The sequence below is a fragment of the Nocardia sp. NPDC005366 genome, from assembly GCF_040606855.1.
GTDB lineage: Bacteria > Actinomycetota > Actinomycetes > Mycobacteriales > Mycobacteriaceae > Nocardia.
Window position 1 is genome coordinate 1 of record NZ_JBEXFQ010000044.1, and the last position, 44,032, is coordinate 44,032.

A 44,032-nucleotide genomic window follows, 5' to 3' on the forward strand; every position below is an offset into this window, starting at 1 on the left:
CATACGGGGGTATGAAAGAGCCGGAACCAAATAAAACATTTGGCACTGACATTCATCGACACACTATTGAGTTCTCAAAGAACACACGCACACACCATCTCACAGGCAAACACCCGATCAATCAGTGAGGCAACTTTACAAGCTTAGCGCAGCCGATCACCCGAAACCAAATCCAGGATCCCAACCGAACCAGTGTGATCGCCAGGCGCTCCTCGTACTACCTCGTTTCCCTGTCCCAACGTTTCCGTTGAGCGTTCTCAGCGTCTCCGCTGAGCCCCGGGTCGGTGTCCGTGTCGCTCTGACTTGGATAAAGTTACGTGTCGACGTGCACGATGTCAAATCGCCTGGTCAGGAACGGTTTTCGTCGATGCAAGCTCGACGTAACCTGCCGGAAAGGTCAATCCGGGGCGCCGACACGCTCGACCAGGCCGCCCAGCGACTGGAGCTGCTCCACGAAATTGGGGTAACCGCGGTCGATATGGAAGACGTCGTGCACCTCGGTCACTCCGTCGGCGACCAAACCCGCGAGCACCAGGCCAGCGCCCGCCCGGATATCGGAGGACCACACCGGCGCGCTCGACAGTCGCGGAATTCCGCGGACGACAGCGTGGTGTCCATCGGTGCGCGCGTCGGCGCCGAGGCGAATCATCTCTTCCACGAAGCGGAAGCGCGCCTCGAAGATGTTCTCGGTGATCATCGATGTGCCGTCGGCGATCGCCGCCAGCCCGATCGCCATGGGCTGCAGGTCGGTCGGGAATCCGGGGAACGGCAGGGTCGAGAAGTTGACCGCGCGCGGGCGCTCCGGCTGAACGACGCGGAAGCCGTCCACATCGAAGGAGATGCGCGCGCCCGCGGAACGCAGCTTGTCCAACACCAGTGACAGGTGCTTCGGGTTGACCCCGGTGACTTTCACGTCACCCATGGTCATCGATGCGGCGATCCCCCATGTCGCCGCGACGATGCGATCGCCGATGACGCGATGGTCGGTCGGCGACAGGCGTTCCACGCCCTGAATGGTCAGCACAGACGTGCCCGCGCCGCTGATCCGGGCGCCCATCTGCACCAGCATGTTGCAGAGGTCGACGATGTCGGGTTCGCGCGCGGCGTTATCGATGACCGTCTCCCCCTCTGCCAGCACCGCCGCCATGAGGATGTTCTCGGTCGCGCCGACCGACGGGAAATCGAGCCGGATGCGCGCGCCCTGCAGTTCGTCGGCACGCGCGACCACGCAGCCGTGCTCGATTTCGCTGGTCGCGCCGAGCAGTCGCAGGCCTGCCTGGTGCATATCGAGGGGACGCGAACCGATCGCGTCGCCACCTGGCAGCGCCACCACCGCGCGCTTACAGCGCGCCATCAGCGGTCCGAGGACGCAGACCGAGGCACGGAACTGGGTCACCGCAGGGAAATCCGCGTGGTACTTCGGTTCAGCGGGGGTGTTGATGGTCACCACGGAGCGATCGCCGGGCGAATCGTCGGTGATGGCGACCTCGCAGCCGAGTCCGCGCAGCACTTCGGCCATCAACGGCACGTCGAGGATGTCGGGGCAGTTGGTAATCCTCGACGTGCCCTCCGCCAGGAGGGCAGCAGCCATCAGCTTGAGGACGCTGTTCTTCGCGCCTCCCACTGCGACTTCGCCGACGAGCCGATTGCCCCCGGTGACCAGAAACCGTTCGCTCACACCGGTTAGCTTATCCATCGCCGGCGGGACATACGCGCGTGTACGCGATCCCGGTACCCGACCGACCGCTTAGTCGCGCGATTCATCTCGTAGTACTCGCCCTGCGATGATTCGGATTCCGCGCACGCCGCCGGCCGGTCGGCAGGCTCGTATTCGGCAGCAGATGTCACAGGGCTTCGCGGTCGCGGCGGTCTCGTGATCGCCGGCCGGACTAATCCTTCTTGCCGCCGCCCGGCTTCCAGAGGATGTCGCCCTCCGGGTTGGTGACGCGACTGAGGATGAACAGCAGATCGGACAGGCGGTTGAGGTATTTCGCGGGCAGGACGGCGGTGTCTTCCGGGTGGGCCGACACCGCGGCCCAGGCCGACCGCTCCGCCCGCCGCGCCACGGTGCGGGCGGTGTGCAGTAACGCGGCCAAGGGGGTGCCGCCGGGGAGAATGAACGAATTCAACGGCGCCAGTTCGGCATTGAACTCGTCGCACCAGCCTTCGAGCCGGTCGATGTAGTCCTGGGTGATTCGCAGCGGCGGGTATTTCGGCTCGGCCACCACGGGGGTCGAGAGGTCGGCGCCCGCGTCGAACAGATCGTTCTGTACCTGTCGCAGCACTTCGAGTAATCCGGGGTCCGGCTGCCCCAGCGCGATCGCGACGCCGATCGCCGCGTTGGTCTCGTCGCAGTCGGCGTAGGCGACCAGTCGCGGATCGGTCTTGTCGACACGGGAGAAGTCGCTCAGACCCGTGGTTCCGTCGTCACCGGTCCTGGTGTAGATCCGAGTCAGGTGCACACTCATGCGGCTTTCCGCCTCTCCGCGATTCTCGCCGGTCGGGCGACGGCCGGGGTGTACCCGACGAGTCCCGTGCGCGGGCGAATTCAGTCGTGACGACGTCGAGCCTAACGCCGGATGGCTACAGGCCCGGCAGACGACGGGTGCGGTCCGACGGGCGGGACTCGACCCAGGAGAGGAAAGCCGCGCGCGCGCCTCGGTCGAGGGCGAGTTCGTAATCGCCGTCGACGTCGGAGACCGCGGTGACGATGATGTCGTCGGTCATGATGTCGAACTCGTCGCCGACCGGACCGCGCCGGTCACCGATCTCGATGCCACGACGCTTGATGGTGGAATCGGGGCCGAGCCGCAAACTCGTGAGTTTGTAGAAGACGACGCGATCCTCGTCATATCTGATCACGCCGTGTCGCCAACCCTGACCGCCCTGCGCGGGCAGTACCCGAAGAATCGCGGCGGTGCCGCCCCGACGCAGCATGACGAGCCGGTAGATGGATATCAAGGCGAGTGCGACCAGCACCGACACCAGAATGATCAGAACAACCATCCCGGTCTGCAATGCTGTTCGTCCTTTCGCTCGACGGCCGATCACCAACTCCGCCGGATACCCTTACGATGCGACATTCAAACACGAGTGTACAAACGCTCGAACAGGTGGGGCTGAATACCCTTGTCGGCGGCGAAGAGAACTTCGCCGCCGACAAGGGGGATATTCACGAACCGGTTGGTCTCAGAGCTGTGCGACCTGCTCGACCGCACGCACCTGAGCCTGGGCCGCCTTCTGCTCTTCCTCGGTGGCCGTCGTGTCGGCGAGCACCTTGCGGGCCGCCTCGACGTCGACCTCACCCGCGAATTCAGCGGATTCGGCCAGGATCCGGACGGAGTTGGCGGTGACCGAGAAGAAGCCACCGTGCACCGCCGCGACGATCCGATCGCCTTCGACAGGAACGATGTTCACGATGCCGCCCTCGACCAACTGGCCGAGCAGCGGCTCGTGGCCCGCCATGATGCCGATCTGGCCCTCGGTGGTCTGGGCGCTGACGAACGACGCCTGTCCCGACCAGAGCCGTCGCTCGACAGCGACGAGATCAACTGACATGCCGTTATTGGACTCAGTCGCCATGGGTGACTACTTTCCGGCGATCTTCTTGGCGGCCGCCTCGACATCGTCGAGACCACCGCAGGAGTTGAACGCCTGCTCCGGGAAGTGGTCGAACTCGCCCTTGCAGACCCGGTCGAAGTCATCGATGGTCTGCTCCAGCGGAACCACCGAGCCCACCTGACCGGTGAACTTCTCGGCCACGATGAAGTTCTGGCCGAGGAACTTCTCCAGACGACGGGCGCGGCCGACGAGAACCTTGTCCTCTTCGGAGAGCTCGTCCATACCGAGGATGGCGATGATGTCCTGCAGTTCCTTGTACTTCTGCAGGATCCGCTTGACCTCGTTCGCCACCGCGAAGTGCCTGTCGCCGACGATCGAAGCCTCGAGGATACGAGAGGTCGAGGTCAGCGGGTCGACGGCGGGGTAGATGCCCTTCTGCGAGATCGGGCGGGAAAGCTCGGTCGTCGCGTCCAGGTGGGCGAAGGTGGTCGCCGGGGCCGGGTCGGTGTAGTCGTCGGCGGGCACGTAGATGGCCTGCAGCGAGGTGATGGACCGACCACGGGTCGAGGTGATGCGCTCCTGCAGCTCACCCATCTCGTCGGCCAGCGTGGGCTGGTAACCGACGGCGGAGGGCATACGGCCGAGCAGGGTCGACACCTCGGAACCGGCCTGGGTGAACCGGAAGATGTTGTCGATGAACAGCAGCACGTCCTGGTGCTGCACGTCGCGGAAGTACTCAGCCATGGTGAGAGCCGACAGCGCCACCCGCATACGCGTGCCCGGCGGCTCGTCCATCTGGCCGAAGACGAGGGCGGTGTCCTGCAGGACGCCCATCTCTTCCATTTCCAGGTGCAGGTCGGTGCCCTCACGGGTGCGCTCACCGACGCCGGCGAACACCGACGTACCGGAGAACTCACGCGCGATACGGGTGATCATCTCCTGGATCAGAACGGTCTTGCCGACACCGGCGCCACCGAACAGACCGATCTTGCCGCCCTTCACGTACGGGGTCAGCAGGTCGATGACCTTGATACCGGTCTCGAGCAACTCGGTCTTACCCTCGAGCTGATCGAATGACGGGGGCTTGCGGTGGATGCCCCACTGCTCGCCGTCGCGGCCGAGACCCGGGGTGTCGAGGCAGTCGCCGAGCGCGTTGAACACGTGGCCCTTGACGACGTCGCCGACCGGCACCGAGATCGGCTTGCCGGTGTCGGAGACGGACGCGCCACGGACCAGGCCGTCGGTCGGCTGCATCGAGATGGTGCGCACGATGCCGTCGCCGAGGTGCTGGGCGACCTCGAGGGTCAGGGTCTTGGCGACCGAGGTCAGCGTGATCTCGGCGTGCAGAGCGTTGAACAGCTCGGGGATCGCGCCATGCGGGAACTCGACGTCCACGACGGGGCCGATGACCCGGACGACGCGGCCTGCGGCGGCGCCGGTCCGGCTCGTGTTGTCTTGAGTGACAGCTGCGGTCATTTGGATTGGTTCTCTCTGTGTCGATTTGCGGCATGCACCGGCCCTGCGTGGTTACGCAAGCCGCCGCGTTCGGGCCAGTTGTTCATGCCGCGGCGCTTAGTCGCGGTCCGAGCTCGACGCCAGCGCGTTCACGCCGCCGACGATTTCGCTGATTTCCTGCGTGATCTGGGCCTGCCGCACCGAGTTCGCCTCGCGCTGAAGCACACTGGCGAGTTCGTTGGCGTTGTCGGTGGCCGCCTTCATTGCGGTGCGCCGAGCCGCGGACTCGGATGCCGCTGCCTCGAGCAACGACGCGTAGATACGCGTGTTGACGTACTTGGGCAGCAGGGCCGCCAGCAGTACATCGGCGTCGGGCTCGAATTCGTACTGCGCCGAGACCTGCGCTGTCGGCGAGTCGGACAGACTGTCCTCGCCGAGATCGAAGCTCTCGTCGACGAATTCCACCTGGATCGGGGCGAGCCTGCGAACCTCGGGGGTCTGGGTCAGCATCGAGACGAAACGGGTGTACACGATGTGCAACTCGTCGACGCCCGCGATGGTGCCGCTGCCGTCCGGATTCTCGACCTCGCCCTCGGAGCCAGCCATGAAGCTCTCGACGAGATGGGCGCAGGCGGCCGAGGCATCGCTGTACTTCGGCTGCTGCGAGAACCCGGCCCACGAGGCGATCAGATTCCTGCCGCGGAAGGTGTAGTAGGTCACACCCTTCTTGCCCATCACGTACAGCACCGGTTCTTTGCCCTCGCCGCGCAGCGTGGTCATCAACTCTTCGGCGCGCCGGAGCACGTTCGAGTTGTAACCGCCGGCCATGCCGCTGTCACTGGTGATGACCAGGACGGCGGCACGACGCGCGTTCGGACGTTCGGTGAGCAGCGGGTGCGCCAGATTCTGCGACGCGCTCGCCAACTCTCCGAGAACCTTGGTGATCTCCTCCGCGTACGGCTTCGCGGCCGCCACCCTGGCCTGAGCCTTGGAGATTCGCGATGTCGCGATCAGCTCTTGGGCCTTGGTGATCTTCTTGATCGAATTCACACCACGAATGCGGGAGCGTAATTCACGCAAATTTGCCACGGTTCACACTCCTGCCTCATCCCCGCACGAGCGGGGAGCTGGGGTGAATCGACGGCGAGCGCGGGACAGCGCGCGAACGCACGCCTGCCCGTCGCTCTCGCCGCGGATCGAATGACTCATCACAGACCGCCGTCTACTTCTCGACGTGCTTGCGAGTGACCGACAGCGACTCGACCTCTTCGTGGTCCAGTTCACCCGCGGCCGCCTCGTTCACCACGCGGCTGCCGTCGGAAGCGAGGAAGCCCTGCTTGAACTTGTCGGTCGCCGCCTTGATGGCATCGGCCGCGTCGCCCGCGAGCACCTTGCCGCCCTCGATGGACTTGAAGGCGTCGGCCGCTTCGCGGTGCAGATCCTCGATCAGCTCCGCGTTGAAGCGGCGGATGTCGGCGACCGGAACCGAGTCGTAGTAGCCGGCGTCGACCAGGTAGATCGAGACGATCTGGTCCTCGACCGCGACGGGCGAGTACTGGTCCTGCTTGAGCAGCTCGACCCAGCGGGCGCCACGCTCGAGCTGCGCCAGCGACGCGGCGTCGAGGTCGGAGGCGAAGGCCGAGAACGCCTCCAGCTCACGGAACTGCGCCATTTCCAGACGCAGCGAACCGGCGACCTTCTTCATGCCCTTGGTCTGGGCGGCGCCACCGACGCGGGAGACCGAGGTACCGACGTTGATCGCCGGGCGGACACCCTTGTTGAACAGGTCGGACTCGAGGAAGACCTGGCCGTCGGTGATGGAGATGACGTTGGTCGGGATGAAGGCCGAGATGTCGTTGGCCTTGGTCTCGATGATCGGCAGACCGGTCATCGAGCCCGCGCCCATCGCGTCGGACAGCTTCGCGCAACGCTCCAGCAGGCGCGAGTGCAGGTAGAAGACGTCACCCGGGTACGCCTCGCGGCCCGGCGGGCGACGCAGCAGCAGCGAGATGGCGCGGTACGCCTCGGCCTGCTTGGTCAGGTCGTCGAACACGATGAGGACGTGCTTGCCCTGGTACATCCAGTGCTGGCCGAGCGCCGAACCGGTGTAGGGGGCCAGCCATTTGAAGCCGGCGGAGTCCGACGCGGGAGCGGCGACGATGGTGGTGTACTCCATCGCACCGTGGGCCTCAAGCGCGGTCTTGACGCCCGCGATGGTGGAACCCTTCTGACCGATGGCGACGTAGATGCAGCGAACCTGCTTGGCCGGGTCGCCCGACTCCCAGTTCGCCTTCTGCGCCAGGATCGCGTCGATGGTGACCGCGGTCTTGCCGGTCTTGCGGTCGCCGATGATCAGCTGACGCTGGCCACGGCCGATCGCGGTCAGGGCGTCGATGGCGGTAATGCCGGTGGCCAGCGGCTCCTCGACCGGCTGACGTTCCAGCACGGTCGCGGCCTGCAGCTCGAGTACGCGCTGCTCTTCGGCCTCGATCTCGCCGAGTCCGTCGATGGGCTGGCCGAGCGGGTTCACCACGCGACCGAGGAACTTGTCGCCGACCGGGACCGAGAGCACGTCACCGGTGCGGCGGACTTCCTGGCCCTCTTCGATCTGGGCGTACTCGCCGAGGATGACCGCACCGATCTCGCGGTCTTCCAGGTTGAGCGCCACACCGAGCACGCCGCCGGGGAACTCGAGCAGCTCGTTGGCCATTGCCGAGGGCAGGCCGGAGACGTGCGCGATGCCGTCGCTGGTGTCGGTGACCACACCGACTTCTTCGATGGAGGTCTCGGGGGTGTAGCTCTGGGTGTAGCTCTCGATCGCGCTACGGATCTCGTCGGAGGAGATCGTCAGCTCCGCCATGTTCTTCCTGCTCTCGCTGTGTGGGTCTCGAATGTCGGGTGGTGGTGCGCTGCGGGACTCAGGCGAGTTCGCGACGCAGCCGCTCCAGTCGGCCGATGGCGCTGCCGTCGATCACGTCGTCGCCGACGCGGACGACCAGGCCGCTGAGCAGACTCGGGTCGACCTGCACGTGCACCGTGACCGGCTTGCCGTAGATACGCCCCAGAGAGGCGGCGAGCCGCTCTCGCTGTCGCGTCGTCAGGGCGATCGCGGCGTGCACGAGCGCGACGATCTGGTCGCGACGGGCCGCTGCCAGGTCGGACAACTCGTCGAAGGACGCGTCGATACTGGTCCGCTGCCGAGTCACCACCTGTTCCGCCAGGGTCAGGGTGATGGGCTCGACCTTGCCGGTCAGCAGCCGGGCGAGCAGTTCACGCTTGGCCGATGCCGACGTCGCGCGATCCGAGAGCGCCCGCTCCAGGTCCGGGTTGTCGCCGACGATTCGGCCGAGCCGGAACAGCTCGTCCTCGACCGCGTCGAGCCGATCGCTGTCGGCGGCAGACGCCAGCAGCGCCTCCTGGCCGAGCAACACGAGGGTGTCGACCAGATCGGCGGTGCGGGACCAGTTCTGTGCGACCGCGGTGGTCAGCACCGCCTGCGTGGCAGGGCTGACCTTGCCGCCGAAGACCCGCTCGCTCAGCTCGGCGCGGGCCGAGCCGGGCACCGACACGTCCGCGAGCGCAACACGCAGCGAACGCTGATCGTCCAGCACGGCGACAACGGCGAACAGTTCCGAGCCCGTGGTGGCGGCGACACCGTTGCTTCCGGTCAGAGCGGCGCGAAGCGCCTCCCGCGACCGGGCGCATGCCTCGCGGCTCGCTGCGTACATGCTTCTCACTTTCGCGTCGTTACCTTCCGACCCCGATACCGGCATCGGTGTCGTCGAGTTCGGCAAGGAACCGCTCGATCGACGCCGACTGCTTGGCTTCGTCCGAAACCGACTGTCCGATAATCTTTTCGGCCAGATCGACGGCCGTACGGCCGACTTCGGAACGCAGCTCGGTCAGGATCTGCTGGCGCTGGGCTTCCAGCTGGCTGTGGCCGGCGGCGACGATGCGGTCGCTCTCGGCCTGGGCCTCGGTCCGCATCTGCGCGAGGATCTGCTGGCCCTGGGTGCGGGCGTCCTCCCGGATGCGGGCGGCCTCGAGGCGGGCGTCGGCCAACTGCTGCTGGTACTGCTGCAGCGTGACCTGAGCCTCTTCCTGCGCGGCCTCGGCACGGGCGATACCGCCCTCGATCTTGTCCGCACGCTCGTCCAGCACCTTGGTCAGGCGCGGGATGACGTACTTGTAGAAAGCGAACGCGATGATCGCGACGCAGACCACCGACCAGACGATGTCGTACGTCTCGGGGATGAGAGGATTGACATCCTCTCCCTCCGACGCGGCGAGCAAACTGAACTCGTACATCGGAATCAGAAAATGAAGCCGGCGACGAGACCGATCAGCGCCAGCGCCTCGGTGAACGCGATACCGAGGAACATGTTGGTGCGGATCGTGCCCTGCAGCTCGGGCTGACGGGCGATGCCTTCGATGGCCTTACCGACGACGATGCCAACACCGATGCCGGGGCCGATGGCCGCCAGACCGTAGCCGATGGCGCCGAAGCCCTTGAACGTCGATTCGGAGGTAGCAGCTTCCTGGGCCAGGTACGCGAGGCTCATGAGTCTTCCATTCCCTTTCTTGTGCTCACCGGCCGGTCGGCACGGTGTAGCAGGTTTGGCAGTAGTTGTGCGGTTCGGGTCAGTGGTCGTCGGCGTGCTGCGCGAGTCCGATGTAAACGGCGGTCAACAGCGCAAACACGTAGGCCTGCAGGAAGATGACCAGGATCTCGAACAGCGTGAAGCCGAGTCCGGCGAGCAGCGAGAACGGCGAGAACACCTTCATCCACGCGACGGCGTCGAACAGGAAGAACCAGGTGGCGCTGAAGAACAGCACCAGCATGATGTGGCCGGCCAGCATATTGGCCATGAGTCGGACGGTCAGCGTGAACGGACGCAGGATGAAGGTCGAGACGAACTCGATCGGGATCAGCAGTACGTGCAGCGCGGGCGGCACATTCGGCACCACGATGCTGCTGCGCATGTACTTGAGGAATCCGTACTTCTTGATACCCACGTAGTTGAACGCGGCATAGGCGACCACGGCCAGCACCAGCGGCATACCGATTCGGGCGTTCGACGAGATGTTCAAACCCGGAACGATGCCGGAGAAGTTCAGAAAGAGAACCGTGAAGAAGATGGTCGCGATCAAGGGGAAGAACCTGCGACCGGTTTCCTTACCGAGGATCTCGTCGCAAATCTGTTCCTTGACGAAGACCAGTCCGGTCTCGGCGACATTCTGGATACCGCGCGGAATGATCTTCGGAGAGCGGAAAGCCAGCAGCATGAAGCCGACCAGAACGGCGGTCATCAGCAGCCGAATCAGCATCAATCGATCGAGTTCGAACGGTGTTCCCTCGAACAGCACAGCTGGAGGGAAGAAGTCGGTAAGCGACGGCGCGTGGAACTCGCCCGCTAAAGTGGTGACGCTCAGCGTTCTCTCCCGTGTTCGGGCCGCGGGTACGGTCATTCCCGCGGTTCGATCGGACATTGACGATCAATTGGGTCGACTCAGGTCGGCTCGAAATTCGTCAGCAGCTGCGCGGCAAAACCCGCCCGGGCGTCTGTACGTGTGTCGGCGACGTTCGTCGACATGCAGAACCGGAACCCCTCGGACCCCGGCACGGCAGTAAGCATAGCGGCACGGGAAGGGATCTGGTTGATCCCCCCTACTTGGTCGCTTGCTTACCAACACTTTACCAAGTTATCTACGACGCTGTGTAGGGGGGTGATGTTATTCGGTTGTGGTGTCCGGTTCGGAGTCGCCCGCGGGCGTCGTCACGTAGGGAACCTTCTGGCGCAGAACACCGTAGGTCTCGGCGCCGAGGACGATGAGCAGCGCGCCGATCACGGTGAGAAACAGCGCGGTGCGGTCGTAGAAGTCGAAGTGGTTGAGCACGCCGACCACGATCAGCACCACGAGCACCTTGCCGACCCAGCTGACCAGCATGACCAGGCCCGCGGTGCTCGGCGGCAGTTTCGCGCCGAACAGGATGACGGCCGCGGTGGTGAGGATGAATCCACCGCCGATGGCCGCGCCGAGCAGTGCCCCCCACAGACCGGCGACACCCGCGGTCGCGCTCGCGATCGCGACGGCGAGCACGATCAGCACCGCGAGGCCGATCAGGCCATAGCGCAGTGCCGCGCGCAGCGGTGCGTCGGGGCCGGGAACCGGGGTGGGGGTGAAGCTCACGATCGGGCCTCGCTGCCACTCGGGACGGTCGCGTCTTTACTTGACGCCGTAATGTCGATCCGCTCGCTCACGTGGAGCGACTTTACCCCGGAGCCTGCCTGTCCCCGGTCGGCTCCCCGCGCCGCATGCCCGGGATCGCGGTGACGACCAGCGCGAAAACCAGTCCGCCCGCCATCAGCAGAACGACCAGTCGACGATCCATCAATGAACTTCCGACCGCGCCGAATGCCAGTACACCGACCCACAAATAGATGAGCAGCACCACGCGCCGATGCGAATGACCGATCTGCAGCAAACGATGATGCAAGTGCATTTTGTCGGGTGTCGAGAAACTCACCCCGGCGCGCACCCGGCGCACGATCGCCAGCACCAGATCCAGCACCGGAATGAACATCACGGCGCCGACGAGCAACAGCGGTGAGAGCAGACCGACAATGTCGCGCGGGCCGAAACCCTGCAGCGGAATCCGGCCCGACGCACTGGTCGAGACCGCGGCGAGCACCAGGCCGATCAACATCGAACCGGAATCGCCCATGAATATTCGGGCGGGCTGGAAATTGTGCGGCAGGAATCCGAGACAGGCCCCCGCCATCGCCGCGGCCAGCAACGCGGGCGGATACGTATCGACCGAACCGCCCTGCTCGTTCATCAGGCCGACGGCGAACACGAATACCGCGGCGGCGCAGATCAACCCGAGTCCGGCCGCGAGTCCGTCCAGGCCGTCGACGAAATTCATCGCGTTGACGAGTGTGACCGTGACAGCGACCGTCACGAGACCGCCCTGCAGCGCGTCCAGCGAGATCGTGGAGTTGGTGAACGGGTTGTAGATGCTGTACCAGCTCAGGCCCATCACCGCCATGACACCCGCCGCGGTGACCTGTCCGGCGAATTTCGTCAGCGCGTCCAAGCCCCACCGGTCGTCGACGATGCCGACGAGCACGATGAGCGTGGCCGCGACAAGCAGCGCCGGGATATCCGGCGCGTAGTCGAAACCCCGGCGCAGGGCGGGCAATTGGTGCGCGAACAGCACCGCGGCCACCAGCCCCACGTACATGCCGACGCCGCCCATGCGCGGCACCGGCTTCACGTGGACATCGCGTTCGCGCGGCACCGCGACCGCGCCGAACGCGATCGCCAGCACCCGTATCCCACCGGTGGCCAGGAATGTCACCGTCGCCGAGATGAGCAGGACGAGCAACAGCTCACGCAAAGGAACAATGGAACTCATGCGACCGACCGCCCGATCACCCGTCGGACCGCTCGGCCGGACATCCCGTCGCGCACCGTCCGCCGCTCACCGCGTAGCGGCACTGGTCAACTCGTCGGGCGACATCCCGAGCACAGTGGCGATCTCCTCGACCGGCACCGCGCCCTCGCGCAGCACGCGCGGCTGATCCGCGGTGAGATCGACGATGGTGGAGGCGACGGCACGTTCGGACGGCCCGCCGTCCAGGTACACCCCGACCAGATCGCCGAGTTGGTCACGGGCCTCCGGCGCGGTCTTGGCCGGCGGCTGCCCGGAGACGTTGGCGCTCGATACCGCGAGCGGGCCGACCTCGCGCAGCAGTTCCAGCGCGACCGGATGCAGCGGCATCCGCAGCATCACCGTGCCGCGGGTGTCACCGAGATCCCACGCGAGCGAAGGGGCCTGCTGCACAACAAGACTCAGCCCGCCGGGCCAGAAGGCACGGATCAGCTCACGGGCCTGCGGGCGCACCGAGAACACCAGTCCGTCGATGGTGTTCCACGACCCGACCAGAACCGGCACCGGCATATCGCGGCCGCGGCGCTTGGCGGCCAGCAACGAACTCACCGCCGAGGAATCGAACGCGTCGGCGGCAAGGCCGTACAACGTGTCGGTCGGCATCACGATCAACCGCCCGGATTTCAGGGCACTTGTCGCTGCGGTCAGTCCGGCGGCGCGCGAGTCGGGATCCGCGCAGTCGTAGACGGTACTCACGGCCCCATCCTGTCACGACGGGCGGCACCCGCCATCATCCCCCGTCGATCCCGGACCCTAACTCGGCATCGGATGTGGGCGGTTTCTCCGATTCGCCCGAATTTCGGCGCCGCCCACCCGTCTCACGCCAGGTGCGACGTCGCCCGCGGACCCGGTCACCCCGGTGCCGGGGCGGGCGTCACCGCGCGCGGACGCCCGCGACGAAACGTGGTCTGCCCGCCAGGTCGGGATGTTCGACGATCTCGACGAATTCGCCGTCCTTGTCGAGCAGGGCGGCCAGTTCGGAGCCGTTCGAATCATCGTGCTCGATGGCGACGGCGCCGCCCGGCCGTAGCAGCCGGGTTATTCCCGGAATCATGCCCCGGATGACGTCGAGCCCGTCCGCCCCGCCGAAGAGCGCGCGATGGGGATCGTGGTCGGCGACTTCCGGGTCCAGCGCGGTGCCGTCGGGGATATACGGCGGATTGGACACGACCACGTCGACGCGACCGTTCAATTCGGTGAGCAGCGCAGGGTCGGTCGCGTCATCGGAGTGCAGGGTTATCGCGGTGTCGCCGTCGGCGATGCGGTTGTCGGCGTTACGGCGGGCCCATTCCAGGGCTTTCGCGTCGAGTTCGACCGCGTGGACCTGCGCGTCCGGACGAGCGTGCGCGATGGCGAGCGCCAAGGCCCCGGAGCCGGTGCACAGATCGACGACGATCGGCTGGTGATCGTGCGGCAGCGTCTCCAGAAAGGCCAGCGCCCAGGCGAAGAGCAATTCGGTTTCCGGGCGCGGTACGAAAACGCCCGGCCCGACCGCGAGATCGATCTCGCCCATCGCCGCGACACCGGTCAGATGTTGCAGCGGGATGCGGCGCGCTCGGCGCGCGACCAGATCGCGGTATCGCTCGAGCAGAGCCGGTTCGACCAGCGGCACGAGCACCAACCGGGTGCGTTCGACCCCGAGCAGATGGGCTGCCAGCTGTTCGGCGTCGGCGCGCGGACTGTGCACACCGGCCTGTCGCAGGACCTCGGCGGCTTCGTTGATAGCCGGACGCAGCGCGATTCGTGTCATCGGCCGTCACCCCCGCCTTTCCTCTCGCATCGAACACAGGAACCGGGTCCGCCCACCCGGGCCCACAGCCCACTGTGCCCGATCACTGGACCGATGTAACGCACTTCCCGGAATTCGAGGAAGCGAGGCCGACGCGAATTATTCGGCGGACATGCGCGCTTCACGGTCGGCCTTGGCCAGGGCGTCGAGCAGCGCGTCGAGTTCGCCGTCGAGGACGGTGTCCAAGTTGTGGGCTTTGAAGCCGATGCGATGATCGGCGATCCGGTTCTCCGGGAAGTTGTAGGTGCGGATTCGCTCGGAGCGGTCCACGGTGCGGATCTGGCTCGCCCGGCCGGCCGCGGCTTCCTGATCGGCTTGTTCCTCCGCGAGCGCTTGCAGCCGAGCCGCCAGCACCTGCATGGCCCGCGCCTTGTTCTGCAGCTGGGAACGCTCGTTCTGGCAGGTGACGACGGTGCCCGAGGGCAGGTGGGTGATGCGCACCGCGGAATCGGTGGTGTTGACGCCCTGACCGCCCTTGCCGGAAGACCGGTACACATCGATGCGCAGGTCGGATTCATCGATCTGCACCTCTTCGACCTCGTCGGGTTCGGGGTAGATGAGGACACCCGCCGCGGAGGTATGGATGCGGCCCTGTGATTCGGTGACGGGGACGCGCTGCACCCGGTGGACACCGCCCTCGAATTTCAGGCGCGACCACACGCCGTCCCGCGAGGCGTCACGGCTCTTGATGGACAGCGTCGCGTCCTTGTATCCGCCGAGATCGGAGACGGTGACACCGAGGATCTCGACCTTCCACCCGTGCCGCTCGGCGTAACGCACGTACATGCGCGCCAGATCCGAGGCGAACAGCGCGGATTCCTCGCCGCCCTCGCCGGATTTCACCTCGAGCACCACATCGTCACCGTCGTGCGGGTCGCGCGGGGCCAGCAGGTCGGCCAGCGTCTGTTCCAGCTCGACGACCTGGGCCTCGAGATCGGGGACCTCGGCGGCGAACGAGGAATCGTCGGCGGCCAGTTCCTTGGCGGCGGCGAGATCGTCGCGAGCGGCCTGCAATTTGGTGTGGGTGGACATGATCGGCGCGAGCTCGGCGAATCGCTTACCCACCCGGCGGGCCGCACCCGGATCGTTGTGCAGGGCCGGATCGGCCAGCTGCGTCTCCAGACCCGCGTGCTCGGCCAGAATGTCATCGATCGCGGACGGCTGCGTCATGGTCGTGCTTCCTCTCAGATGTGCTCGGCGGCCGAGACGACGGCCGCCGGGAATACCGCTACAAATGCACCGACGCCCGGCCTGCAGTGCAGAACCGGGCGTCGGTGGGGAAGCTAGTTGGCGTCGGCCTTCTTGGCCGCGCGCTTGCCGTAGCGAGCCTCGAAGCGGGCGACGCGGCCACCGGTGTCGAGAATCTTCTGCTTACCCGTGTAGAACGGATGGCACTGCGAGCAGACCTCGACGGTGATGTGTCCTGACTCTTTGGTGCTGCGAGTCTGGAAGGTGTTACCGCAACCGCAGACGACGGTGGTGTCGACGTAGGTCGGGTGAATTCCTGCCTTCATGGGTGTCCTCTCGATATTGGTCGCCGGGTCGCCCACAAGCGTGAGCGTGAACCGGAACCGACTAGGCGGGATTGTCTGCGCGACAGCACAGACGCACGGCGATCCAGTATGCCAGAACCGCCTCTACGCTCTCAAAACGCCCCCGACCCGTGGTTTGTTCCCCCTCCGAATCGAGTAGTCGGCTACCCGCGAAAACCGCGCCGCGCGCTCCTAGCGTGAACAGTGCCCGGTCTCCCGCTCGACCGGATATCCACCGCTCGCCCGATGAGAGTAGAACCGTGACCAGCAGAATCGCGTTGGCGGTCTTCGTGGCGCTAGTACTCGCCATCGCGGTGGGCTGGATGCTGACACCGAATATCCCCAGCGCGCCGGCCGGCGCGGAACTCACCGTGTACCGCACGCCCGCGGGCGCCGATCCCGACCCGATCGCGCCGACGGCGGCGATCATCGCGGTCATGATCGTCGGCGCCGCGACCATCGGAATTATCTTCTTCCGCCCGGAAACACCGAAAGGGCCCCGCGAACGCGAGGCCCTTTCGGTGGCGATTCGACTATTCGTCGAGTGCGCCCGGCGCGGTCTTGCTGACCTGCATCAGGAATTCCAGGTTGTTCTTGGACTTCTTCAGTCGGTCGATCAGCAGATCGATCGCCTGATGCGAATCCAGCCCGGAAAGAACACGGCGCAGTTTGTGCAGCACCGCGGCCTCGTCGGGGTTGAGCAATAGCTCGTCCTTGCGGGTACCGGACGGATTGACGTCCACCGCGGGGAACACGCGCCGCTCCGCGATCTTGCGGTCCAGCTTGAGCTCGGCGTTACCCGTGCCCTTGAATTCCTCGAAGATGACCGTGTCACCGGTCGAACCGGTCTCGACCATCGCGGTGGCGATGATCGTCAGCGAACCGCCGTTCTCGATATTGCGCGCCGCGCCGAGGAACCGCTTGGGCGGGTACAGCGCGGTCGAGTCGACACCACCGGAGAGGATACGACCCGACGCGGGCGAGGAGTTGTTGTACGCGCGGCCCAATCGGGTGATCGAGTCCAGCAGCACCACAACGTCTTTGCCCATTTCCACCAGGCGCTTGGCGCGCTCGATGGCGAGTTCGGCGACCGAGGTGTGATCTGACGGCGGGCGGTCGAAGGTCGAGGCGATGACCTCACCCTTCACCGAACGCTGCATATCGGTGACCTCTTCGGGACGCTCGTCGACCAGCACGACCATGAGATAGCACTCGGGGTTGTTGGTCGCGATCGCATTCGCGATGTCCTGCATGATCGTCGTCTTACCGGCCTTCGGCGGCGAGACGATCAGTGCGCGCTGGCCCTTGCCGATCGGCATGATCAGGTCGATGACCCTGGTCGTCAGCTTGTTCGGCTGAGTCTCCAGGCGGAGCCGCTGATTCGGGTACAGCGGAGTCAGCTTGCTGAACTCGGGACGACGCCTGGCCGCTTCGACGTCTCCGCCGTTGACGGTGTCCAGCCGCACCAGCGGGTCGAACTTCTGCCGCTGGTTGCTCTGCTCACCGTCGCGCGGGGCGCGCACCGCACCGGTGATCGCGTCACCGCGGCGCAGGCCGTTCTTGCGGACGAGGTTCATCGACACGTAGACGTCGTTCGGCCCGGCCAGGTAGCCGGACGTGCGGACGAACGCGTAGTTGTCCAGCACGTCGAGGATGCCCGCGACCGGCTGGAGTACGTCGTCCTCGCGGATCTCGAGTTCACGGGCCTCACCGGGCCCGGCGCCACCCTCGCGGTCGCGACCGCGACGACGTTCCCGGAACCGGCGTCCCCGCCGACCGCGACCGCCTTCTTCGTCGTCACCGCCACGATCGACCCCGCGATTGCTTTCGCCTCGCGGGCCCGCGCTGCCGTTCTGGTTGCGGTCGCCTTGGCCTCGGTCGCCTTGGCCTCGGTCGCCTTGGCCTCGCTCACCCTGGCCTCGCTCACCCTGGCCTCGCTCACCCTGGTTGCGGTCGCCCTGATTGCGGTCGCCCTGATTGCGGTCGCCCTGATTGCGGTCGCCCTGGCCCCGCTCGCTCTGGCCCCGCTCGCCCTGATTGCGGTCGCCCTGATTGCGGTCGCGACGACGCTCGCCCTGTTCGGCATCCTGCTTCGGCTCGTCACCACGCGCCTCGGCCGCAGTGGATTCACCGCCGCCGGATCGCGCCTGGTCACGGCCGCGCCGCTGCCGACCGCGGCCACGCTGACCCGGCTCACGGCCGGAATCCTCGGTGGCTTCCGCCGCAACGCCCGACTCGACCTTGGCCGAACCGTTCTTCGCGGTGTCGGCCTTCCCGGTGTCGGACGTCACAGTGTCGGACGTCACGGTGTCGGACGGCGCGGCGTCGTTCTTCGCGGCGTCGTTCTTCACAGCGTCGTTCTTCACGGCGTCGTTCTTCGCGGAGTCCGCCTTGCCGGAATCGGCCTTGGCCGAATCGGCCTGAGCGGATTTCGACGGCGCCGCGGCGGCCTTGGACGCCGCCTCCTTCGCCGGAGCGGCGTTCTTTTCCGGAGCGGAACCCTTCGCGGGTGCGGGGGCCTCGGCGGTCGGCGTCACATCGAGGGTCGCCTGCTCGCCCTTCCCCTCGCCGCGCGCGGGCTTATCCGACTTCGCCGGCTTTCCGGCCTGATTTTCCTTGATGGCGGCGATCAAATCGCCTTTGCGCATTCCGGAGGTGCCTCGGATACCGAGCTCCCCCGCGAGCGCGCGCAACTGCGGCAACAACATTCCAGTCAGCCCCGATCGTGCGACGTCGGTTTTTTCGCTCATCTTCGAAATAGGCCCGGAGTCACTTTCGCGGCCACCCGAGGAACTCGGGTTGGATTCCACCCCGGGGGTCGCGAGCAGGTCCGTATCTGTCACGGAAATCCTTTCCTTCCCTCGATTGCCGTGTGCTATGTCGAGGGTTTCGTCCCGCAGTCCGGGCACCGTGCCGGACTCGGATGCCGTATATCACCTGCCCCGCCGGACCGGCGGCTTCGCCACCGGGTTATGAAAGGTGGGAGAGATCATTCCAGTTGCGCAGCTACGCAGCACCCCCATGGCCTGGAGGCTCGAGCCTGGAGCCTGCTGGAGCGATTGCCCTGATGAAGCACCGGCGTCTGATGCGCACGATGTACGGACTTCCTCAGGATAGCTGGCAACGGTAAGCATCGGCAAGACGGACTCGCCGTCAGCCGACGTGGACGCCTTCGGCGAGTCCTGGTTCGACCACCCGGAGCCCGTCGGCGACCGCGAGTTCGCGCAGTTCCGCCGGGAATTCACCGGTCCCGAGAGCCAGGATGGTCGGACCAGCGCCGGAGACCGTCGCGGCGATGCCCGCGGCCCGCAGCCTGGCGATCCAGGCCGTGGTCAGCGGCAGCGCGGGCGCACGCTGGGTCTGATGCAGTTTGTCGCAGGTCGCGGGCAGCAGCAGATCGGGGCGCTCGGTCAGCGCCACCACGGCCAGCGCCGCCCGGCTCACATTGAAGGCCGCGTCGGCGTGCGGCACGGTCTCCGGCAGTAGACCGCGTGTGTGCGCGGTCGATGAGCGCACCGAGGGTATGAGCACGACCGGGCGCAGTGACGGATGCGGTTCGAGCCGCACCGCGCGATAGATCCGACCGTGATCCGGCACGTCCAGGCCCTCGGCGTCGGCGGCGGTTTCGGTCCAGGACACCACGATTCCGCCGAGCACGCTGGCCGCGGCGTTATCCGGGTGGCCCTCGAATTCCGAGGCCAGTTGTACCAATCGGGCCGAATCGGTAGCCAGTGCCGGATCCAGTTCGGCCGCCAGGGCACAGCCCGCGGCGAGTCCGCCCACCACGGCCGAGGCCGAGGAACCCAACCCGCGCGAATGTGGGATCACGTTGCGGCACACCACATCGAGGCCGTCGGCCCACACACCCGCCGATTCGAGGCCGCGTTCGATCGCCCGCACAACGAGATGCGAAGGCCCCCACGGCACGTCGTCGGCGCCCTCACCCTCCACCCGGATGGTGAGCCCGGAATCGGTGGTGCGCACCTCGATCTCGTCGTAGATGCCCAATGCCATCCCGAGCGAATCGAATCCGGGCCCGAGGTTGGCCGTGGACGCCGGTACCCGCGCGGTCACCGAAAGTCCGGCGGGCAGTGTCGTCGACACCAGTTGACTGTCGCGCGAAGTCAACTCAGGCCAGCTCGAGTTCGGCGGCGACCGCGACCGGATCGACCGGAATCGCTTGCACCTGCGGCATTCCCAGCAGAGCGGTATCGGGATCCTTGAGACCGTTTCCGGTAACCGTGCACACGACGGTCAGCCCGGTGTCGAGCCAGCCGTCCTTATGCGCCGCGAGCACGCCCGCGACGCTGGCCGCGGAGGCGGGCTCGACGAAGACGCCCTCGGTCGCGGCGACCAAGTGGTATGCCTCGAGGATCTCCTCGTCGGTGGCGGCGCGGAACGCGCCTCCCGACTGCTCCTTGGCCTCGACCGCGCCGTTCCACGACGCGGGTGCGCCGATCCGGATGGCGGTCGCGATGGTCTCCGGATTCGAGACCGGCGCACCGTTGACCAGCGGCGCGGCACCCGCCGCCTGCACGCCGAGCATGCGCGGCAGACCGGTGGCGATGCCGTCGGCGTAGTACTCGCGGTAACCGCGCCAATACGCGGTGATATTGCCCGCGTTGCCGACCGGGAGCGCGTGCACATCGGGTGCCCTGCCGAGGACGTCACAGATTTCGAACGAGGCGGTCTTCTGGCCCTCGATCCGCGCCGGGTTGACCGAATTCACCAGACCGACCTCGGGGAAATCCGAGGTCACCTTGCGAGCCAGCTCGAGGCAGTCGTCGAAATTGCCGTCGACCTGGATGATCTTCGCGCCGAGCATGACGGCCTGAGCCAATTTGCCCATCGCGATCTTGCCCTGCGGGATCAGCACCGCGCAGCTCATGCCGGCGCGGGTCGCGTAGGCGGCGGCCGATGCCGAGGTGTTGCCGGTGGAGGCGCACAGCACCGCCTTCTGGCCCCGGTACTTCGCGTCGGTCATCGCCATCGTCATGCCGCGGTCCTTGAAGGACCCGGTCGGATTCGCACCCTCGACCTTGAGATACACCTCACAGCCGGTCAGTTCGGACAGATGCGGTGCGGGCACCAACGGCGTGCCACCCTCGAAGAGGGTCACCGGCTCCCAGTCGGCCGCACCCCGCAGACGATCACGGTATGCCGCGATCAAACCCGGCCAGCGCGCATGCACTCCCGCTTGCGGGGCGATCGCCCCGCTGCCCTGATACCCGGTCCCGGTCGTACTCATTCCTCGGTGCCTTCCAATCTCAGAACGCTGGTCACATGTGTGACGGACGCCATCTCCGCGAGAGCGGCGACGGTATCCGCGAGCGCCGACTCCACCGCGTGGTGGGTGACAACGACCAGGCGCGCACCCTCACCGTGCCCTTCCTGCCGGACGGTGGAGATGCTGACGCCGTGGTTGGCGAATTCGCCCGCGACCTTCGCCAGGACCCCTGGGACATCTTCGACCTGGAGGTTCACGTGGTAGCGAGTGGGCGTATCGCCGATCGGCGCGATCGGTAGCTCAGCATAAACCGATTCGCCCGGAGCGCGGCCACCGAAGAATTTGTTCCTGGCGGCCATGACCAGATCGCCGAGCACCGCGGACGCCGTCGGAGCGCCGCCGGCACCCTGACCATAGAACATGAGCCTGCCCGCGTTCTCTGCCTCGACCACCACCGCGTTGAACGCGCCGCTGACCGCGGCCAGCGGATGTTTGCGGGGAATGAGCGCCGGATAGACGCGCACCGAGACACGCTCCTTGCCGCCCTCCTCGGGGGTGGGCTCACCCGGCCCCGAGGCCACCCGTTCACAGATGGCGAGCAACTTGACCGTGCAATTCACCGCGGACGCGGTTTCCAGATCCTCGGCGCTGATCTTCGAGATGCCCTCGCGATAGACGTCGGCGGCCGTGACCCTGGTGTGGAAGGCCAGCGAGGCCAGGATCGCGGCCTTCGCGGCGGCGTCGTAGCCCTCGACATCGGCGGTCGGATCGGCTTCCGCGTAGCCGAGGCGGGTGGCCTCGGCCAGCGTCGCCGAATAATCGGCGCCGGTCTCGTCCATCGCGGAGAGGATGAAATTGGTGGTGCCGTTGACGATGCCGACCACTCGGTTCACCCGATCGCCCGACAGCGACTGGATCAACGGACGCACCACCGGGATCGCACCGGCGACGGCGGCCTCGAAGTAGAGGTCGGCGCGGTTGCGCTCGGCCGCCGCGGCCAGTTCGCCGGTGTAGTCGGCGAGCAGGGCCTTATTCGCGGTCACCACGGATTTGCCCGCGTTCAGCGCGGCGAGGATCAGTCGGCGGGCGGGATCGATCCCGCCGACCACCTCGACCACCAGGTCGACGTCGTCGCGGGCTACCAGCGCGTCGGCGTCGTCGGTCAGCAGATCGGCGGGCAGACCGCGATCCTTGCTGAGATCACGGACCGCGACACCGCGAAGCACCACCGGCGCGCCGACACGCGAGTGCAGGTCACTCGCGTGATCGCGCAGAATTCGCACGACCTCGGTGCCGACATTGCCCATGCCGAGGACCGCGACGCCGAGCGGGCGATCCGCTCCCCAACTACCGATCTTGGCCACTGCGGTCATGACTGTTGTACCTCCAGGCTGAGCAGATCTGCGACCGTTTCCCGGCGCAGGATCAGCCGCGGCTGCCCGTCGCGAACGGCGACGACCGCCGGGCGGGTCAACTGGTTGTAGCGGCTGGACATCGAGTAGCAGTACGCACCGGTGGCTGCCACCGCGATCAGATCCCCCGGACCGACATCGGCGGGCATCCAGGTGTCGCGAATGACAATATCGCCACTCTCACAATGTTTTCCGACCACACGCGCGACGACCGGTCGCGCCTGGGACGAACGCGAGACCAGGCGGCAGTCGTAATCGGCCTGATACAGCGCCGGACGGATGTTGTCGCTCATACCGCCGTCCACGCTGACGTAGCGCCGCCGCAGGCCGCCGTCGAGGGAGACATCCTTGATGGTGCCGACCTCGTAGAGGGTGACCGTGCCCGGACCCGCGATGGCGCGGCCGGGCTCCACCGCGATCTTCGGCATCGGCAGACCCGCGTGGGCGGCTTCCGCCTCGACCAAGCCGCGCAGTTTGGCCGCGAACTCGTCCAGCGGCGGCGGATCGTCACTGGGCAGATACGAAATACCAAGTCCGCCACCGAGATCGAGGATCGAGATCTGGGCGGTGCGCTCGGCACCGAATTTGTCGATGGCGTCACGCAGCAGGCCGAGGATGCGCCTGGCCGCGATCTCGAACCCGTCGATCTCGAAGATCTGCGACCCGATATGGCTGTGCAGGCCGACCAGTCGCAGATTCTTCGCCTCGAAGACCAGCGCCAGAGCCTCCATGGCGTCGCCACCGGCGATCGAGAAGCCGAATTTCTGATCCTCGTGCGCGGTCGAAATATATTCGTGCGTATGGGCTTCCACGCCGACGGTGACGCGAACGAGTACGTCCTGCACCACACCCGCGGCGCCCGCGACCGCCTCCAGGCGATCGATCTCGATCAGCGAGTCGACCACCACGTGCCCGACGCCCGCGCGCACGGCGCTCTCCAGCTCGTCCACCGACTTGTTGTTGCCGTGCAACGCGATTCGCTGTGCGGGGAAACCCGCGTGCAGGGCGATCGCCAACTCACCGCCGGAACAGACGTCCAGCGACAGGCCCTCGTCGCGGATCCAGCGCGCGATCTCGCCGCACAGGAATGCCTTGGAGGCGTAATGCACCCGAGCATCCGGCCCGAAGGCGCGCACCATATCGCGGCAGCGGGAACGGAAGTCGTCCTCGTCGACCACGAAAAGCGGAGTACCGAACCGTGCGGCCAGATCCGACACCGGCACTCCGGCCAGCCGAACCACGCCACCGTCGTCACGGGAGACATTGCGGGGCCAGACATTCGCGGGCAGATCGATCATCTGCCGCGAGTCCGAAGGGCGCTCGGCCAGATTCGGGGCGTGCGGGATTTCGGCGTGCCGGGGCCCGGCGGGATGAGCACTCACCGTAGTTCCTTCCTGAGATCAGCGAGCGCGCGCACGCAACTCGACAGCGGCGCACTCACATTCGCTCCGGTGCGCTCACACCGAGCAACCCGAGTCCGTTCGCCAGCACCTGCCGGGTGGCCTTGACCAATTCGAGGCGGGCCGCGTTGAGAGCGTTGACGGGTTCCTCACCCCGGGGCAGCACCCGCATATCGTCATCGGACTGGAACGGGTGATACGCACCGGCCAGTTCCTCCAGATAGCGCACGACCCGATGCGGTTCGCGCATCTCGGCCGCGCTCGCCACCACCCGGGGGTATTCGCCGAGGGTGCGGATCAGCTCGCCCTCACGATCGGAGGTCATCAGGCCGAAATCCGGTGCGACGGACGCGAAACCGAATGCCGCCGCATTGTCGATGATGCGGCAGGTGCGGGCGTGCGCGTACTGCACGTAATAGATCGGGTTCTCGTTGTTCTGTTTGGTCCACAGATCCAGATCGATATCGATACTGGAATTCACCGACGAACGAACCAGGGAATAGCGGGCGGCGTCGACACCGATGGCCTCGACCAGATCATCGAGGGTGACGACGGTGCCGGCGCGCTTGCTCATCCGCACGGCCGAGCCGTCCTTCACCAGATTCACCATCTGGCCGATCAACACCTCGACGGTGTTCGGATCGTCGCCGAACGCGGCGGCGGCGGCCTTCAGCCTGCCGATATAGCCGTGATGGTCGGCGCCGAGCATGTAGATGCACAGGTCGAATCCGCGCGCCCGCTTGTTCTGGAAATAGGCGATATCGCCCGCGATATAGGCGGAAGTGCCGTCGCTCTTGATGACGACGCGATCCTTGTCGTCACCGTATTCGGTGCTGGCGATCCACCAGGCGCCGTCCTTCTCGTACAGATTGCCCGACGTCTTCAAATCCTCGACGGCCCTGTCGACCGCGCCGGAGGCGAACAGCGAGCTCTCGTTGAAATACACGTCGAAATCGGTGCCGAAATCGTGCAGGGTCTGCTTGATGTGGGTGAACATCAGCTCGACGCCCTCGCGCCGGAACAGTTCGTGCCGCTCGTTGTCCGGCAGGTTCAGCGCATCAGGATGCTGCGCGAGTAGCGTCTCGGCGATCTCGTTAATGTAGGCGCCCGCGTACCCGTCCTCCGGGGTCGGAGCGCCGGTCGCGGCGGCGACCAGGGAGTTGGCGAACCGATCGATCTGCGCGCCGTTGTCGTTGAAGTAGTACTCGCGGGTGACATCGGCGCCCTGCGCGGCCAGAATGCGCCCGAGCGCGTCACCGACCGAGGCCCAGCGCGTGCCGCCCAGATGGATCGGCCCGGTCGGATTCGCGGAGACGAATTCCAGGTTGATCGCGGTGCCGCTCAACACGTCGGCGGTGCCGTAATCCGCGCCGGCGGCCAGCACCTTCGTCACGATCACGGCCTGCGCGGCGGCGGCGAGCCGGATGTTCAGGAAGCCGGGGCCGGCGACCTCCGCGGCGGCGATGCCGTCCGCGGCGCCCAGCGCGTCGGCGAGCCAGCCGGCCAGCTCCCTCGGGTTCGTCCCCGCCTTCTTCCCGACCTGAAGAGCCACATTCGTGGCATAGTCACCGTGTTCCGGATTACGCGGACGCTCCACAGTGACCTCGGCGGGGAGGACCTCGGGGTCCAGTCCACGTTCGACGAGCACCTTCGCGGCGATCACGCGGAGGAGGTCTGCAAGGTCAGCTGGAGTCACGAGTCTCTATCCTATGGTCTGGGCAGGTGAACACCTTCGGGCGGGCACCACGCAGCACAGCGCAATCATCACGTCGAGAGAGCACAACGAGCGATGCCGAGTAGCAATAGTGCCTCGAAGTCGGCCAAGGCCGTCCGAGCCGCAGGGAAGGGCTCGCCCTCCCTCAAGAAGGGGGGCGGCGGCAAGAGCCGGCTTCCGGGGAAACGCCAGATCCCGTGGTTGGCCATCGGCGCGGCCGTGGTAATCATCGCATTGGTCGGCGCACTGGCCTACAGCCTGGTCCCGAAGTACCGCGAGCGGGCCGACCTCGACAAGTTCACGCCGAGCGCGCAGAAGAAGGATCCCTCCGACCAGATCGAGGGCGTGCTGAAGAAGGACTACGCGCAGGGCGCCGGTAAACATATCGATCCGACCCAACGGGTGGCCTACGACCAGACCCCGCCCTTCGGCGGTCCCCACGACCAGGCGTGGGCGGCATGCACCGGGGTGGTCTACAGCAAGGCGATCCGCTCCGAGAACGCCGTGCACTCGCTGGAACACGGCGCTGTCTGGATCACCTACAACCCGGACAAGGTCGACGCCGCGGGCATCGAGACCTTGCGCAAGAAGGTCGAGGGCAAGACGTACACGCTGATGTCGCCCTACCCCGGGCTCGACAAGGCGGTCTCGCTGCAATCCTGGGGCCACCAACTGAAGGTGGACAGCCCCGACGACAAGCGGATCAACCAGTTCATCACCGCGCTTCGCCAGAATCAGTTCGCCTACCCCGAAGTCGGCGCGGACTGCTCCAATCCGTACTTCGACCGCGACAACCCGACCCCGTTCGATCCATCGCCGGTCGGCCCCGGCGCGGTGCAGATGGACGGATCCGGCATCATCACCGACACGGCAGAGCTGAGCGGCGGTAGCGGGGGGCTTCCCGGCATGCCGAATATTCCGGGCGTGCCGTCGTTGCCGACCGGAATGGCGCCGCAACCGCAACCAGCGCAGGGGCGGTAATGGAGTCCGCACCCGGGAATCCGGGTTCGGATTCGCACGAACCCGGCGACGCGACGGGGACAGGACTCATCGCGCAAATCCGTCGCCAACGCACCGCTTTACTCGTCCTCGGCGCGATCGGCGCCATCCTCATCGGCTTCGCCATGGGCACCCTCGCGCGCATCCCGCTCGACGGAGCCTCCGAACCCGACCCTGACGTCGTCGATATCGGCTTCACCCAGGACATGTCGGCCCACCACGCCCAAGCGGTGGAGATGGCAGGCATCGCACTGATGCGTTCCACCGACACCGACGTGCGCCGCCTCGCCTACGACATCATGACCACCCAACAGGCCCAGATCGGGCGCATGCAGGGCTGGCTGCAACTGTGGGGCAAGCCCGCGCAGAGCGTCGACGGCTACATGGGCTGGATGACCGCATCGCATACCGGCGGCCACGACCACACCATGACCGGCCCGACCGCGACCATGCCCGGCATGGCCACCGCGGACGAACTCGCGGCCCTGCGGCAATCCGCTGACCTCGACCCGCTCTTCCTCCAGCTCATGCTGCGCCACCACCAGGGCGGCCTCGCCATGATCGAATACGCGGCCGAACACGCGACAACCACCGCCGTGCACACCCTCGCCGCCACCATGGCCGAAACCCAGAAAAACGAATCCCAACTCATCACGAAACTCCTCACCGCACGGGGCGGCGCACCACTCCCCCTCAACTGAGACGAACCAAATAACCCGGCCCCACCCGCTTTTTGGCGGACGGCAGACGATGCGATACGCTTTCCCCGCCCGATCCGACGGCTAGCCGCCGATCGAGAACTATCCCGCCCTCGTAGCTCAGGGGATAGAGCGTCTGCCTCCGGAGCAGAAGGCCGCAGGTTCGAATCCTGCCGAGGGCACCAAAGGCCATCCACCAAATCTCCAGGTGGATGGCCTTTTTGATAGCCCAGCTGCCCGGTTCTCGACTGACCGTAGGTAGCCGTCGGTTGCCCCTCTCGACCGGTCGATCTTGCACGCGAGTTGCACGGCAGCGCGCGGTCGAGGCCCCAGCGATCTACCCATAGATTTACTACCGACTGGTCGAGTAGAGCTCCACCGGGTCTTCCTTTGATCCGAGGTTGCGCAAAAGCCATTGGCCATCGACCAGGCGCATCAGAAGTGGAAACACCAGCTGCACTTCACCTCGCCACGTCCAGCCGTTTTCAAGGGCAGAGGTGTCGTAGAGGTACAAGACTTCCAAGTCCGGGCCTACGATCTCAGCTTCAGCACCGATCCCCCAGTGTTCCGCCGGAGGCAGAACACTTCTGAAACTCCGCACATAGACTCTTTCGAAGTGATGCCAAAGGGGATGCTCCGGGTCGGGGGAAGTGAGCGCGTTCACTACTTCGCTGGGATTCCAGCGGTTCCGGTCGATATCGCGATGGTTGTCCTGCACCCACTTCCTCGCCAGCGAGTGTCTGAGGTCGAGGTCTACTTTCGACCACACCGACCGCAGGTCGCCATCTCTGACGGCCGGATGTAAGAAGTCCCACGCGATTTGCACCAGTTTCCGATGGTCATCGAACATTACGAGCCTCTCCGGTGACATTGTCCGGAGGTGGGCAAGCCAGGCGTGCAGGGCAGGGTCAGCCAGTTCGATCTGTTCGTCCGTAAGTTCCAACAGCGACACGATTTGGGGTGTCGACTCATCGCCGGATGTTGCTTGGTCTTGCGCGGGCAGCAGGGCACGCACGGATTCCACGAATCGGGGCGTGAGCGGTATCAAGGCCGTAAGCAGTTCCCCGACGGTCTGCGGGGGGCGCTGGTTGCGGCCCACTTGGTCACCCATAGACCTCAGCACAGCGGCGGGGTCGAGGGCGAGTTGATCGCGCAAGAACTCATCTGGATGGATGGCTTCGACTCCCAGCGGCTCAAGCGCAGACTTGGGAAAGTCCTTTAGGTTCGCTGTTACGATCAGGCTAGCGCCTGAAATGACGGCGGCTGCCAGCACGTGGCGGTCTTTCGGATCATTGGTCATCGCAGGGATCAACTCCCTGTAACCACGCGATTCGTCCTCCGCGAACGGAAACGCGGTTCGCATCTGAGCAACTCTTCGCTGTGCCCGTTCTGCTGGCACATTGAGCTTCCTAATCAGATTTCGCTCGACCTCGTCAAGCAGGTCGGGCGTCCACACCGGCTGGAACAGCTCAGCGTCGGCCAACGTCAACAGCAAGTCATTGAGAGTCTGCGGAATCATCACGCACGCATCGAGGACCACTCGAAACCCTGGCATAACATTCTCTCCGTTACCGGGTCTCGAAAAAGCCGTCAACAGCCTCGTCCGGATCGCCTGCCGACTCCTCAGCCATCTCCTCAAGGACCTCGCGTCGACGCTTCCGCAACTGCTGCTGGAACTCAAGCACATCGGCCAACTCAACCCGACGGTGTCGCCCGGGCGTTGTGAACGGGATCTTGCCTGAACGCAGCAATCGCACAAGGGTCGGACGGGTGATCCCGAGGATCTCTGCCGCCTCTTGAGTGGTCAACACAGTCCGCTGGGGCTGAATAGTGACGGCCTGCCCAGCCATGAGCGCCGCGACCGCGTCCGCAAGCACCGTCCTGACCGCGGTTGGCAGAGGCGCCGCCGCGCTGGCCGACGCCACCGAGACATCGCCGTCTCCGGCGAGGATGTCCCGGAGCAGGGGCAAGCTGTCATCTTCGTCCGTTGCGGAAGGTAGGACGGTGTGGTGCAGTACTTCGGCCATATTCAAAGCTAAAACGAAAAAAACGAACACGCAAGGCGACTCACCGTCTCGCAGATGTCTCGCAGACGTCTCGCAGATGTCCCGCAGACGAGAAGTCCCAAGAATAAGCGAGACAGATCCCCCGAACTTGCTTTGACCTGCGCCTTCGGCGTCTCGCCTCTGCCTGCCCCCACGCTGATTCTCTAACGCTTCGCTGTATTTAGAGAATCAGCGTGGGGGCAGGCAGAGGCGAGAAGAGATCAAGTGAGCAGTGAGCGAACGGAAGAGAGAGACCAGAAGGGAGGGGAAGACCACAAGAGGAGGGGTTGGGAGCGGGTTGGGTAGGGATGTGAAAGTTGCGTCTAGGGCACGCAAGGTGAGTAGAAGGTCTGGGTGTCGAGGCGTGTACGGGCAGGTGCGGAACCGGAGGAGATGACCACAAGAGGAGGGTGAGCACCGCTGGGCAAGTGACCGCTTAAGAGGTGAGATTTTTGATGCGTAGGCGCCGGTCTGGTTGATGCCTACGCGTCAACTTGATGCGTAGGCATCAACCAGGCATCCACGAAACCGGACAGCGTCGAAGGCACTTCCCTTAGGAGTTCTTACCTCTTACGAGGTAAGGCCGTCGATCGGTCCGCAGCCACGCACGAAATTACCTCGTAAGAGGGGAAAGCCGAGGCTTGCGCATCAAAGCCTTGATGCCTAGGCATCATCGGATCGCGGCGTTGGAGACGCGAACGACGTCTCCCCTCTTACGAGGGGAAATGTTCAGCTATCGGGATGCCCGCGCGGCGGCTCGCAGCCGAGCGGTTCGGGTGGGTACCAGAGTTACCTCGTAAGAGGTAAGAATTGGCGCATAGGCATCAAATGATAGCCATCGCGAGCGGCACTGAGACTTACCTCTTACAAGGGAATTTTGAGGCATGGGAGTCGATCTGATAGTTGATGCCTAGGACTCAACTTGAGGCATATGCATCAAGTTCGGATGTCCAGAATTCTGGACACTGTCCCGGTGACCGGCGGCGGTCAGACCTACCTCTTAAGAGGGGACTTCTCACGCCGTGGACGGTCGCCACGCCTACCTACACGTCCATGCCGATGCGACGGGCAAAATCGGCTAACGCCGGTCCAGCGGACGAGTTGATACGCATGAGGTCACGAACACTGGAATGGACAAGACTGTGGCTGCGAACCTGTTCAGGGGTCACGCTCTCAGCTGTCTCCAACGCCGACAAGGCCCGGTCCACATTCCGTCGCTGCGTCCAGGCGCGCGCCACGTCAATTGCCAAACGTCCTTGACGCTCAGCCGACAACCGAGACGCATCGATACCGGCCGCGATCCTGATTGCTTCGCCTGCATCACCCAACTCAACCGCAACGGCAACCTCGTGCAGCTGGACGTTGGTAGGCCCGAACTCTGTGTGATAGTCATTGCGGTCTCGACCGAGACGAGTCGCGGCGACTCGCGCTTGTTCGATGAACCTCCGCGCCTCCTCAGTTCGGTCAGTCCTCGCCGCGATGATGGCCAGTTGAAGCGTGAGGGCACCGAAGACGCTCAAGGCTTCCGGAGCACCCTGTGCCGCAAGTTCGCTCAATGCTGCCTGCGCGGTAGCAGCCGTGTGTTCAGCCTGGTCAAGCTGATTCGCACCTTGGAAAATAAGCGTCAGCCTAAATGCCCCTTCACCCATCAGGAGCGGATCAGAGGCGCGGGCGGCGTCAGATATCGCCCGATCAGCCGCCACCCACGCGGCGTCGTACTGCCGCAGTTTGGCGAGGGCGGCGGCGCATGCGTGGTAGCACCGGGCAAGTTGCGCGAAAGCACTTCGTGGATCGGTCGCGGTCGCAGCCGCAGATTCCAGGCGCGGCAACAGAACCTCAAGCAGCGAAATAAGTTCCTCGTACTTGGCCTCATGGGCCAGGGTCCATGCCTGTTCAGTGCCGCTCTCCAAGCTGTCCGTATCGGCCACCAGTCCTGAACTCGCGTCGATCAGAGCCCGCAGGCCGAAGTTGGCACTCAGCAGCGACCGCAACGGCACCGCTTCTGATGGCACCTGTTCGGCCGCAACCGCGGGCGCATTTGGCGCAAGTTCCGCAAGCGGAATATCGAGTACTGCCGCAATCCGCTCCAACACATCAAGCGCCTTGACGGCTCGGATTCCCCGCTCGACTTGAGACAGCCACGTCTCCGACCGATCAATGAGCGGCGCGAATTCCTTTTGCGACAACCCTTTTCGTACTCGGTGGGCTGCGATCTTGCGGCCGATTTCGACGTCGTGTTCAGTCATGGCCAGGGAGCGCCTTGCCCGAGGTTGGAGTAAGAAACTCGACACGAGTTGTCACGATGAACCGATCCCGCTCGGTCAGGAACCGGACAGTGTGAGGCTGCGCTTCATGTGCGTCAAAGGCCGCACGGTCTTCGTACACCTCATAGAACAGTCGAGCGAGAGGCTCGCCCTCCACCCGGTGCGTGACGTAGGAGAGAGTGCCCGGCTCCAGGTCGCGAATCTGTCGGACCGTGTCGGCAACAAGGACGTCGAACGCCTCAGCGCTCGCGGGATCTCTCAGGTCGAAGCGTACGACCAGTGCGTACATGTCCAGTCCTCCTAGTCCGGGATGGATGTCCTACGTGGCCCGATGGTACGGGGCGCCCGCACTTAAGTGCGGGTTCCAGACATCCACACTTTTGTACTAGACACACACTAAAGTACCCCTTACGCTCCATAGGTGTCTGTTGCTGACCTCACAACCGATCGCAGAAGTCGGCGCTAGAGACACAAAAGGCTCCTCAGTGATTCGCAGTCACTGAGGAGCCGATGCACCGGGGCGGATGCTCGTCCGCCCCGAATTCACTTCAGGATGAGAGGTCGCTGAAGCATGTCCAGTGTAGAACGATCCGACCAGGCTCCTCGCTGGTACGGGCTCGGAGCGAATACCGCGTTCGAGAAGTCGGCATGGTGGTCGATACCCGCCCGCCCCAGGTCACAGGCCGCGATCGATGCCATCGAACGGAAATGGCACACCGATCACCCCGACCGCGACGAACGTGTCCAGGCTCGGCGTGACGCCGACGCGGTGCACCTCGCGGCGAGTCAGGATCTCGACGAACTCCAGGCCCGGCGAGATCGCGAGACCACGCAAACCCGCCAGGAAACCCCGGAGAAGGGACGCGCCCAGCAAGAACGGATGCGCGAGTTGATGTCCTGGGTCGACGCGCACTCCCCGATCAAAGAACGCGACATCCACCCGCAGCGCGAACCCGACCGGAACCGGTCTCACAACCGCAAACGTGGTGTGGAGCGCTCGCGATGAGCCAGCAGCGACGTACACCGAATCACCGTTTGCGCAATGCCATGGTCGAGGCCGGACTGACCATCGAGCGGCTGGCCGAACAGCTCGATATCGACCCCAAAACCGTCGAACGCTGGGTCCAGCTCGGCCGCACTCCGTACCCGGCGAACATGCTCAAAACCGCTGTGACGCTGGGCGTGCGCGAGTCGGAGCTATGGCCCGACGCGATAGCCCAACGCCGCGAACACGACTGGCGGGCCAGTGACCGCATGCGGGAACTGATGTCGTGGGTCGACGCGCATTCTCCGCTCAAGGAAGCCGACATCCACCCGAACCGCGGTACCGACCGGGAGCGCGAACCCGCACCACCACTGCCGCAGCCGGTGTATCAGCGCCGCGGTCGTGGCGACGGACTGGACCACACCCGATGACCCGCCCGCAGACCGAGGGCAACGAACTCAAAGCGATGCTGCGCGAACGGTTCTGGTACACCCACTCGAAGTTTCGCCACGAATTCGACAAGGCCGCCGCCGAACACGCGCCGTGGATGGTCGGCCACGCACCCGCACGGGGCACCCTCGCCCGCTGGTGCTCGGGTGGACTCAAAGACCTGCCCTACCCCGACTACTGCCAGGTCCTCGAAGCGATGTTCCCCGGCGTCGAAGCACGCGAGATGTTCGGCCCTGCCCAACCACGCACCAACGGACGCCGACCACTGCCCACACCGCCACCACCGCCCGCACCGAATCCACAACCTCGCCCTGGTGAACGAGGCGCCGACACTCCGCCCGCGGCCGGTACAACGATCCACACCAACGCCCGCATGCGCGCGCTCATGTCCTGGGTCGACCAGAACTCACCACTCAAAGAACGCGACATCCACCCCCAGCAGCCGGACCGATACCGCTCCTACAGCCGCGGTCACGGTGTCGAGCGCAGCCGATGAACGCGCGGCCGTGACCCGGGTTTCGTTACCGCACGGCCGCAACCGGACATAGACGAGACACCGGTGGACAGAGCACGTCCAAGACGAGACAAAGACGTCCGAGATAGGACCGCCAGGGCGTCGAGACGAGACCGGTCTCTTCGGTCTGATTGCAATACAACGTCTTCCACGAATTCCAGCAAAGGGGATAGCCATGGCCACAGACCGCACTCAGGGGACTTCTACGGCCATCCACGGTGCCCAAGACGTCTCGAGCGGTCCGGCTATGGGGTGAAGAAGTCCTCGAAATTTCGGTCTTCTTGCAATGCAACGTTTTCCACGCTCTTCCAGCAGAAAGGGGGTCGATTCCTGATGAACCATAAGAAGAGGGAGCAGGCGGGTGGAGGCAAGGTGCCGGACGAACGGGACCAGCGCATCCGACACCTGCGCGATCTCGGAGCCACCTACCAACAGATCGCGCGACAGCTGGGCATCGCGGCACCAAAGGTCGAGGTGGTGCTGGGTGAAGCTACCGCCTTGCGAGAGGCCGGTTTCACGGTGCGTGAGATCGCTGAGCGGGTCGGATTGCCGCGTGCGTCGGCGCATCGGCTGATCGCGGATAAGTCGGGTGCGTCGTCGCTGTGGACGGCACGGCGTACGACCGCGGTCGCTGGTTTGGTCGACTTGTACGGGATGCAGACCGACGTGTTGGCCTGGTACCTGAACATGGACGAATCGCATGTCTACGGGCTGGTCAAGCAGATGTACGCCGATCGGCTGGTGACGAAGCCGGTCGAGGTGCTGGCGGGTGCGAAGTGGGTGGTACCGACCGGGGAAACCGCGGCGTCATACCTCGGCTGGCGCCCGTACACGGTGTGGAAGCCACCGGATAAAGACGTCGAGCACTACCGTGCCGTCGCCCAGGCCCGGATCATGCTCGCTGGGTCCGACCCGCACCGGTGGGTTTCCGAACGTCGACTACGCCACGACGCAGAAGTCGAGCGGCGCCGGTCGAGGTCGAGGTTCGACTCCACCGGACATATCCACGACGGCCGGTTCCTCGGCCGGGTGAGCGGCACCTATGGGTGGTGGGCGGTCGAGGTCGAACGGACCCAGAAAAGCGCATCGAACATGGACAAAGCCCTACGAGGCGCGATCTGGGCCGCCCGCGACGCCCAACCCGAACCCATGATCGGGATTCTCTACCTCTACCGCGGGCGCACGGTCGAAAAGACCGTCATGGCCGCCGTCGACCGACTCCCCGACGAGCTGGCCAAGCTCGACATGCACTTGGCCCTACACGATTTCGACGCCGAGTGGACGAAGTTCCTCGGTCACCGGGCAGCGGTGCGCGCGACATCGGTCCCGAACCTCTCCCCTTCGCCTGCCTCCAAGGATGTGTCATGACCAGCAACGAACTGCGCGACGATTACTACTACGCCACCGGCCGCGAGTCGCGAGCCCTGTTCGCGGTCGTACAGCACCGCGCGATGCAACCCGATGTCCTGGCCAAGCTCCTCGGCACCGGCCGCAATCATGTCTACGAGATGCTTTCCGGGCTGCGCGAGGGCGGGATGGTGGAACCGCTGCGCAAGGTCGGTGCCGGTCCGAAGTGGATTGTGCCGACCCGCAAGGCGATACGGCAGATGCTCGGCCGTCCGCTCCCGGACTGGACACCTTCCCGCTTGTGGTCGGTGCGGGCGCGCGCCACGGCGTTGACGCGGATCGCGTTGGGCGCCACCGGGATGTTCGAGTGGGAATCCGAACGCGAACTGCGCTATTTCGAGGGCTACGAAGGCCGGTTTTTGTTCGAGGGGCGCGCGCACCTCGGAGACTCGCTAGTCGCGGTGCGCGTCGATATCGGCAGCTCCCCCACAGCCAGCAACCTCACCGAAACGGTGGTGCGCGCGGTGCGCACCGCGCCTGATTTCGGGAGCGGACTGCTCTGGGTGTGCGCCGGAGACACCCAGCCCGACGCGGTTCTGCGCACCGTCGACCGACTCACACGCACCGGAGTCCTCGACAACGACAGTGCGCTACGAATCGCCGCAGTCGACTACGACGATCTCACCGACCCGAACGTCCCTGTCATCACACCGTGGGGTGTGGCGTGAGCGAACCACTACACACCACCGGTGAGACACCCCGGGACAGCAGGGACAGCGGCGCGCACCACACCAGCGCGCCGACGCCCACCGTCGACGCCACGCAGCGCGCCGACGCCTACCCGACGCCTACCACCAGCGCGTCGACGCCGACCGACGCCTACCCGACCAACCAACACCGACCGACCGGTACCGATCCCGAACCACTGTTCGATGTCACGTCAAGTAACAACGTGCGCACCGGGCGGGACACCCTGCGCACCGTCGAGCGCACCGCGCGGGACAGCGGTGCGCACCACGGGACACCGACTGTCCCACAGGGAGACACGGTGCGCACCGGGCGGGACACCTACGCACCGGATGAGACACCCGCTGTCCCGCAGCGCACCACCGTACGAACCAACGCGCCGCACCGAAACGGAGAGACCACCATGAGCGGAGGCAAAGATCGCACCGACGCCAAATACCTGAGTGTGCCGCAAGCCGCGAGCTACCTCGGGACCACCGAGCGGTTCATCCGGCGAATCGTCGCCGAACGCCGGATCGTGTTCTACAAGGTCGGCCGTCACGTCCGTTTCTCGGTCGGTGACTTGGAAGCGTTCGCCCAGGCCGGACGAGTCGAGCCGATCTCGGTCACGTGGCACGGTGGCCAGGTCGGTGCCTGATGCCGAAGAGTTCTCGCCGTCGCTTCGGTGCGGTCCGCCAGCTGGCCTCGGGCCGATGGCAGGCATCGTTCACCAGCCCCAACGGGCAGCGACAGAACGCACCGAATACCTTCCGCACGAAGACCGACGCGGACCGCTGGCTGGTCAACATCGAAGCCGAGATCAGCAAGGGCGTGTGGATCGACGGCAACCTCGGGCGCCAAAAGTTCCGCGACTACGCCGCGGCGTACCTGGAGCACAACCCGAACATCGGGGAGAAGTGGGCGGAGGACTGTAGGCGGAACATGCGCCTGCACATGGTGGATCTGCTCGACCTGTCCCTGGTCGCCATCACCGGCCCGGTAGTCCGCAGCTGGCACGCCAAAGTTCTCGCGGGCAAGGGTGGCCGCACGGCTATCGCCCAGTCCTACCGTTTTGGTCGTACCGTGATGAACTGCGCGATCCGGGACAACGCGATCCGAGCGAACCCGTTCAACATCAAGGGCGCTGGCGCCGACAAGGCCCAAGAGCGACCGGTTGCGTCGGTCGCCGAAGTCGCGGATCTGGTCGAGAAGATCACTCCGAGGTACCGTGCCGCAGTCTTGCTCGCGGCATGGTGCGGGCTTCGCCGCGGGGAGATATGCGGTCTGGCCGTCGCTGACCTCAACTTGGAGAACAACGAGGTGTGGGTTCGACGGAACCGCGTCGAACTGTTGGAGTCACCGCGGAAGTTCGACAAGGACCCGAAGACGCCAGCGGGCAAGCGGCCCGTGTCGATTCCCCCGCATCTCAAGCCGTACCTTGCCGAGCACTTGGAGAAGTGGGCGGGTAAGCAATGGCTGTTCGTCGGCCGCGGCGGCGACCGGATGCGCGGAGACGCGATCCGGAAGGCGTTCACCCGTGCCCGCAACCGCGCCGGGGTGAGCGTCACGTTCCACGACCTCCGGCATACCGGTCAGACCCTCGCAGCGTCGACCGGCGCCAGCCTGGCCGATCTCAAGAAGCGGCTCGGTCACGCCTCCGACGTCGCGGCCTCGCGGTACCTACACGCCGTCGACGGCCGAGACAAAGAGATCGCGGCCGAGTTGAGCAAGTTGGCCGCTCGCGGAACCGCAGCACCGCTGCCCAAGTCGATCGTGGTGAAGAACTAATGCAGGTACTCTTGGAGGCTATGTCCGCTACGCTCGCCGAACTCGAAGCTCGGGCTGCCGCGCTCGAGGCCGAACGAGCCGACTACCGCGCGGTTCTGGCTACCGTCAACGCTCTCAGCCAGCAGACCCGCGAGCGGCTCGACCAAGTGGGCGAGAGAATCGAACGGGTCGACAGCCGCGTCGGTCGCATCGAAACCAAGCTCGATGACACCAACTCGCGGGTGCGGTCCATCGAGGAATCCGTAGCCGAAGTCAAGGATCTACTCATCCGGGCGCTGGACAACAAGTAACCCGCTATCGCACGTGAGTTGCACGCACTGCCCTCTGTAAGCCTCTGACCTGCATAGATACTCACTGCCTCCGGAGCAGAAGGCCGCAGGTTCGAATCCTGCCGAGGGCACACACGACAAAGGCCCCTGACCAGCGCATGACCGGTCCGGGGCCTCTCTCGTCCGAGCCATCAGCCCGCGTCGATGACACGAGATGACACAACCTCCCCCAAAGTCCGCGCCGCCTCCCGCAGAGCGTCATCCTGCGAATGCGTGTAAATCCGCGCGGTGACACTGGCATCCGCGTGCCCCAACCACGCCGCGATCACCGCCAACGGAACCTTGCGCAAGTGCATCGTCGTTCCGCAGGTGTGACGCGCGTCATGCAGACGGATGTGGCGCACACCGGCCCGCTTCACCGCCTTCGCCCACCGATGCGTGATCGTGTCCGGGTGATACGGGGTGCCGTCCTCGTTGCACGCCACATAGTCGCCGTCCCGATACGCCTCCCCCAGTTGCATCCGGTCCGCTCGCTGCCGACGACGCGCCCGCCGCAGCACCTCAACCATCTCGTCATCCATGGGCAGGGTCCGAGTCCCGGATTCGGTCTTGGGATCATCCTCGACCGCCTTCCCACCAGCGGACGACCGGCCGATGTGCACGGTCAGCGTCTTGCGTTTCAGATCGACGCCGCTCCAACGGAGCCCACCCAGCTCACCCCGCCGCAGCCCGCACAGCGCCAGGAACCACAGGTGCCCGTCCCGGTCCTGATCCAGGCTCGCCAGCAGCTTCGAGACCTCCGCAGGCGTGTAGGTCACCGGCTTGCGCTTGCGGCCAGCTTTCGGCTTGATCGCACGTGCGACGTTGGCAGTCAGGAACTTCCGCTCGGTGGCATAGTCCAGCACCATCGAAGTCGTCTCGACGGTTCGCTTGAGCGACCGAGCGGCCCACGGTCGGCGGACTCTCCCCTTGGCGGTCTTCGTCCCGCCCGCCTTGAGCCCGGCAACCAAGTCGTCCACGTGCTTCCTGGTCAGCTTCTGAACCGGCAGCCCGCCATGCAGTTCCCTCAGCGGTGCCAGGTTGTATTCGTAGCCCGCCAGGGTGGTCGGGCGAGCCCAATGCAGACTCTTAAGGAAGTCCGCGCACACCTCCTCCACCGTCACATCCTTGCGCGGCACGAAGGCCCCGGACACCGCATCGGACATGAACCGCACGAGAGCGTCCCGCGCCTCTCGCTCCGTGCGATAGCGCCGACGCACCTGATGCCGACGACCGGTAGTCGGATCAACACCGGCATCCGCCCGTACCTGGTACCGGATCACCGACTTGCCCGATTGCCGATCCACCACAGTCACCTTCGTGATCTGCGGAGGCAACTGCTGACGGCTCATGCTGCCGCCTGGTCGAGTCCGGCGATGTAGTCGGTCACGGCCTGTTCGGTGACGAACCGGCGACGGCCGATCTTGACCGAGCGGAGCTGCCCGGTGCCGATGAGTTCGTAGTACTTGCTGTGCCCGATCGGGATCAGCTTGCGGACCTCGGTCTCGTTGAGCAGTTTGGACATGGCGGGTTTCTCCTTATGCCGCGACCGGGTGTCCGGTCGAGTTCTGTTGGGCTGCAACGGTTTCACGTGAAACCAGGCCGCCTGGCGGTCCTTCGTCCCGAGCGAGTTGGGCGGTGGCGTATTGGGCGCGGCGGGTGATCTGGGCCGCGACCGCCGCCATGACCAGGTGTGAGCGTGGGGGCGCGTCACGGTCGCCGGGACCGACCGGCGTGATGCGCAGGTGGGAGGTGTCGGGTGGGATGATCCCGATCTCGGCCAGGCGTTCACGCACGTATTCCATGCGTTCGGCTTTGTGGTCGGGCAGGGTCTTGCCGGTCCATTTGGTGGAGGCCACGCAGCGTTTGCCCGGGACGCCGAGCAGGTCTCGGCGGTGGTTCTTGCCTCGGCAGTGTCCGGGTTGGGTCTTCTCGGTCGCGCCCTTGGGGACGATGCCGTAGCGCAGCCACACCGCGCAGGTGGGCGAACACGGAGTGCGTTGGAGTTCGGCGTGTAACCGGTCGTAGTGGCGGTTCACGCGCGCGCTGTCGGCCTCCAGGACTTCGGTGACGGACTTGGTGAGGTACTTGGTCAGGTAGGCCACCTTCTGATCCATCTTCGGTGTGCCCGCGAGGATTTGGACCGGCTTGGACTGGCCGCCGAAGGTCATCGTGTGGGCGGGTTCGATCTCGTCCACGGAGGCGATCACGTCCAGGGCGTCATCCCAGTAGGTCAACGCCCGCTTGGTGCGTGGGTCGGTGAAGGTGCCTGCCTGGTGGTCCCAGACCGGCATAGCGTCGTCGGTGTAGACCTCGTGGTCGAAGTGGGGCCACCAGATGTTGACGAACGTCGCGTCGGTCACCGCGTAGAGCAGGTTCGTCGGCACCGATCCTCGGATGGCGAGGTGGATGTGGGGTGCGCCGCGTTTCTGGGGTTCGACCGAGCCCCAGTACTGCACGTTCCATCCGACCGCCCTGCGGAGGTTCTGTACGAACCGCTCGAACAGGGCTTTGAAGTGCATGATGTCGCGGGCAGCGCGCCGGTAGTCGTAGGTGTCCGGGTCGACGGGTGAGCCGTCCGACACCCAGGCTCCGCGTTTGTCCTTGCCGCCCTCGGGGTCCCAGACGCGGTTGATCTGGCCGTAGGAGTCCATGGTCATGGTCCAGAACGTGGAGGGTCGGTATCTGCCGTCGGCGTAGGCGGTGCCGACCGTGGTTCGGGCGACCTTCTTGCGGGGCAGGTCGGGCAGGTCGTCACGCCGCCTGGTCGACTTCGCCTTGCGGCGGGGCTTCTCCTCCAGGGCTGGGAGGCGGCCCCGAACACCGAGTTCACGCAGCTCGGTGTCGAGGTCGGCCACCAGAGTCTTTATCGCGTCCGCGAGTTCGCCGTCACCGTCGCGGCGAGCGTCGTGGAAGGAGTCGAACAGCGCCGCCCGAGCACCGAGCACCTCGGTTTGCGCTTCGGTGACGACGGGTTCGGGGGTGACGGGTTCGTGGTCGGCGCACCACCCCTCGCGCAGTTGCATCACCCGTACGCCCTTGTTCGCTTTCGCGCAGGCGGGGCAGGTGGAGGCCACGGTGGCTTTGCAGGGTGCGCCGATGTAGGAGACGCGGGCGGTGTTGGGGTCGAACGCCCGCATCGGCACCACCCGCGCGCACACGTCGTGTTTCTCGGCCGCGTCCTCGGCGATATTCCGAAGGTCGGGCATCGCGCGACGTTCAGCCGCTGTCTGCCGATTCGGAGCCACAGCGCCCAGCGGAGCCGAAACCGTTCGGGCAGTGCCTATTTCGCTCATCAGTACCACACGTCCGCTCCGTCGCCCTCCCACGGCAGCGCCTCACGCGCCCGCCGATCCAAATCCGCCGCCCTCAGCCGCGCGCCCTCCTCGCGGGCCTCCTTCAGCTCCCGCCGATAACGCGCCCGACTCGACTCGACACGACTCCGCTTCGTCGCCATCACGCCACCGCCGCCGCGTTGAATACGCTCTACACTGGACATGCTTCGAGGACTCCAATCCGTATGAGGCACTGACCGAAGCGGGTAGCCGCCCACTTTCGGCACCGACTCCCCTGCGACTACGAATCGCCGGGGAGTCGTCTCGTTCATCCCCCGTTGTCTGCAAACATCCTGTCGAGGGTCTTTAAGTCTTCATGAAGACCTGAAGACCAGTAGACCACCGAACCCGGGGGTGGTCAAGTCTTCATGAAGACCTACACTTAGATGCATACGACGACGAAAAAGACAAGGGCATACGTGGACAACACCAGTGCGTTCGCGCCGAAGTACCGACGTATCGCGGAAGTGATCCGACAGGAGATCAATGCTGGCGGGCTCCAGCCAGGTCAGCAGCTGCCAACCGCGCAGGAACTAGGCCGCCGATACGACGCCAGCCTTCCGACAGTGCGACAGGCGCTCAGCGTGCTTATCTCCGAAGGGCTGATCGAGTCACGTCAGGGAATCGGCACTTTTGTCAAGGAGACTGATCGACTCCAGCGCCCTGGATGGCGACACTACGGCCGCGCACGCGCTGATCAGAAGTTGCTGACTCCGCACCTTCGCCACGAAATCGTGTTCGCAGGAGTCGAGCCAGTTCCGGCACATGTCGTGGATCTTTTCCCCGATGGCACGACAGAGGTTGTCACCCGGCGACGCCATCTCTATGACAAGGAAACCAATCGCCCGGAGGAGATCGGCGCGAGTTACATCCCGATGGAGATCGCCGCTGGCACCTACCTGGAGATGCCCACCGTCGTTCCCAAGGCCCTGTTTCTCTGCATCGAAGAGCTGTCCGGGAAACGCTACGCAAAGGCCCTGGATCGCCTGATCGCCCGGCCCGCCACCTCCGAAGAGGTTTCGATACTCCACCTAGCGGATGGTGCACCCGTCGTCCATGTCGTCCACTGCGCAAGCGCTGAAGATGGCACCGTGCTCGAAGTCGCGGAGTCGATCTGGCCAGCCGACCGGACACTGATCGTCAATGAGTACCCGATCAGCACAGAAGCCTAGAACCGCGCTTCCTGGAGTGGTTGCTGAATTTCGCTATATAGAGTCAAGAGCGCCCCGGCGGCGCTCCGCGCCGCCGCCGCGCACGCCACGCAACGGCACCCTCCTCGCAGGCTCGTCGGGCACCGGCGCGGCGGTGCGTCGGCGGACGGGATCGCCGCCGGGGCGCTACCGACTTACCGCGGACTCCCGCATCACCTCCGAAGCGTAGACAGGCACACATCTGCCCGCGTCGGCATTGCTGAGAGAATCCGTCGAGCCCGATCCGGACTGGCCCCGTCGAGCCGATATCGTCGGCGCCGCGATCCGGTCGACTCACAAACGGGCTGCCGCACGAGCTTCGCTCGCTTGCCTCGGAGACCACCTACCGCACACCGAGCCGTGGTCGATCCCAGCCGATCCGATACCGGCCCCGAGTCCCGTCAAGAGCGCTCGAAGAACCGGCCGAGCTGGGTAGATGGATTGCTGAGTGAAACCGGCGGTCAGGTGCAGGAGAGTGGTTGCGTAGCTCCCTGCCTCCTCATGGCCCGATTGTCTGACCTCACTCGGCCGAGTCAAGGGAAAGAGCGCCCTTGACACGACCTCCCTCAGCTCAGGATGGCCAGTATGAGGAAGCAGGGGAAGGGAAGTCACCCGAACATTCCGATGACACGAAGGTGACACAAGCGCCCCGAACACGAGCAGACAGACCCGGACGAAACCCCGCGATTCGATACGCCAGCACCCCACCGAAGACCCCGGAAACTGCCCCTGACCTGCCTCCGGAGCAGAAGGCCGCAGGTTCGAATCCTGCCGAGGGCACCGCAGGCCGTCTATCAGGACCACTGGTAGACGGCCTTTTTCGTATCTCCGAGAAGTATTGGCGAGTGTCCGCCTATAGCCCTGTTCACCGCCTTCGGCCGTTAGAGCTTGCACGCAGGTTGCACACCAACCCGGTTCCTGCGGTCAGGAGGTACGGATGGGGATTGCAGTCGCGCTGATCGGACCGTCGATGGCGCTCATCGGAGTGGCTTTCGGGCCCTGGCTGACAGCACGCCGCTGGAAGCGGGAGCAAGAGCGGCAGGAGGCGGGTGATTTCCGCTGCGGCCCAGTCGGAGTCGGCGTAGGCGGCAAGGGCGGGGCCGCGCCAGAGGGACAGTGCGGCGCCGAGGGCTCGGTAGTGGGTCGACAAGTCGGGTTCGGTGGCGGCGGTGGCGAGCAGGCGCTCGAAATGCCAGGCGTCCACGGTGGTGGGTTCTGCGCGCAAGGCATAGCCGGGAGCTTGGGATATCACCACGCGGGCGGGGGCACGGGGCGGGCGATGGGGTTCGAGGGCGCGGCGGAGATAGGAGATATGGGCTTGCAGTGCGCTCGAGGCTTTGGGCGGCGGTTCACCCTGCCACAGATCCTCGATCAGCAGATCGGCCGACACCACCGCGCCGGCGGCCACAACCAGCCGCGCCAGCACCGCGCCCTGCATGGGCCCGCGCAAGGCCGCTGGGCGGCCGTCGACCGTCACACGCAGCGCGCCCCGGGTAGACCTTCCGCCACCGCCATGGCCAGAACCGCGAGCACGATCAGGGCTCCGCCGGCGCGGCCCATGCGGGGACGTGGTGCGACCAGGGCGCAGACCGCGATCAACAACGCTCCCAGCAGGAAGGCTGCGGCGAGCGGCCCGGTCACGGGCAACGCGGCGTCCTCGATTCGATGTTGCTCGTGGTGCGACAGTTCCGGGGCGACGTAGATCTCGTGGTAGGCGCCGATCGGAATGCCCAGGGTCAGACCTAGGTTCTGTCTCGAAGTCTGTGATGGTGTGGCATCGCGTAGCGGCGCCACACCATCGGCATGTTCGGTGAAAGTGGGTGGCCGCGTTGGCGTA

Annotated in this window: 44 protein-coding genes and 2 tRNA genes; 13 read left to right on the forward strand and 33 right to left on the reverse strand. The window is 65.5% G+C overall.

What is annotated here, in order from left to right; translation table 11 throughout:
* Positions 1-397 precede the first annotated feature (397 nt).
* From murA to argS, 24 genes are all read right to left on the reverse strand, one after another.
* The gene (gene murA, locus ABZS43_RS32425; protein ID WP_355039808.1) at positions 398-1,678 is read right to left on the reverse strand and encodes a UDP-N-acetylglucosamine 1-carboxyvinyltransferase; all 1,281 of its coding nucleotides are present in this window, start codon (positions 1,676-1,678) and stop codon (positions 398-400) included.
* A 211-nt stretch (positions 1,679-1,889) separates the two neighbouring features.
* Positions 1,890-2,468, reverse strand: a complete 579-nt coding sequence (locus ABZS43_RS32430; RefSeq protein ID WP_355039809.1) for a cob(I)yrinic acid a,c-diamide adenosyltransferase — start codon at positions 2,466-2,468, stop codon at positions 1,890-1,892.
* A gap of 115 nt (positions 2,469-2,583) precedes the next feature.
* Positions 2,584-3,006 (reverse strand): DUF2550 domain-containing protein, encoded by a 423-nt coding sequence (locus ABZS43_RS32435; protein WP_355039810.1) that lies wholly within the window; start codon positions 3,004-3,006, stop codon positions 2,584-2,586.
* Positions 3,007-3,189: 183 nt separating this feature from the next.
* Positions 3,190-3,558 (reverse strand): F0F1 ATP synthase subunit epsilon, encoded by a 369-nt coding sequence (locus ABZS43_RS32440; protein ID WP_355039848.1) that lies wholly within the window; start codon positions 3,556-3,558, stop codon positions 3,190-3,192.
* 30 nt (positions 3,559-3,588) lie between these two features.
* Complete coding sequence (atpD, locus tag ABZS43_RS32445; protein WP_355039811.1) at positions 3,589-5,037, reverse strand: F0F1 ATP synthase subunit beta; 1,449 nt, start codon at positions 5,035-5,037, stop codon at positions 3,589-3,591.
* A gap of 96 nt (positions 5,038-5,133) precedes the next feature.
* Positions 5,134-6,105 carry a F0F1 ATP synthase subunit gamma gene (locus ABZS43_RS32450; RefSeq protein WP_355039812.1) on the reverse strand — a complete coding sequence of 324 codons (972 nt, stop codon included), beginning with the start codon at positions 6,103-6,105 and terminating at the stop codon, positions 5,134-5,136.
* A gap of 133 nt (positions 6,106-6,238) precedes the next feature.
* Entirely contained in the window at positions 6,239-7,876 is a 1,638-nt protein-coding gene (atpA, locus tag ABZS43_RS32455; protein ID WP_355039813.1) for a F0F1 ATP synthase subunit alpha, read from the reverse strand.
* 58 nt (positions 7,877-7,934) lie between these two features.
* A complete protein-coding gene (locus ABZS43_RS32460) occupies positions 7,935-8,744 on the reverse strand; it encodes a F0F1 ATP synthase subunit delta (RefSeq protein ID WP_355039814.1) in 810 nt (269 codons plus the stop codon).
* A gap of 19 nt (positions 8,745-8,763) precedes the next feature.
* Positions 8,764-9,324: a F0F1 ATP synthase subunit B gene (locus ABZS43_RS32465; RefSeq protein ID WP_355039815.1), complete on the reverse strand. Its 561-nt coding sequence runs from the start codon at positions 9,322-9,324 to the stop codon at positions 8,764-8,766.
* 5 nt (positions 9,325-9,329) lie between these two features.
* On the reverse strand, positions 9,330-9,578 hold the full coding sequence (locus ABZS43_RS32470; protein ID WP_040704792.1) for an ATP synthase F0 subunit C: 249 nt from the start codon (positions 9,576-9,578) through the stop codon (positions 9,330-9,332).
* Positions 9,579-9,657: 79 nt separating this feature from the next.
* Positions 9,658-10,506 (reverse strand): F0F1 ATP synthase subunit A, encoded by an 849-nt coding sequence (gene atpB, locus ABZS43_RS32475; RefSeq protein ID WP_355039816.1) that lies wholly within the window; start codon positions 10,504-10,506, stop codon positions 9,658-9,660.
* Positions 10,507-10,749: 243 nt separating this feature from the next.
* Positions 10,750-11,208, reverse strand: a complete 459-nt coding sequence (locus ABZS43_RS32480) for a hypothetical protein (RefSeq protein ID WP_355039817.1) — start codon at positions 11,206-11,208, stop codon at positions 10,750-10,752.
* 82 nt (positions 11,209-11,290) lie between these two features.
* Positions 11,291-12,436 (reverse strand): MraY family glycosyltransferase, encoded by a 1,146-nt coding sequence (locus ABZS43_RS32485; protein WP_355039818.1) that lies wholly within the window; start codon positions 12,434-12,436, stop codon positions 11,291-11,293.
* Between the two features lie 66 nt (positions 12,437-12,502).
* Entirely contained in the window at positions 12,503-13,168 is a 666-nt protein-coding gene (locus ABZS43_RS32490) for an L-threonylcarbamoyladenylate synthase (protein WP_355039819.1), read from the reverse strand.
* Positions 13,169-13,346: 178 nt separating this feature from the next.
* Positions 13,347-14,222, reverse strand: coding sequence for a peptide chain release factor N(5)-glutamine methyltransferase (gene prmC, locus ABZS43_RS32495; RefSeq protein WP_355039820.1), 876 nt, complete (start codon positions 14,220-14,222; stop codon positions 13,347-13,349).
* A 138-nt stretch (positions 14,223-14,360) separates the two neighbouring features.
* Entirely contained in the window at positions 14,361-15,431 is a 1,071-nt protein-coding gene (gene prfA / locus ABZS43_RS32500) for a peptide chain release factor 1 (RefSeq protein ID WP_355039821.1), read from the reverse strand.
* 113 nt (positions 15,432-15,544) lie between these two features.
* Entirely contained in the window at positions 15,545-15,775 is a 231-nt protein-coding gene (gene rpmE / locus ABZS43_RS32505; RefSeq protein ID WP_355039822.1) for a 50S ribosomal protein L31, read from the reverse strand.
* Positions 15,776-15,836: 61 nt separating this feature from the next.
* Positions 15,837-16,253: a hypothetical protein gene (locus tag ABZS43_RS32510; protein ID WP_355039823.1), complete on the reverse strand. Its 417-nt coding sequence runs from the start codon at positions 16,251-16,253 to the stop codon at positions 15,837-15,839.
* 73 nt (positions 16,254-16,326) lie between these two features.
* On the reverse strand, positions 16,327-18,501 hold the full coding sequence (gene rho / locus ABZS43_RS32515) for a transcription termination factor Rho (RefSeq protein ID WP_355039849.1): 2,175 nt from the start codon (positions 18,499-18,501) through the stop codon (positions 16,327-16,329).
* Between the two features lie 445 nt (positions 18,502-18,946).
* Positions 18,947-19,897 carry a homoserine kinase gene (gene thrB, locus ABZS43_RS32520; protein ID WP_355039824.1) on the reverse strand — a complete coding sequence of 317 codons (951 nt, stop codon included), beginning with the start codon at positions 19,895-19,897 and terminating at the stop codon, positions 18,947-18,949.
* A 25-nt stretch (positions 19,898-19,922) separates the two neighbouring features.
* Positions 19,923-21,041 carry a threonine synthase gene (thrC, locus tag ABZS43_RS32525; RefSeq protein ID WP_355039825.1) on the reverse strand — a complete coding sequence of 373 codons (1,119 nt, stop codon included), beginning with the start codon at positions 21,039-21,041 and terminating at the stop codon, positions 19,923-19,925.
* Positions 21,038-22,375, reverse strand: a complete 1,338-nt coding sequence (locus ABZS43_RS32530; RefSeq protein ID WP_355039850.1) for a homoserine dehydrogenase — start codon at positions 22,373-22,375, stop codon at positions 21,038-21,040. Before ABZS43_RS32530 ends, thrC begins: the two co-directional genes overlap by 4 nt.
* Before the next feature lie 14 nt (positions 22,376-22,389).
* Entirely contained in the window at positions 22,390-23,814 is a 1,425-nt protein-coding gene (lysA, locus tag ABZS43_RS32535; RefSeq protein ID WP_355039826.1) for a diaminopimelate decarboxylase, read from the reverse strand.
* A 55-nt stretch (positions 23,815-23,869) separates the two neighbouring features.
* Positions 23,870-25,528, reverse strand: coding sequence for an arginine--tRNA ligase (gene argS / locus ABZS43_RS32540; protein ID WP_355039827.1), 1,659 nt, complete (start codon positions 25,526-25,528; stop codon positions 23,870-23,872).
* A gap of 93 nt (positions 25,529-25,621) precedes the next feature.
* Between argS and ABZS43_RS32545 the strand changes: the two genes are divergently transcribed.
* From ABZS43_RS32545 to ABZS43_RS32555, 3 genes are all read left to right on the forward strand, one after another.
* Complete coding sequence (locus ABZS43_RS32545) at positions 25,622-26,527, forward strand: DUF3105 domain-containing protein (RefSeq protein WP_355039828.1); 906 nt, start codon at positions 25,622-25,624, stop codon at positions 26,525-26,527.
* On the forward strand, positions 26,527-27,246 hold the full coding sequence (locus ABZS43_RS32550) for a DUF305 domain-containing protein (RefSeq protein WP_355039829.1): 720 nt from the start codon (positions 26,527-26,529) through the stop codon (positions 27,244-27,246). Before ABZS43_RS32545 ends, ABZS43_RS32550 begins: the two co-directional genes overlap by 1 nt.
* 106 nt (positions 27,247-27,352) lie before the next feature.
* Positions 27,353-27,428, forward strand: a tRNA-Arg gene (locus ABZS43_RS32555).
* Between the two features lie 167 nt (positions 27,429-27,595).
* On the opposite strand, the gene ABZS43_RS32560 is transcribed toward ABZS43_RS32555, so the two are convergent.
* The 4 genes from ABZS43_RS32560 to ABZS43_RS32575 form a co-directional block, all read right to left on the reverse strand.
* On the reverse strand, positions 27,596-28,783 hold the full coding sequence (locus ABZS43_RS32560) for a PIN domain-containing protein (RefSeq protein ID WP_355039830.1): 1,188 nt from the start codon (positions 28,781-28,783) through the stop codon (positions 27,596-27,598).
* A gap of 28 nt (positions 28,784-28,811) precedes the next feature.
* The gene (locus tag ABZS43_RS32565) at positions 28,812-29,270 is read right to left on the reverse strand and encodes a helix-turn-helix domain-containing protein (RefSeq protein WP_355039831.1); all 459 of its coding nucleotides are present in this window, start codon (positions 29,268-29,270) and stop codon (positions 28,812-28,814) included.
* A gap of 1,061 nt (positions 29,271-30,331) precedes the next feature.
* Positions 30,332-31,534: a helix-turn-helix domain-containing protein gene (locus ABZS43_RS32570; protein ID WP_355039832.1), complete on the reverse strand. Its 1,203-nt coding sequence runs from the start codon at positions 31,532-31,534 to the stop codon at positions 30,332-30,334.
* A complete protein-coding gene (locus tag ABZS43_RS32575) occupies positions 31,527-31,841 on the reverse strand; it encodes an antibiotic biosynthesis monooxygenase (RefSeq protein ID WP_355039833.1) in 315 nt (104 codons plus the stop codon). The genes ABZS43_RS32570 and ABZS43_RS32575 overlap by 8 nt, the downstream gene beginning before the upstream one ends.
* A gap of 282 nt (positions 31,842-32,123) precedes the next feature.
* On the opposite strand from ABZS43_RS32575, the gene ABZS43_RS32580 reads away from it, so the two are divergent.
* The 9 genes from ABZS43_RS32580 (at position 32,124) to ABZS43_RS32620 (ending at position 37,762) form a co-directional block, all read left to right on the forward strand.
* Positions 32,124-32,558, forward strand: coding sequence for a hypothetical protein (locus ABZS43_RS32580; RefSeq protein WP_355039834.1), 435 nt, complete (start codon positions 32,124-32,126; stop codon positions 32,556-32,558).
* Complete coding sequence (locus ABZS43_RS32585; RefSeq protein ID WP_355039835.1) at positions 32,555-32,968, forward strand: helix-turn-helix transcriptional regulator; 414 nt, start codon at positions 32,555-32,557, stop codon at positions 32,966-32,968. Before ABZS43_RS32580 ends, ABZS43_RS32585 begins: the two co-directional genes overlap by 4 nt.
* Positions 32,965-33,483 carry a hypothetical protein gene (locus tag ABZS43_RS32590; RefSeq protein WP_355039836.1) on the forward strand — a complete coding sequence of 173 codons (519 nt, stop codon included), beginning with the start codon at positions 32,965-32,967 and terminating at the stop codon, positions 33,481-33,483. Before ABZS43_RS32585 ends, ABZS43_RS32590 begins: the two co-directional genes overlap by 4 nt.
* A gap of 351 nt (positions 33,484-33,834) precedes the next feature.
* Complete coding sequence (locus tag ABZS43_RS32595) at positions 33,835-34,869, forward strand: helix-turn-helix domain-containing protein (RefSeq protein ID WP_355039837.1); 1,035 nt, start codon at positions 33,835-33,837, stop codon at positions 34,867-34,869.
* Positions 34,866-35,576, forward strand: a complete 711-nt coding sequence (locus ABZS43_RS32600) for a helix-turn-helix domain-containing protein (RefSeq protein WP_355039838.1) — start codon at positions 34,866-34,868, stop codon at positions 35,574-35,576. Before ABZS43_RS32595 ends, ABZS43_RS32600 begins: the two co-directional genes overlap by 4 nt.
* Entirely contained in the window at positions 35,573-36,232 is a 660-nt protein-coding gene (locus tag ABZS43_RS32605; protein WP_355039839.1) for a helix-turn-helix domain-containing protein, read from the forward strand. The genes ABZS43_RS32600 and ABZS43_RS32605 overlap by 4 nt, the downstream gene beginning before the upstream one ends.
* Positions 36,232-37,362 carry a site-specific integrase gene (locus ABZS43_RS32610; RefSeq protein WP_355039840.1) on the forward strand — a complete coding sequence of 377 codons (1,131 nt, stop codon included), beginning with the start codon at positions 36,232-36,234 and terminating at the stop codon, positions 37,360-37,362. Before ABZS43_RS32605 ends, ABZS43_RS32610 begins: the two co-directional genes overlap by 1 nt.
* Before the next feature lie 20 nt (positions 37,363-37,382).
* On the forward strand, positions 37,383-37,652 hold the full coding sequence (locus tag ABZS43_RS32615) for a hypothetical protein (protein ID WP_355039841.1): 270 nt from the start codon (positions 37,383-37,385) through the stop codon (positions 37,650-37,652).
* 29 nt (positions 37,653-37,681) lie between these two features.
* Positions 37,682-37,762: transfer RNA gene (locus ABZS43_RS32620), tRNA-Arg, on the forward strand.
* Positions 37,763-37,822: 60 nt separating this feature from the next.
* On the opposite strand, the gene ABZS43_RS32625 is transcribed toward ABZS43_RS32620, so the two are convergent.
* From ABZS43_RS32625 to ABZS43_RS32635, 3 genes are read right to left on the reverse strand one after another with little or no spacing between them, the layout of a single operon-like run.
* Positions 37,823-39,022, reverse strand: a complete 1,200-nt coding sequence (locus ABZS43_RS32625) for a tyrosine-type recombinase/integrase (protein WP_355039842.1) — start codon at positions 39,020-39,022, stop codon at positions 37,823-37,825.
* Positions 39,019-39,195 (reverse strand): hypothetical protein, encoded by a 177-nt coding sequence (locus tag ABZS43_RS32630; RefSeq protein ID WP_355039843.1) that lies wholly within the window; start codon positions 39,193-39,195, stop codon positions 39,019-39,021. Before ABZS43_RS32630 ends, ABZS43_RS32625 begins: the two co-directional genes overlap by 4 nt.
* Before the next feature lie 13 nt (positions 39,196-39,208).
* Positions 39,209-40,879 carry a replication initiator gene (locus tag ABZS43_RS32635; RefSeq protein ID WP_355039844.1) on the reverse strand — a complete coding sequence of 557 codons (1,671 nt, stop codon included), beginning with the start codon at positions 40,877-40,879 and terminating at the stop codon, positions 39,209-39,211.
* 545 nt (positions 40,880-41,424) lie between these two features.
* Here ABZS43_RS32635 and ABZS43_RS32640 point away from each other — a divergent pair.
* Positions 41,425-42,177, forward strand: coding sequence for a GntR family transcriptional regulator (locus ABZS43_RS32640; protein ID WP_355039845.1), 753 nt, complete (start codon positions 41,425-41,427; stop codon positions 42,175-42,177).
* A gap of 883 nt (positions 42,178-43,060) precedes the next feature.
* Here the strand turns inward: ABZS43_RS32640 and ABZS43_RS32645 are convergent.
* Both ABZS43_RS32645 and ABZS43_RS32650 read right to left on the reverse strand, forming a co-directional pair.
* Complete coding sequence (locus ABZS43_RS32645) at positions 43,061-43,672, reverse strand: winged helix-turn-helix domain-containing protein (RefSeq protein WP_355039846.1); 612 nt, start codon at positions 43,670-43,672, stop codon at positions 43,061-43,063.
* A partial coding sequence (locus ABZS43_RS32650) for a hypothetical protein (RefSeq protein WP_355039847.1) occupies positions 43,669-44,032 on the reverse strand: 364 nt, incomplete at its 5' end. The genes ABZS43_RS32650 and ABZS43_RS32645, both read right to left, overlap by 4 nt.

Excerpts from the sequence above, each read along its gene's own strand:
- ABZS43_RS32430 (WP_355039809.1), bottom strand. The coding sequence starts at position 2,468 with ATGAGTGTGCACCTGACTCGGATCTACACCAGGACCGGTGACGACGGA.
- ABZS43_RS32435 (WP_355039810.1), bottom strand. The coding sequence starts at position 3,006 with ATGGTTGTTCTGATCATTCTGGTGTCGGTGCTGGTCGCACTCGCCTTG.
- ABZS43_RS32440 (WP_355039848.1), bottom strand. The coding sequence starts at position 3,558 with ATGTCAGTTGATCTCGTCGCTGTCGAGCGACGGCTCTGGTCGGGACAG.
- atpD (WP_355039811.1), bottom strand. The coding sequence starts at position 5,037 with ATGACCGCAGCTGTCACTCAAGACAACACGAGCCGGACCGGCGCCGCC.
- atpA (WP_355039813.1), bottom strand. The coding sequence starts at position 7,876 with ATGGCGGAGCTGACGATCTCCTCCGACGAGATCCGTAGCGCGATCGAG.
- ABZS43_RS32460 (WP_355039814.1), bottom strand. The coding sequence starts at position 8,744 with ATGTACGCAGCGAGCCGCGAGGCATGCGCCCGGTCGCGGGAGGCGCTT.
- ABZS43_RS32465 (WP_355039815.1), bottom strand. The coding sequence starts at position 9,324 with ATGTACGAGTTCAGTTTGCTCGCCGCGTCGGAGGGAGAGGATGTCAAT.
- ABZS43_RS32470 (WP_040704792.1), bottom strand. The coding sequence starts at position 9,578 with ATGAGCCTCGCGTACCTGGCCCAGGAAGCTGCTACCTCCGAATCGACG.
- atpB (WP_355039816.1), bottom strand. The coding sequence starts at position 10,506 with ATGTCCGATCGAACCGCGGGAATGACCGTACCCGCGGCCCGAACACGG.
- ABZS43_RS32485 (WP_355039818.1), bottom strand. The coding sequence starts at position 12,436 with ATGAGTTCCATTGTTCCTTTGCGTGAGCTGTTGCTCGTCCTGCTCATC.
- prmC (WP_355039820.1), bottom strand. The coding sequence starts at position 14,222 with ATGACACGAATCGCGCTGCGTCCGGCTATCAACGAAGCCGCCGAGGTC.
- prfA (WP_355039821.1), bottom strand. The coding sequence starts at position 15,431 with ATGACGCAGCCGTCCGCGATCGATGACATTCTGGCCGAGCACGCGGGT.
- rpmE (WP_355039822.1), bottom strand. The coding sequence starts at position 15,775 with ATGAAGGCAGGAATTCACCCGACCTACGTCGACACCACCGTCGTCTGC.
- ABZS43_RS32510 (WP_355039823.1), bottom strand. The coding sequence starts at position 16,253 with ATGGTCGCGGCGCCGACGATCATGACCGCGATGATCGCCGCCGTCGGC.
- rho (WP_355039849.1), bottom strand. The coding sequence starts at position 18,501 with ATGTTGTTGCCGCAGTTGCGCGCGCTCGCGGGGGAGCTCGGTATCCGA.
- thrC (WP_355039825.1), bottom strand. The coding sequence starts at position 21,041 with ATGAGTACGACCGGGACCGGGTATCAGGGCAGCGGGGCGATCGCCCCG.
- ABZS43_RS32545 (WP_355039828.1), top strand. The coding sequence starts at position 25,622 with ATGCCGAGTAGCAATAGTGCCTCGAAGTCGGCCAAGGCCGTCCGAGCC.
- ABZS43_RS32550 (WP_355039829.1), top strand. The coding sequence starts at position 26,527 with ATGGAGTCCGCACCCGGGAATCCGGGTTCGGATTCGCACGAACCCGGC.
- ABZS43_RS32565 (WP_355039831.1), bottom strand. The coding sequence starts at position 29,270 with ATGGCCGAAGTACTGCACCACACCGTCCTACCTTCCGCAACGGACGAA.
- ABZS43_RS32570 (WP_355039832.1), bottom strand. The coding sequence starts at position 31,534 with ATGACTGAACACGACGTCGAAATCGGCCGCAAGATCGCAGCCCACCGA.
- ABZS43_RS32575 (WP_355039833.1), bottom strand. The coding sequence starts at position 31,841 with ATGTACGCACTGGTCGTACGCTTCGACCTGAGAGATCCCGCGAGCGCT.
- ABZS43_RS32580 (WP_355039834.1), top strand. The coding sequence starts at position 32,124 with ATGTCCAGTGTAGAACGATCCGACCAGGCTCCTCGCTGGTACGGGCTC.
- ABZS43_RS32585 (WP_355039835.1), top strand. The coding sequence starts at position 32,555 with ATGAGCCAGCAGCGACGTACACCGAATCACCGTTTGCGCAATGCCATG.
- ABZS43_RS32590 (WP_355039836.1), top strand. The coding sequence starts at position 32,965 with ATGACCCGCCCGCAGACCGAGGGCAACGAACTCAAAGCGATGCTGCGC.
- ABZS43_RS32595 (WP_355039837.1), top strand. The coding sequence starts at position 33,835 with ATGAACCATAAGAAGAGGGAGCAGGCGGGTGGAGGCAAGGTGCCGGAC.
- ABZS43_RS32600 (WP_355039838.1), top strand. The coding sequence starts at position 34,866 with ATGACCAGCAACGAACTGCGCGACGATTACTACTACGCCACCGGCCGC.
- ABZS43_RS32610 (WP_355039840.1), top strand. The coding sequence starts at position 36,232 with ATGCCGAAGAGTTCTCGCCGTCGCTTCGGTGCGGTCCGCCAGCTGGCC.
- ABZS43_RS32615 (WP_355039841.1), top strand. The coding sequence starts at position 37,383 with ATGTCCGCTACGCTCGCCGAACTCGAAGCTCGGGCTGCCGCGCTCGAG.
- ABZS43_RS32625 (WP_355039842.1), bottom strand. The coding sequence starts at position 39,022 with ATGAGCCGTCAGCAGTTGCCTCCGCAGATCACGAAGGTGACTGTGGTG.
- ABZS43_RS32630 (WP_355039843.1), bottom strand. The coding sequence starts at position 39,195 with ATGTCCAAACTGCTCAACGAGACCGAGGTCCGCAAGCTGATCCCGATC.
- ABZS43_RS32635 (WP_355039844.1), bottom strand. The coding sequence starts at position 40,879 with ATGCCCGACCTTCGGAATATCGCCGAGGACGCGGCCGAGAAACACGAC.